Below are 57,671 nucleotides of genomic sequence, written 5' to 3' on the forward strand. Positions count from 1 at the left end.
GGGCGCGAGGCGTGCGGTGCGAGGCGCGAGGGGGGCAGGGGGGTGAGGGGGCGAGAGGTGTGCGGTGCGAGGCGCGAGGCGCGAGGCGCGAGGCGCGAGGCGCGAGGCGCGAGGCGCGAGGCGCGAGGCGCGAGGCGCGAGGGGGCAAAGCCCCCACCCCTGCCCCTCCCCCGCTGGGGGAGGGGGCTGTTTCTTCCTTTGAGAGGGGACGCGGTTCGACTGCTCTCACCGCAAGTGCAAGCCCCGCTGGAGCTGCGCGCCAGGGCGCGCGTAGGGCGCGCCGCTCGCCAGCAGCGCTCACGTAAGCGCATCCCTCCTCAGCGCCTTTGCGCCTTTGCGTTGTTGACTTCACTGCAAAAAGATGGAACCAAGAAACCACGAAGGGCGCCAAGGGACACGAAGGACATGCGCTTCATGGTTCTGCCCCTTTGTGCGCTTCGGGTCCTTTGTGATTAAGCCTTTTTGCACCAGTAGAGCATAGACCGCAATGGCGCCAAACGTCAGATAAACGGCGGTTGCCGTCTGCGCACGGCGGTTGAGCCGGATCGCCAGCAGCAGCATGATCAACAGGACGGCGGCGCCTGCCGAAAATATCAGCATCTGCGGCTGTGCGACAATCGCTCCCGCTACGCCGTAGACGATCACCGTCACCAAAGATGCAACCGAAGACCAGAAGAGGAGTTGGTGCAACTGTGCGTCACTGCGATTGCTGGTATGATCGTTCTGGGTCATGCTTGTGTCTTTCAATCGGAGATCGTGATATGTTCACGATACGGTATCGTGTCGGAATTATAACGAATGCGCTTACCAGGAGCGATCAACACCGGAAAGGATGAGCATCATGCGTATTGTCTCGCTGCTTCCCTCGGCGACCGAGATCGTGTGCGAACTGGGCCTGGCGGATATGCTGGTCGGCGTTTCACACGAGTGTGACTACCCGCCCGATGTGGTCGCCGATTTGCCGCGGGTGACCCGTTCTGCCATTCCGCACGGTTTGTCGAGCGCCGAAATCGATCAGGTCGTCAGTGCGCGCCTGGCGCGCGGCGAAAGCCTTTACCTGCTCGAAGAACCGCTCCTCGCCGAATTGCAGCCCGATCTGGTGATCACCCAGGAATTGTGCGATGTCTGCGCCGTGTCGTTCGCTGATGTCTGCACCCTTGCAGCGCGATTGCCGGGCAATCCGCGCGTTGTGTCACTGGCGCCGCCGAACCTCGAAAGCATTTTCGGCGATGTGGTGACGATCGCCGAATCGGTGGGCTTGCCCGAACGCGGACAACGGCTCACCGAACGTTTGCGGCAACGGCTCGATGACGTTCGTCGCGCAGTCGCCGGTCAGCCGCGTCCTGGCGTTGTGGCGCTGGAATGGCTCGATCCGCCGTTCATCGGCGGGCACTGGGTCCCGGAAATGATCCATCTCGCAGGCGGGCGCGACCTGCTCGGTCGCGCGGGGGAGCGGTCGTTCCGGGTGCGCTGGGAGGATGTTCTCTGCGCGCAGCCGGACGTGGTTTTGCTCATCCCCTGCGGCTATTCCGCTGAGGCTGCGCAGCACGAGTGGGACGCGCTGCCGCGTCCGCCAGGATGGTTCGACATCCCGGCGGCGCGCGCGGGCCGGGTGTATGCGCTGGATGCCAACAGCTACTGTTCGCGCCCGGCGCCGCGTGTGGTCGAAGGGGTCGAGCATCTGGCGCGCCTGTTGCATCCGGCATGCTTTCCACAGGAAGGAACAGCACAATGAGCGCTGCCGATCGCGTTGAGACGCGTATGGTCTTTCCGGTGTTCCCCATGAACACCAACCACTACGGGACCCTCTTCGGCGGCACGGCGGTCGCCTGGATCGACCAGGCGGCGTTCATTTGCGCCACGCGCTGGTGCCGGCGCAAGGTCGTGACGGTGCGGATTAGCGAGGTCCACTTCCATCACCCGGTGCGCGAAGGGTCGATTGTCGAAGTGATTGCCCGTCTGGTCGGCACGGGGCGCAGTTCGATGCGCGTTGCCGTCGATGTCTGGTGGGAGCCGATGGACCACGACGAACGGGTGCTGGCGTGCCAGGCGGAGTGCGTGCTTGTCGCGCTCGATGAGAATGATCGTCCGGTGACGGTGCCGCCGCTTACGGAGACAATGTCATGAATGCAATGGGTACGGTTGCGGATGGTCAGAACGTTTGAACACCTCCCTGGTGCGGTTCGGTCGCGTTTCACAGCGAGCGGGTCTGCGTGAATCTGGTGCGTCCGCGCACATCTGCGTCTCTTACATTGTGCCTGGACCTGACTGCTATGATTGTCGTTGACGCTCTTGGACGACGCCTGGAACTGAAGAACCCGCCGCAGCGGATTGTGTCGCTCGTGCCGAGCCTGACCGAATGGCTGTTCGAGATTGGGCTTGGCGCGCGCGTCGTGGCAGTGACCGACTACTGCATCGAGCCAGCAGCGGCGCTCGCCGGCATCCCGCGCATTCGCGGGACGAAGAACCCCGACCGGGCGAAGATCATCGCCCTGCAACCCGATCTGGTCATCGCCGATCAGGAGGAGAACCGCGAGCGTGATGTGCTGGCGCTGACGGCGGCTGGCATTCCGGTGTATGTCACAGCGATCCGCAGCGTCGCTGATGTGCTGGAGCAGTATCAACGCCTCGCTGCTGTGCTCGGAGCAGTGAATGCGGCAGCGTCGGGTCTTGCGGCGCTGCACACAGCCCTCGCCGAAGCGCAACAACGAGCGCCGCAACGTCGTATCCCGACGCTCGCATTCATCTGGCGCGATCCGTGGATGGCAGTGGGGGCGGAGACGTATGCTGGCGACTTGCTGGAACAGTGCGGCGCCGACAATCTCGGTCGCCGGTTGCCGGGGCGCTACCCGCGCGCTCCGCTAGAGGCGTTCATGCGCCTGCAACCAGACATCATTCTGTTGCCGGATGAGCCGTATGCGTTCAGCGCACGCGACCTGGAGGCGTTTGCGCCGTATGGTGATGTTCCGGCGGTGCGGGATGGGCGCATACTGCTGTGTGACGGTATGCTGCTGACCTGGCCCGGACTGCGGGCCGTCCGCGCGTTGCGGGTGTTTTTGGAGATGATTGCGGGCAGGAAGACGTGATATGGTTTTCGTCCACGAAGAACACGAAGGTGCATGAAGAACACGCGCCGCCATTGGTCATCCATCCGCTTGTGAGACATCTATTTGTTGTGCCAGGTCGAGACATGCTGGCGGAGCGCGACGCCCGCCAGAGATAATTGCAGGTGGGGAGCGATGAGACGTTTTTCGTCCACGAAGAACACGAAGGTGCACGAAGAACACGCGCCACCATTGGTCATCCATCCGCTTGTGAGACATCTATTTGTTGTGCCAGGTTGAGACGATGCTGGCGGAGCGCGACGCCCGCCTGAGATGATTGCGGGTGGGGAGCGATGAGACGTTTTTCGTCCACGAAGAACACGAAGGTGCATGAAGAAGGGACGATTGTGTTTCTGGCGGGAAGGAGCAATTGCCATGGCGCTCACGCTCGACTCTGACCGTGTACGGCGCGCGCAGGGCGCACTGCTTGGGCTTGCCGTTGGCGATGCGCTCGGCACAACGCTCGAGTTTACGCTGACGCTCGATCCATTCACCCCGCGCGTCACGCAGATCACCGGCGGCGGACCATTCCGGTTGCCTCCCGGCGGACGGACCGACGACACCAGTATGGCGCTCTGTCTTGCCCAGAGTCTGGTCGCAACCGGTGTGTGCGACTCGCGCGACCAGATGGAACGGTATGCGCGCTGGTGGAAAAACGGCGAAAACCCGGTTACCGGACGTTGTTTTGACATAGGGAACACAATGCGCGCTGCGCTGTAACGTCATCCAGACATCGGCGAGCCACTCACAGGTAGTCCGCCGCCCTGTCCCAACGCTTTCTTCTCCCCTCGTGGGAGAAGGGGGCTGGGGGGATGAGGGAGAAACGGTCCTGGCGGCGCTGAAAACGCACTGCCCATCGAAAAGATCTGCCACATTGCATCCTTCTCCGGCAAACGCTACAATGCCTTGTATGATTGTGCGGAAGGAGACATGATGAAACAACGTCCTTTCTGGTATATCGGAGCGATCGCGGCTTTGCTTCTGGCGCTCGCCGCTTGTGGCGGCGGCGCACCGACCAGCCTGCTGCCGGCACAGGATGCGACTGCCGTCAACCCGTCGAATGCCTCGCCCGTGGCAGAGGTGACCGCCTCACCGGAGGCGGTCACGCCATCGCCGGTTCCGCCGCGTCTGTCGGAAGGCGGCGTCGAGGTGATCACCGGCGAGTTTGAATATACCAATGACATCATTACCGTCTACTACGTCGAACACGCTGTCGGACTGGTCGATCTCTACGGCTTCATTACGCGCGACCAGGAATGGGAACTGCCAGTCGAGAGCCAGGTGCTGGGACCGCTGACCATCGACACGGATCAGCAACGCGGCGAGTTTCGCCTGGCGCTGCCCGTGCGCCCGGCAGGGGTGCTGGCGGATGTCGATAACGACACACAGCGCGACACTGGCGTGCAGGTGTTCGTCGTGGCATACTGGCCCAACCTGTATGGCGGTCCATTTTCCGAAGGGGACGACCGCAGTTTCGGGTGGCCCGCCTACCTGGCATCGACGGTCAATGACCCGGAGAACAATGATGAAATCACTGGCGGTAAACTGGTTGTGTGGGCGCCGGACGATGCGCAGCAGTTTCCGACCGATTTCGGCGCCGATGGGCTGCTGTTTACCGCCGATGACCCGGTGGGTCCCCTTCCTGCCGGGTATTCGGTCATCAATCTCGATCAGCGTCCATTTGCCATCGAGCGTGACCGCGAAGCGCGGGTGACGTTGTACGAACCGCCGGATGCGGCGATCAAAGATTTCTCCGATCTGTCGTATACCAGGGCGTTCGATGAGATGTTCAAACGGGTGCGTGTTGAGTACGCTTTCAATGGCATTCCCGGCAAAGCGCCGGATTGGGACTCGCTTTACGCCGACCTGGCGCCGCGCGTGGCCGAAGCAGAGCGCCGAAAGGATCGCCGGGCGTTCTTCGATGTGATGTTCGATTTTGCGAATGCCTTCCGCGATGGGCATGTCGGCGTCAGTTCGCCGCTTTCCGGCGAGTTGTTCCGCGAACGCGCCGCCGGCGGGTATGGTTTCGCTATCCGCGAACTGGACGATGGCCGCGTGCTGGTGGTCTTCGTGACGCGCAATAGCCCTGCCGATCGCGCCGGCATGCAGGTGGGCGCCGAACTGCTGACATTCAATGGCACACCGGTCAAAGACGCGATTACTGCCGTCGAACCGCTGGGGGGACCGTTCTCGACCGACTTTGCGCTGCGGTATCAGCAGGTGCGCTACCTGCTGCGCGCGCCAGTCGGAACGGAAGCGCAGGCGACGTTCGCCAACCCGAGCGGTACACCGCAGACGGTCACATTGCGCGCCGTGGAAGAACGCGCCAGTTTTCTGGCAACATCGATCTTCGAGGAGCGCAACCCGGCGGCGCTGCCGGTCGAGTTCGAGCAACGACCGTCCGGCGTGGGGTATATTCGCATCAATGCCAATTATGATGATCTGAACCTGCTGATCAGGCTGTTTGAACGTGCGTTGAAAACCTTTGAGGACCTGGACGTTCCCGGCATTATCATCGATATGCGGCAGAACAGCGGCGGTGCGCCATTGGGTCTGGCAGGGTTCCTGACCGATCAGGAGATCATCATCGGCCAGGACGAGTACTACAGCGAGCGCACCGGCAGGTTCGAGCCGGAAGGTCCGGTCGATAAGATTCTGCCGAACCAGAACCAGTACCGCTTCGACAAGATCGTGCTCCTGGTAGGTCAGGCGTGCTTCAGCGCGTGCGAGTTCGAGTCATATGGGTTCAGCAAAGTTCCCGGCGTGATCGTGGTCGGTGAAACGCTGACAGCCGGGGTGTATGCCGAGGTGTCGCGCGGGCAGTATGTGCTGCCGGACGGCATTTTCCTCCAGGTTCCGACCGGACGCACGCTGTTGCCGGATGGTACGCCGCTGCTGGAGGGAGTGGGGGTTGTGCCGACGATCCGCGTGCCGGTGACTGCTGAAACAGTGCTGACAGACCGTGACGTAGCGCTGGAGCGGGCGGAGCAGGAGATTGTCGGGCGCTGACCTGCCCCATGCTGCTTGTCCTCGGGAAGGCGCTGGCGTCGACAGGCTCAGCCAGCGCCACGCGCCAGTTGGGTAGGCGAAGGCATTGCCTTCGCCTACCCGGTCGCACTTCAGTCAGCGATTTTTCGGATAGGCTCTTAGCCGACGCCAAACGCCAGATGGCCAGGGGCGACTCCGGCGCCGCGTGGACTGTGCTACCGCAGATACTCGCTCACCTGGCGCACCCAATCCGCAGCACCATACCAGATCAGGAAGAGCGCTACCGCAATAGCAAGCGCCGCGCCAGCGCGACGGCGGCGCTGCCATTGTTCGAGCGCCACGCCTGCGCCAATGCTGAGCGCCGGGTAGATGAAGATCGTCCAGCGCACCGGCTGGTCACTGAACAGGAGTGTTCCCAGACTTGCCAGCGCACCGAGCCAACAGGCTGCCAGGGTCATCCTCAATGCGCCGTTGTGTGGGCGACCCATGAGCACAACGCCGATGATGCCGGCTGCCAGCGCAATCGGCGGCATGAGGGCGCCAGAGCTGAAGACGAAGCCGATCACCCACCGGTTCAGTTTATCCAGCAGCGGATCGCCCGGCGGGCAGATGATCCCTTGCACCGCCAGCGCCTCCTGCGCAATACGACGCTCCTCCGTCACATACCCGAACGCCGAGTAGAAGAGCGCGAATGCCGCAATGCCCGCCACACCGACGGTCATGGCGGGTCGCCAGACGCTGACGAGAAGGGTTTTCAGGATGCGAGGGGGGTTGGATCGAGGCGGCGTGTCACCTGTACTGGCGTCTCGATGCTCTGCCGCCCTCATCCCCCCTGATCCTGCGAAGCGCAACAGGGGCGTCTGGACATTCTGAACCAGATATAGCAGAAGCCAGACCGCCAGTGCTGCGCCGGTCGAGAGGGCGACGCCGCCATGACTGAGCAGGATGAGCAGGATCAGGGTAGCGCCGGCGGAAGTCGTCTTCCACGAGTGATCACGCAGCGCCAGCGTCATCCAGAGGATCAGCGGCGCAACCAGCGCCTGTGCCAGCAGGTTTGCCATTTCGCCGACGGAATAGGAGCGCAGGATGGGCGGCGCGAGGGCATAGATCGCCGCTGCGTAGAGGGCCGCGGTTGTTCCTGCCCCTGAGCGCCGGATCAGCAGCCATAGGATGGCCACTGTCAGGCTTTCGAGCACTGCCGTGCCCGCCTGCACCAGTAATGTGAGCGCCATGCGGTCGGCGCCGGTCAGCAGGACGACAGGCAGCAGCGTCAGGTAGCCACCCGGCGGGTATGGTTGCGGTCCGGCGCCGGCGCGGCAGGGAAGCCCTTCGGTGAAGAAGATCATGCCACGCGCCACATCCGCCAGGTTGTTGACATGCAGCCCCAGATCGCTGGTTTGCGCATAGGGATGCAGCATCCCCGCCACACGCACGAACCATGCAACCGCCGTCAGCCCTGCGGCGGTTGCGGCATCCTCAGCCGGTTGTAGTGCGCGCAGCGCCGTCTCGACAAAGGGGACCAGCGCATACGCCGCCCATACCCACACCGCGACGGTTGGCGCAAACACAGTGGCATCCATGCGGCGCGTTGCGATCATCCAGGTGGCAAGCAGCGCCACGGTTGCCACAACCGCAGCAGGTGCGTGTGCAGCACGACGGATTGGCGCAAGCGTGCGCTGAATTAGCGCATACACGCCTGCCAGCGCCGCCGTCATCCAGGCAAGGGTTGCCCACGCCGGTCGGTAAGGCGCCGGTTGTGCGGGAGTCGCCACGATGCGGAAGACCGGCATCCCCAGGATGCGCGGGTCAGAAGGAGCAATCAGGCGCGGGGTCGTGAACGTCAGGCGCAGGTCGCCGGACGTGTCGGCAGGTGCAAGGATGGCATACGTCCGCCGCTGTGCGTCGATCTGAAGCGTGATCGGTACGCTGTCGGCGGCGCGCCAGACACTGGTGATCGCACTGCCGTCGGGTCGTCCGCTGGCGGCGGTGATGCGCAGCAGCCAGACATCGCCGCCGACGCCGGGGAACACCATTGAGGAGGTATCGCGCATCCAGCGGTACGGCAGACTGTCCGCCTCGTACCAGGGACGATCCGGGAGGTCTGCCGGTTCGGAGGCGTTGACGTTGACGAGGAAGGGCGTATCAAAGCCGCGCTGGCGCGTCTCACGGTTGCCGCCAACATCGAGGCGCACGGTTGGTGCAACCTGGTATGCCAGCACCCAAAGCGCCAGCGCGACTCCAAGGGAAGCCCAACACTGCGGCGCGCGCGCAACCACCGCAATCTGGCGCAATTCAGCGGCGATCCAGCCGGTCAGCGCCGCGCTCCGGCGCGATGGATGGGAAGAGGGTACACTCAAGGTCGAACGCCGAACAGGAGAACGTTGAACGTTCCGCATTCGGCGTTCAACGTTCTATGCATTCACATCGAAAACCACCCGCCCGCGCACCTGACTGGCCACAATCTCGTCGCAGAGGTCCTTCACCCGGCTAAGCGGCTCGACACGGGTCATCCGGTCGAGCATGTCGGCAGGCAATTCATGCGCCAGGTGATTCCACGCCGCACGGCGGCGTTCCGTCGGGCACATGACCGAGTCGATGCCGATCAGACGCACGCCGCGCAGGATAAACGGAAACACGGTGGTGGTCAAATTGGCGCCGCCGGCATTACCGCACGCTGCGACTGCGCCGCCGGTTGCGGTGGCGGCGAGGACGCGCGCCAGTATGTCACCGCCGACGGTATCAACCGCACCTGCCCAGCGTTCCGATTCGAGCGGACGGCCCGGCGCCGCCAATTCGGTGCGGGGTACAATGGTGGCTGCGCCGATTTCGCGCAGGTAGTCGTGGGTTTCAGGGCGGCCGGTGGATGCCGCAACGCGGTAGCCGCGCCGCGCCAGCAGAGCGGTAGCGATGCTGCCGACCCCGCCGGCTGCACCGGTCACCAGCACTTCACGATCACCGGGTTTGACGCCGGCTTCTTCGAGCGCCATCACTGCCAGCATCGCCGTGAACCCGGCAGTGCCGATCGCCATCGAGTGAAGCAGGGTCATGCCAGCGGGCAGAGGAACCAGCCATTCGGCTTTGACGCGCGCCCGTTGCGCATACCCGCCCCAATGCCGCTCACCGATGCCCCAGCCGGTCAGCACCACGGGATCGCCGGGATGGTAGTCCGGACTGGTCGTTTCGATGACGGTTCCGGCCAGATCGATGCCGGGGACCATCGGGAAGAAGCGTGAAATCTTCCCCTTGCCGGTAACGTTCAGACCGTCCTTGTAGTTGAGACAGGAGTAGACCACCTGCACCAGCGTGTCGCCCTGCGGCAGATCATCGTTCGTCAGTTGGCGAAACTCAGCGCGGATTGCGCCGTTTTCCTGGGTCAGCACCAGTGCTCTGAACGTGTCCTGGCTCATGCTTGTCTCCTTTCAGCCACAAAGCGCATTTTCGGCATCTACCCGATCATCAACCACGACCTGGACAATCAAGGACGTAGGCGGCGGATGCTGGCTGAGCCGGTCGCAGCCAGCGTCCATGCCTTCAGCGCGTCCTGGCGGCTAACGTTGGCTGAGCCTGTCGAAGCCAACGTTAGCCGCAAGACGGTCAACACGCGCAATGATTGTGCAACATCTGGTTGATCGCTCTACCAGACCTGATCCAACCGTGGCGCCCGCCGTCAGCGCTGCTCCGGCAGAAGCGTATAATCGGGGAAGTTGCCGTACAACCGCTCACCGGGAGGACCGACGGTGACCGCCTGCACCAGATACTTGCCGCCGACGAAACATCCCTTCCAGCTTTGCCCGATGCCGCCAAACACCTCGTCACGGTCGCCGCGCGAGCGGATGGCGTTGATGCCGACCTTGAAGGCGCGCACCTCGGCGGCGATCTGTTGCGCCAGACGTTCGTTGTCGCAAGCGACCGATGCGACGAGACAGCCGTTGGATATGTTCATTTCGGTGATCAGTTCTTCGACGCTGTCCACCACGACAATTGTATCGACCGGACCGAACGGCTCATTGTGGTAGAGCCGTGCATTGCGGGGAATATTCAGCAACGAGACCGGCGCCATGTAGGCGGAAATGTCCTGATCGGGCAGGAAATCCTCATTACTGAGCGTCCCCTGGTACAGACTGATGGCGCCGCTGCCGATCGCCTCGCTGATCAACACCTGCAATTCATCGACTTTGCGACTGCTGATCAGCGGTCCGAAGTCGAGCGCGGGCGGCGGTGCATCAGGATGAGCGACCAGCATCGGGTTGCCGATCCGCAGCGATTTGAGCACCGGCAGGTACATATCGAGAAATTGCGGGAACAGTTGACGTTGCACAACCAGGCGCACATACGCGGTACAGCGTTGTTTGCCATAGTCGAAGCCGCGCCGCAGTTGTTTCGCCAGCATATCCCACTGGCTGAACTGCCAGATGCCGTAGGCGTTGATGCCTTCCATTTCGAGCATATAGCGCTTCTCGCGGTCGTACAGGCTGGCAGCGATGTCGCGCCCGTTGGTTTTGCCGCCGACGAACGCCAGGCACGCCACCTCGGGTCCACGCACCAGCGCCTCGGAGAGCCGGCCGCCGGAGCCGCTCACCAGCGATACCGGCAAACCGCAGCGCCGCGCCAGCGCCATCGACACCGTCAGCGCAAACAATCCGCCGTCGCTGGGGGTTTTGGCAATGACCGGATTGCCCGCCAGCGTCTGCACCAGCATTGCGTGAACCAGCACTGAAAGCGGATAGTTCCACGAAGCGATGTTCGAGATCAGCCCAAGCGGTTTACGCCCTTCCATCATTGCCGGAATCTGCTCGACATACCATTCGACGCCGCTGATGCAGCGGTCCACATCGGTCATCGCCTGCGCGTAGGGCTTTCCAATCTCCCACATCAGCAACCGACCAATGAGTTCGCGCTGCTGGCGCAACAGGCGAAGACACGCATCGACGCGCTGCTGGCGTTCAGAGAGATCGGTGGCTGCCCATGCGCCAAACTCAGCCGCAGCAGCAGCGACCGCGTGGCGCGCCGTGTCCAGGTCGATCATCGGGTAATTGCCGAGCATCGTGCCATTGACAGGTGACAGAAACGGCTTGGGATGCCCTGGAAAGCCCCACTCGCCGTGGATCAGGTTGAGCGGATTGCCATGTTCGTCGAACGCTTCGGGCGCGAGCGCCCGTGCCTGTTCCAGCAGGCGTGGCCATTCCAGTGCAGGTGCAATGATTTTGTTCGTCATAGAATCTTTCAGAAATGACATTCGAGGGCGCAGGTTCCTGCGCCCCCGGAAGTACTGCGCAGTTTGTTCCAGATAGCCATCTATTCCAGTTTGCTCTCCTTGATCCGCTGGACCAGATCGGGAACATAGCGCGTCGAAATCCGTCCTTCGCGGAACGGCGGATCTTCGAGCATCGCCAGTGTGAACGGAATCGTCGTGTAGATACCGGTAATGACGAATTCGCGCAGTGCGCGTTCGAGGCGGGCGAGCGCCTCGTTGCGATCAGCGCCCCAGACGATCAACTTCGCCAGGAGCGAGTCGTAGTATCCTGGCGGCGAATATCCGGCATAGAGATGCGAATCGATACGCACCCCCGGTCCGCCGGGCGGCAGGTAATACTCGATCTCGCCGCCCGACGGCATAAAATCGCGGTCAGGGTCTTCGGCGTTGATGCGCGCCTCGATAGCGTGACCACGCATCACCACATCCGACTGCTGGATCGTCAATGGTTCGCCGGCTGCAATGCGCAACTGCCATTTGACCAGATCGATGTCGGTGACCATTTCGGTGACCGGATGCTCGACCTGGATACGGGTATTCATCTCAATGAAATAAAAGTTGCCGTCGGGATCGAGCAGGAACTCCATCGTGCCTGCATTGACATAATTGATGGCGTGAACGCCTTTGAGCGCCGCTTCGCCCATACGTGCGCGCAGATCTGCATCGACGGCTGGCGAGGGCGCTTCTTCGACGATCTTCTGGTGGCGGCGTTGCGACGAACAATCGCGCTCACCGAGGTGGATGGCGTGCCCATACTGGTCTGCCAGCACCTGGATTTCAACGTGCCGCACCTGCGGCAGGTACTTTTCCATCAGCAGGGCGCCATTGCCAAACGCCGCCTCCGCTTCGGCTTTTGATGTGGGGTACGCCTTGATCAACTCGGTCTCATTCTGTGCGACGCGCATACCGCGCCCGCCGCCGCCGCCGGATGGCTTGAGCAGCACCGGGTAGCCGATCTGATGCGCAACCTCGACCGCCTCTTCGAGAGTGCGCAATTCGCCGCGCGAGCCCGGCACGGTGGGCACGCCAGCGTCGCGCATGGTCTTCCTGCCGAGCGCCTTGTCTCCCATCATCCGGATAGCTGTGGCGTCGGGACCGATGAACTTCAGTTTGTACTCGGCGCAGATCTCGGCAAAGTACGGATTCTCCGAAAGGAAGCCATAGCCGGGATGGATGGCTTCACATCCGGTCATGAGCGCCGCGCTGATCAACGCCGAGGGATTGAGATACGATTTTACCGAAGCGGCAGGACCGATACACACCGCCTCATCAGCAAGACGTACTGCAAGTGAATATTTATCAGCATCGCTGTATGCCACGACCGCTCGCACGCCAAGTTCGTGACAGGCGCGGACGATGCGGACTGCAATTTCGCCACGATTGGCGATGAGCACTTTGTTGAACATGATATCCGGGCTTTCTGTCGAAACAGGCGCCTTTCACTGGGTAGGGGTCAGGGGTTAAGGGTTAGGGGTTGAGACGACCTTCAACCTTCCACCTGCCGCCTTCACACCTTGCACCCGTCACCCCTGCTCACATAGAACGTGGAATGCTCGCACGGATGTGAAGCTGGGCGCGCCAACGGCGCGCCTCTACCTGTCACCTTCCACCTGCCGCCTTCAACCTGTAATGCCTCGTGCCTCTTGCTGGCAGCCGTTGTAATGCAACGGGGCTTCTACCCGCCACCTCTGCCAACCCTCTTCCCTCTCGCCTCTTCCCTCTCGCCTGCGGCAGACGATTATACCCCATGCTCCGGATTCTGGAGCATCTCAGACCACGCCTCATACAGTTCGTCCTTGTCTTTGAGACCAGAACGCGGCAAGGCATGGTTGACGACGTAGGTCGCCCCCTGGTGGCGGTTCTCCCACATTGCCTGATGCGCCTGCGGCAGATCATTCCACTTCACGAGCGTCGGCTCGGTGATGCTCAGCAGGCCGGCGCTGATCTCATCGTTCAGACGCACAATCTCGTAGGCATTCGAGAGGTGCGTGCCCCAGATATTCGCGGTTGGCATATAGATCCGGCGCTGACGCATCCAGACCTGCGGGGCGAAGAATGAGTAACGCTGTCCGTCCATGTTCTCGAAGTAGACGACACGCCCGGTGAACGGCTTGATCAGCATGACGCTGACTGCCAGCGTGTCGTGCCCGGAGCGTTCGATAATCAGATCGGGATACCCGCGCGGGTTGTCGTTGCTGCGCAGGAATTGCCCGATTGCCGAGCCTAGCGGCTTGAACGTCAGATCATTGAAGCGCCGCACCGCCGCCTTGAACCCGTTGATGTCGCTCTTTGCATCGGGCAGCGGCGGCATGGTCTCGGGCCAATCGAACTCGTCACCATAGCGGCGCTGCAATTCTTCCAGGCTGACGACACCTTTGAGCGACGCGCCGAACCCCAGGCTCAGCACAAATTCACGTTGCGCGTCGGTGTAGGTGACGACCACAATGCGGGCGCCCATTGCGCGCGCCGACTCGATCGCCTCCAGACCGACCTGATCGACGAGGGTTGCGCGGCGCTCCAGGGCATCCGGCGCAACACCCGACTCATACCCCTCGTCTCCCAGGTACGACCGGTCATCGACGCCGTAGTAGATCATCACCGCTTCACCGGCACGCAACCCTGCCCGGCGCAACATCTCCACCGGATCAGCAGCGCCTGGCTTGCCGAGGAAGGTGAAGTGGTAGCCGCTCGATGCGCCGTAGAACGTCAGGGTTGGGATGTGGCCATCGTGCGGCTCGCCGAGCAACTGAAAACTGCGCGGGAACGCTGTTTCGCCTGCGTGCGACACGGCATAATCAGCCAGGTGGCCGCCGTTCTGCGCCCGATAGTCTTCGAGCAGCGCCCGACCGGCAGCTTCCCACTCCGCCCACTTTGCCCGATCTTCGGGCACGCGGGTGAAGATGCCGGCATACCGCGGATCGCGCCGATTGATCGTCCCAACTGCGCCGGCGGCGCGCACAACCGCCGCGCGCTCCTGCGAGCTGACCATGCCGGTGACATACAGCCCGTTGCGTGCTGCCGATCGTGCCGCATCCAGACCGGTGCCGGTTGCGGCGCCCTCAACGAAAATGCGACGACCGGGCTGAATCTTGAGGGTGGTAAACAGTGCGCGGTAGACTGTTCCCAGGTTCAGCATGTACGATCCGGCAGCCTCAAGTGTCAGGTCGGGCAGCACCGGGAAGCACTGCGGCGCCTGCGCCACCATAAACTGCTGGTGTGACGCATCGGGAGTGTTGTATCCCTGGATGACGAAGTCTGCTGCCATCGGGTCAAGACCGACCAGCGGTGACAGAAGATCGTTCTGACCAGAGTAGATCGCCACCAGGTCGCCAACTTTCAGTCGTCCTTCGCGCTTAACCTCTTCGCCGACCGAGACGATCAGCCCAATGCCGCCAGAGCCGGTCACGTGCCAGTCGCGGTCGTGCTCGTCGAACTGGCTGACCGGCACGCCGGTAATCGCCCAGATGTCGTTGAAGTTGACCTCTGATGCCAGGATATAGAGCAGGACGTCGTTCGGACCAGGTTTCTCGACCGGGATGATGATCTGCTTTTCCGCCTTGATCGGATCGCCGTGAACTGGCGCGCCAGTGACTTCATCACGCACCACCGCCATCGCGTACTGCGCCACAGGGATCGGTGTGACGCCGGGGAAGAATGGCGCCTCAATCGGCAGGAGCATACCGGCGTCGATCATACGCTTCTCCTCGTCGGGCGTCAGATGGATACGGCGGCGCGTTGGCAGCGGTGCGCTGCGCTTATCCAGGAAATCCTGAATCCCGGCTTTGCCTTCATCAGGAGCGACGACCGCTTCGGCGAACAGGCGCGCCTCACGCTCCAGCCCTGCCAGGAGGCCCCTGGTGAAGCCGGTGCGCAGCGAGTCGATGATCCGCTCGATTGCCTTGCTGCGCCCTGCCCACTGTGCCTGATTGGTGAGGCGCGTGATCAGCGGGTCGCGCAGCGCCTTTTCGAGCAGTTCCGCCATTGTGGGGTCGGGCGCTTCCCACTGCGCCGTCAACTGGCGACGCAGCGCATAGGCTTCAGGCAGCGGGGGCCACAGCCCTTCGCCGGCCGTCGCCGGATCGTGGAACGGCGAGAAGAAGGTTGTTGGATCATCCGACGTATTAGGGATGACCCGGAGTTCGGTCGGTTTGCCGTTGCGTTCCTCCAGGATCATCTCGCGCGCCATCTGCGCGGCAAGGGTGAGCGCTTCCTCGTGACCGTGGGCCACCTTATCGACCAGCCCGATCTCATAGGCGCGCTCGGCGTTCAGGGTGCGCCCGCCCATAATGATCATCAGCGCCTTGATCAGCCCGGCTTCGCCACGACGGCTGTAGAGCAGGCGCGGCAGACGCTGCGTACCGCCGTACCCGGGCAGCAACCGCAGATTGATCTCCGGCTGACCGAACTCGGCGTGCAGGTCGGCGATCCGGTAGTGGCAGGCAAGCGCGAACTCCATACCGCCGCCAAGCGCCACGCCATTGATTGCCGCGATGCAGGGCTTGTTCATCGTCTCGATCTTGCGGAACGCCAGGTGCGCATTATTGGGCAGCGCCATGGCATCTTCAACGGTATGCATCTCTTCGAGCATCTGCTTGATGTCGGCGCCTGCCACGAAACTCTTCGTGCCGCTGCCGGTGAAGATGACCGCCGCCACGTCCTCGCGCCGCGCCAGATGATCGACGATGGTGTTCAGTTCGTCGAGGGCACGCTCGTTGAGCGCGTTGACCGGCGGATTGGTGACGGTCACAATCGCAATGCGCTGCGTCAGCGCTTTCTGTGCTGCTGCGCTCCCGTTGCCCGAAGATGTCCACGGCTCACGCACCACGTGGTACTCGATGCGGAAGTAGCGATAGCGCTCGAAGATGCGCTGCTCCTCCGCCATACGCTGCTTACGCTTCCACGCCTCGATCTTCTCGGCAATTTCTTTCAGCGACTCGGGGTTGCGCAGCGTGGTGGTGTCGCCAAGCGGCTCATCGAGCATCAGGTTGCGCAGGAAGCGCCGCATATACTTGCCGGAGCGCGTCTCCGGGAAGGCGCTAACCTCGATATAGTCTTCCGGCACGCTGACCACGCCCTTTTCGTTGCGCACCAGTTCATTGAGGCGGCGGCGATCCTCACCGCTCAATTTACGTCCGGGCGCAGTCAGAATGAATGCGACCGGCGTCAATCCCTTCTCACGGTGCGGCGCACCGACAACGATACAGTTGCCGACCGGCGAGTCCGGCGTGATAATCTTGTCACGCAGAATAGCGCCTTCGATCTCCTCGGTGCCCATGCGATGCCCCGACACGTTGATTACGTCATCGGAGCGACCGTGGAGGGTGAAGGAACCGTCGGGATACTTCATTGCGAAGTCGCCCTGGATATACCCCCACTCACCGTTGGGACCACGCCGCCAGTAGGTTTTGATGAAGCGCTCGGCATCGCCGCGCCAGCGAGGAACCTGCGCCCCATTGCCGCTCTGGAGGGCGGCGACCCATGCCTCGAATCCTTTGACATCACCCCAGATCGTGCGCGTCAGATAGGGATAGGGCGCTGCAATCACGATTTCGCCCTTCTCCTCATAATCGGCGATTCGATAGCGCGGCGCCTCAACGCCGGCTGCATCGCGGTCGCCGCCTTCGAGCACCCAGACTTCGCCCGCGATCCAGGGCAGCGGGTAAGTATGCGCATCGGGGCGCAGCGGGAAGTCCTCGTTGCCGTAGAAGTGCGTCCAGACGATGCCGCCGTGTTCCGTTGCCCAGTACGAGTTGATGTACTGCGGCGACATCAGTTCCATGCCGAACTGCTGCACTGCGGGGCTGACCGGCTCGGCGCAGAAGGTGCAGACGCGCAGCGACGACATATCGTACTGGCGCGCATCCGCCGTGTTCTGCGGGTCGGACATCACCGTCTTGAGGAAGGTCACGCCTGCTTTGAAGACGCGCACTTTGTAGCGTTCGATGATGCTGGCAAAGCGCCCGGCGGACGGGAAGACCGGCGAGCCTTCGGTAATGATGCCGGTGCAGCGCGTTGCCAGCGTCGCGCAGATCATGTAGCTCTGACCCGTGATCCAGCCAGGATCGGCGACGACATAGATCGTATCGCCCGGTTCGGCGTCGAAACTGACCTTCATCGTGTAGGCGACGCCGGCGACATACCCGCCGTGGACGTGGACCACGCCTTTGGGTTTGCCGGTGCTGCCCGATGTATAGATGATAAACATCGGATATTCGGCGTCGAGCGGTTCGGCGCGGCTGGTGGCATAGAGCGCCTTCACGAACTGTGCGGTCGGCAGGTTGAGCAGTTCCTCTTCGCTGTGGACCTCGACGCCAGCGGCGCGCGCATTCGCCAGAATGGTCTCCAGCGCTTTTGCGGTCAACTCATGACTCCAGCGATCGCGTTCCGGTCGCCACAAAATATCCTGGCCCGTATGGCGCACAACGATCACCGCATCGACGCGCGGCGGCGTATTGACCAGCGCCTGTGCGACCGCCGTGCGCGCGCGCGACTGCGCCAGCGCATCGACGCCGGTCAATCCCTCAATAGCGCGCCCGACGGCGCGCATCGCGTCGCTGCGCTCGATCGTGATGTCTTCTTTGAGCGCTTCGCGCACCTGAGACAGAATGGTCTTAATCTGATCCGGCGTCAGGAGCGCTGCGCCCGGCGTCGGCGAACCCTCGCCGCCGCTCAGCGCCGCTTCGATGATCTCCAGCGCCGTTTCGACCGGCACGAACTTATCGAGCGCCTGATCGGTATACTGCTCTTTGTAGGGAACAACCTGTGCATTGCGATAGGCGCCATCGCTGGTGATCACCAGCCGTGCGCCGGCATTGTGAATGCGGTCGCTGAGGGTCTTGTCGGAGAAGCCGCCGAACACCGGCGTGTAGATGATACCCAGGCGCTTAGCGGCTTCGGTGTAGTAGATCTGCTCCATGATGTTGGGCATATTCAGAGCGATGCGATCGCCCATCTTCAGCCCCAGGTCGCGCAGCACCTGCGCCGCCTTGACGACTTCGAGCAGCAACTGCTTGCGCGTCACGGCAAAACTGATGACCGGACCGCCACGACCGTTGTTGAGCGACGAGTCCCAGCGGTCGCCCTCGAAGTAGAATGCCACCTCATCGCCATAGCCGGTGAGTACGTGGCGATCCACCTCATTGAAGCAGGCGTTGGTCAACCCGCCCTCGAACCAGCGATAGAAGGGCGGATCATCACCGTTGAAGGCGCGTTCCCACGGTTCGTACTCCGGTCCATACGGCACATCGACCGGTGCGCCGTCGCTGTGACGCAATCCTTTCCAGCAACCACCCTCTTCATCCCAGGTGATCCACGCGCCAAGGTTACGGTCATACCAGTGAATGGCGCTGCGAGCAATCGCGCCATGGAACGCGCCCGGGTCGGTAAGCGCAGCCTGGCGCTGCGCCTCCCAATCGGCGCGGGTGCGCACCGGATTGATGCGCGGCGGGCGAAGAGCAGATTCGATGGTGGTCATAAGTCTTTTTCTCCTGACAAGATCCCTGTATTTACACTGTAATCGCATTTCCGCGATAGATGCGCGCCCGGTAGCGGCTTTCGAGCGGCGTCGGCAGCGGCGCGCTCGTCAGCAGCACGGCATTCACGAAGCGCTGCAATTCCTCTTCCTCTTCCGCCGGTGTGCGCGGCTCCTCACTGCGCGCGCGCCGCGTCAGGTCCACCTGATTGACCGGCACGTGCGGCATCGTGCGTTCACTTTCGGCGCCAGCGGTTGCCGTGAGCGCGTGAAGCGTCGTTTTGACGAAGTTTGCCAGCGCGAACTCCTCAGATGTTGAACGCGCCGAGGTTGGCGGCGTCACCAGCGTAACGTTCGCGCCCTCGATCAACCCTGCTTTGCGCGCCACGCGGAAGTGATGAGTGATATGCTGTTCGACCAGTTCCTCGAACTCGGCGGTCGTCAGCACCTCGCTCCAATCGCCGTTTTGGGCGCTCAGGGCGCGGGTTGGCAGCGGGCGGAACGGCGTTGAGATCACGGGACCGGGGCGACCGTACTCCGCCATCGCCCGATCAATCCCGCCTTCGATGTCGCCGCGCGTCGGGATGACGACGAAACGCCCGGCGGCTTCATAGTCGGACAGTTCGGCGGCCAGTTCGGTCGCCGCCTGTGCGGTTTCCGTCAGCAGCACCACGCGCGCGACGTGGATTTCTTCGAGGAAGGTGCGCGCTAGCAGCAGCAGGTGTTGGCGCAGGTGCTCGCCAATCAGGTACACGACGCTGCCTGCCAGGCGTTCCAGGCGCTGCTGCCCCGGTTTACCGAACAGCTCGCCTTCGGTGACCGTGCGCTCGAAACGCAACCCGCCCGACGGGTGGAACGTCTCGCCGGTCACATTCCGGTCTGCCAGATAGAAGACCGTTGCCAGCGCCACATCGAACTCGGTCGGCATCCGTTGCAGGTGAAGCATACCCAGAATGCCATCGCGCACCTTGATCGCTTCGCGTTCGATCTGCGCCTCGGTGAAGAACGGCTCAGGCGGCTCGACCGTCAATGAACGCCGGTCGTGCGAGGTGACATACCCGCCATTTTCCAGGCGATTGAGCAGTTTCCGCGCAATCGTGGCATTCATCAGGTACGACTGAGCGCTTCCGCCGGCGTCACTCGTTTCGCGCAGCATCGTCGCCAGGCGGCGCAGCGACATCGGCAGCGCCGGATTATCGGCGATCGCCTGCAAATCGTTGGCAAACAGGTCGGGCAGCAGAGCGGCAATCGTCGCTCCCTCGTGATGCGACGCGAGCAGCGCAGCAAAGACGTCGTTGAGCCGTTTGTTTTCGAGAATCAGCCGGGCGCGGCGCATGAACAAGCCAGGACGGTTGCCGGCGCCTTTCAGACGTTCGCCTTCCACCGGACCAGGAGCAATCGCGTTGATCTGAATCTCAGGACCGAGGAAGCGCGCCAGGCTTTCGACCATTGCGCGCTGACCCGCCTTGCTGACGGCGTAATCCGAGCGATTGGGGTACGGGATCGCCACATATTTTTCGCCGCCGAAGTAGGACGAGACGTTCAGCACATACGCGCCGCCTGCCGCCTTCATCTGTGGCGCCAGGCGGCGCAGCAGCGCATAGTTACTGATCAGATTGGTGCGCAGCGTATGGCGCCAGGCGTCCACCGGCATATCGATCACCATCTCTTCGGCGCCGGCGATGCCTGCATTATTGATCAGGTAATCCACCTTGCCGAACACACGCAGGGTATGGCTGACCAGCCGTTCGAGTCCTTCGATGTCTCCGACATCGCTACCGGGGAAGATCGCCACGCGCGACTCGGCGTCCGGGTAACTGGCATCGCGCACCTCGCGCACGATCGACGCGCGCATCTGCTCCAGTTGATCGGCGTTGCGCGCCGCCAGCATCACGTGCGCGCCCGAGAGCGCCAGCAAGCGCCCGATCTGCCCGCCAATGCCGGCGCTGCCGCCGGTGATCAGCGCCACCTTTCCCATATGCAGACCAAACAGACTTTCCGCCCACCCAAATCCGGGATTGTGCACGCCAATCGTGCCGACGATTTCCTCGGGAAGATAGAGATTGATCTCAGCAATGCGTCGGTCACTGCCCAACAATTTTGCCACCCAGGCGCAGGTAAAGTCAAGATTGGCAGTTTCAGCGTTCACATAACGGATCAGTTGATTCGCCCACACTGCTGCGACCGGTTGACCGTTGTGCTGATGCGCCGGATTGACCGAGTCGTACTCGCTCTCATGGCGCCAGACGCGCACCAACTGCTCGACCGCAGTGTGCAGAATGGCGCTATACTGGTTGCCCTGCTGATCATCGGGATTGCTGACGAACAGCACGCGATGCATCTGCGCGCCGGAGGGATGTTCCTCCCAGAAGCGCGCCAATTCGCGCGCCAGTGCAATCGTCCCCACCAGCTCCTGTTGCAAGAAGCGCTCGATCACCTGATCGTCCACATCGATCAGGCTTGCAGTGGGAGCGTGGCGGCTCAACCCCGGCAGAATCACAGCGTGGTGAATAGCGCCCAATTCAGTGCGGATCTGCTCGAGCGTGTGCGCGGCGGCGCGTGAGTCGAGCGGATCAAGATGCACCAGACGCGTTTCGGCGACCATTGCCGGGCGGCCATACATATCGGCGGCGAGCGCGTGGCGTGGTTCGCGCAGGAGCGCCGACGCCTTTTCCATCGCGTGCGGATCGCGGAACCCGACGACGACCGTCGCGCGGCAGGAGCGCAGCGCGTCAGCCAGCGCAATCGCATCATCGGCCTGATCGCCGGCGCAGATCAGGACGACTTTGCCGGTAGCATCAACGCTGCGCAGACCGGGGCGCGACACGAACGTCGTGCGACTTTCGGTTGGCACATCCATGCCATGCGTCACCTCGAAGGCATGACCGGTGAACGCCGCCGATTCATCGCTGGCAAGAAACACCGCAGTATTGGCGACATCGACGGGGGAAGGGAAGCGTTTGACCACCTCGCCGCGCTGATCGGCGCGTCCCAGCCGCATGATCCTCAAGAAACTGCTGGCGGTGTCGCCCTCTGGTTGCCCTTTGAGCGCATCCATCGCCCGAAACATCGTATGGATGCGATCACTATTGATCGGTCCGGGGTAGATGGTATTGACGCGGATGCCACGGGGACCCAGTTCGCGCGCCAATCCGTCGCTGAGCGCATTGAGCGCCGCCTTGGGCGCGACATATGCAATGCGCCCGTAGTAATCGGTGCGGGAAAAGATCGTCGAGATATTGATCACACTGCCGCCTGGCGGCATATGCGGGGCTGCCGCGCGCGTCAGGTTCCAGGCAATGCCAACCAGATTACCGACCGCCTGTGCCAGCGTCTCGGTATCCGGCGGTTGCACTTCCGACGGTTCGAGTGGAATATCGACCAGGCGACGACGCGGCCCGGTGCTACCGGCGTTATTGACCAGGATATCGATACGGCGGAGCGGAACAGGAACATCTACTCCGCCATTGACAATCTGTGCAACGCCCGCGCGCGCCTGTTTGATGTCGCTGCCGTCCATCCGCAGCGCAACGACGCGCTCGGGCGTAACCTGCTCTTCGTCGATCAGACGACGGCGATACGCCACAAGTTTTTCTGCATTGCGCCCCGTAATAACGACAGTCGCACCTTCCGCCAGAAACCTGCGCGTAATGACTTCGCCGATGTTGCCAGCGCCGCCCGTGATCAGCGCCACCTTTCCTTCCAGGCGATCGTGACGTCGCATCGTGCTCATGGACTTCTCTCCTCATTCCTGTGGCGCCCGCCACACTGCGGTATGGGCACTGTGGCAGCGCCACAGATCTCTGGCTTCTGAATACGCGCATTCTGCCCTGAGCGGCCTGCGCGTGACGCCGATCAACCAGTCATTGCGGGAACCGCGTCAGGGGAATCGCCGGAGGCATCGCTGATGGACCTGCCACAGCCATGATCCGGCGGACTACTACTCGTTGTTTTCGTTCAAAACTGCATACGTATCATCGCAGCGCCAGTTACAACGTAGTCCCTAGGCAAAAACGGTCTGGCGACCATCCTCTTCGTAGCGTCCGATCGCTCGATAGCGCGTGTAGCGACGCTCTAACAGCGTCTCGATATCCAGCGTCAGCAATTCGGCCAGATGGCGACGGATCGAGTCCCCCAGCGTTGCAACCATGGTCGCCATATCGGTATGCGCGCCGCCCGATGGTTCTGGGACGATCTCGTCGATGATCCCCAGTTCCAGCAGATCCTGCGCGGTAATTCGCATCGCGCGCGCCGCGTCGGGCGCTTTCGCCGAGTCGCGCCAAATAATCGAGGCTGCCGCTTCGGGTGACGCGACCGAGTAGATTGCATGTTCCAGCATCAGGATTCGGTCGCCGACGCCGATCGCCAGTGCGCCGCCACTGCCGCCTTCACCAATCACACACACGATGATCGGGGTCTTCAACCCGGCCATAACGAGAATATTCTCGGCAATGGCGTTTGCCTGCCCGCGCTCCTCCGAGTCACGATTCGGGTTTGCGCCCGGCGTGTCAACGAAACAGATCACCGGGAAACCGAATTTTTCGGCATGCTGGAACAGCCGCAGCGCCTTACGGTACCCTTCGGGATGCGGCATGCCAAAGTTGCGCCGGATATTCTCGCGCGCGTCGTGCCCTTTCTGATGCCCCACCAGTACAACCGTCCGCCCTTCGAAGGTTGCCACGCCGCCGACAATCGCCGCATCATCACCGTAGCGGCGGTCCCCATGCAGTTCAACGAAGTCGTCGCACAACCCGCGGATGTAATCGAGCGTGCGCGGGCGCTGCATATGGCGTGCGAGTTGCACTTTGTCCCAGGGAGTAAGCGTCTGTGTCATGGTCTCTCTTCAGCTCCGCATTTCAGATAGAAGCCAGCGCCGGTGGAGCCGGCTCGGACGGACGGATGCCGGTGCGACCTTCAGCGGCGTAGAGGCACAGCAGTTTTGCCAGCACGCCGTGCAACTCGCCGCGTGGCGTCACCATATCGACCATGCCGTGCTGCAGCATGAACTCCGCAGTCTGGAAATCCGCCGGCAGCTTCTGGCGGATCGTCTGCTCAATCACGCGGCGACCGGCGAAACCGATGTTCGCGCCCGGCTCGGCAATGATAATGTCGGCGACCGAGGCGTAGGACGCAGTGACGCCGCCGTAGCACGGATCGACCAGCACCGCAATGTGCGGCTGCCGCGCGGCTGCCAGGCGAGTCAGCGCCATATTGACCTTTGCCAGTTGCATCAGGGCGATCACGCCTTCCTGCATGCGCGCCCCGCCACTGGTGTTGATGGTCAGCAATGGAATGCCAAGCGCCGCAGCGCGCTCGGCTGCGCGCGCCATCTTCTCGCCGAAGACGCTGCCCATCGAACCGCCGATAAAGTCGAAATCGCACACGGCAACCGACAGCCGGTGTCCTTCGATGCTGCCAACGCCGCTGACCACGACATCGGCGAGACCGGTGCGGCGCTGCGCTTCGCGCAGTTTGTCGGCATACGCTTCTTTAGGCGAGACGAACCCAAGCGGATCGGTGGGGCGCAGGTGCGCATCGTGCTCAACGAATGACCCCTCGTCCAGCAGCGCCAGCCACTCACGCGCCGTCAGGCGCATGTGGTAGCCACAGCGACACACCTTCATACGCTCGGCCAGTTGCTTGTGGTAGATCAACTCCCGGCACGACGGGCACTTGACCCAGACGTTGTCCGGCACGTCCGACTCAATCGGTTGCACGACGGTGAAGCTTTTCCGTGATCGTTGAATCAGATCTTTCATCGGGTCCTCTCCTTGACACAGACTGTACGGTCGCCCTGCATAACCCCTGGAGCGCCTGATTGCAAGGAATAAAAATGGAAACGCTCAGCGCTTTTGCACATTTGCGGGCGCCTAATCGGTGACTCTATAGTTTCGTCTGCGTTGGGCGCGCCGTCCGGGGGACAGTTTAGATGCTTCGGGTTATGTTTATGACGCAGTATACCATTGTGAGTTTTTGAACAAAACCTCCAGAAGTATAGGTTTTTCATCCCCAAAACGGATGTCATCCCCGCCGGATGGAGGGGATGCCTAACCCTCACAACCGTGCCAGCAACTCACGCAACTTCGGCGCAACATCCGCCAGTTCATCGGGCAGCGTTTCGCCACGCAGAATGGTCTGCCCCAGCGGTGAACTCTTGAAGTCGAGCAGTTCGCTCTCGATGGTGCTATGCACTGTTTGATCGCTTTGAATGCGTCCATCGCGCAGGGTGATGATCCGACGCGCCGCCAGCGCCACTTCGTGGTTGTGGGTCACCACGATCAGCGTCGTGCCGTGTTCGCGGTTCAACTGCCGCAACAGCGCCATGATGTCGTCGGTTGTTTTCGAGTCGAGATTGCCGGTTGGCTCATCTGCCAGCACAATCGTCGGGCGATTGGCGAGCGCGCGCGCAATCGCAACGCGCTGGCGTTCGCCTCCCGACAGTTGGTTGGGCAGGTGGTCGGCGCGCGCCGCCAGACCGACGAGTTCCAGCAGTTCGCGCGCGCGTGCGCGGCGTTCCCCGCGCCCCATGCCCGTCTCGTACATCGGGATTTCGACATTCTCGGCGGCGGTGAGTGTCGGTATCAGGTTGTGCGTCTGGAAAACGAATCCAATCGTGCGTCCACGGAACTGATCGATGTCGCGCACCTGCGAGAGCGGCGTGCCGCTGATCAGCACCTCGCCGCTGGTCGGGCGATCAAGCGCGCCGATCAGGTTGAGCAATGTCGATTTGCCCGATCCCGACGGACCGACAATCGCAAGAAACTCGCCAGCGTGAATCGTCAGGCTCACATCGTCCAATGCCCGGACGTCGGTTCCATCACCGTAGATCCGGGTCAGATGGCGGGTTTCGACTACAACCGGGGTGTCGATCATGACGTGCATCCTGTCTGTTATCCGGAGAAGCGGATGAACCAAAAAACCGGTCAGGGATACCGATCAACTGTCGCACCTTCCCGCCTGCAACCCAAACGTTCCTTCATCCATCCAGGACCCCTGAAGTCGGGCGGCGCCTTCGGAGCGAGACCGAACCTTTCCGCCGGCGCCGTTCAATGGCAAGAACCAAACCTCTAGTGAAGACCTCAAGAGTACACGTGGGCGCGCCCCTACTGTCTTCGCACCTTCAACCCGGTCACCTCTTGCCTCGCGCCTCACTCGTACCGCAACGCATCGATTGGCTGGAGGCGCGTTGCGCGCCATGCCGGGTAGACGCCGCCGATAGCGCCGAGCGCCAGTGCGAATACCAGCGTCTGCACCAGCAGATCGGGCGTATAGACGACCGTCAGGAACGGACCGTACAGCGGCGCCATCTGGAGCAATCCGCCGAGCGCCACGCCAATTGCCAGGCCGGCCACGCCTGCCAGCAGGCTGAGCGCCAGCGACTCGGCGAGCACCATGCGCAACACGCGCCCGCTGCGCCACCCAAGCGCCCGTAGAACGCCAATCTCCTGAGTGCGCTCGAAGACGCTCATCATCATCACATTCATCATCACAATCCCGCCGACCACCAGCGTCAACACTGCCAGCGCGCCGAACATCGCCCGCATCGTTGCGAAGTCCTGCATCCGGTTTGTATGTTCGGCGGAGGCGCTGATCATCAGATCAGGAAAGGCGGCTTCGAGTTCGGCGGCGATCTGCGGCGCACGCTCCGGATCGATCAACTGAATGCCAAGGAACGACACCTGGCGCGGCTTGCGGAACAGACGCTGCGCATCTTTGAGCGTAATCGCCACGCCAGCGTCCTCATAGGCTGAACCATTCTCGTAGATTCCGACAATGCGGTAGGTCGAGCCGCCGAACTGCAGTTTATCGCCGACGCTTTTCTTCAGCCCGTTGGCGGTCAGCCGTCCAATCATCACTTCGTTCTGCCGTTCGATCGCGCGTCCTTCGACAACGCGGTACTGCTCGATGTACGCTTCGCGCGGATCGATGCCGTACACCATCAGAAACGGCAGATCGGGAAGTGATGTGACGCCGAAGAGGAATCCTGACACCGAGCGGATGCCGGGGCGACCGGCGATCTGCACCGCCAGACGTTCATCGACGACCGAGAGCGACACGTCCGATATGCGCGCCTGCTGGGCGACGATATCCATCTGCCCGCCGCTCAACAGACGGGTAAACTCCCCCTGCACGCCAACCGTCAGCGCCAGCAGCAGCACAATGAACCCCACGCCAATCCCCAGCCCGGCGGCGGTCATCAGCGTGCGCGTTGGGCGGCGCCACATGTTGCGGAACGCGCCGCGGAACAACTGTGCCAGCAGGCGCGACCAGCGCCCCCAATGGACGCTGACGCCGCTTTCCTGACGCATCGCTTCGATGGGCGCGAGTTGCGCCGCACGCCACGCCGGGTAGGCACCGCCAACCGCCCCGAGGAGCAACGCCGTGACCATACCCTGCACGAAGAGCGAGGGCGGAATGGTTGCTGGCAGCATATTGGCGACAGCCGGCGACATGCGGCTCAGCGCGATCAGACCAACGCCCATGCCGACGCCAAGCAACCCGCCAAGACCGGCCACAATCAGCGCTTCGCTGAGGATCATGCCGAGCACGCGCCGCCGCCGCCAGCCAAGCGCCCGCAACACCCCAATTTCACGAGTGCGCTCGAAGACGCTCATCAGCATAGCGTTCATCATGCCGAGGCCGCCGACGAGGACGGCGAAGATGCCGAGGAACCAGCCGAGCGAACGGTAAAGCCCGATGATCTCGTCCTGGCGCGACGGCTCGCCGCTGCGCGTGACCGCCAGATCGTCGAAGCGCGCTTCAATCTCCCGGCGCACCTCATCGATGGCGCTCAGATCGCGCACTTTCAGGCTGAAGTAACTGACCCGCCGCCGCATATCGAACAGGCGTTGCGCATCCGCCAGGTGGATGACTGCACCACCGTCCTCGAAGCCAACGCCGGTTTCGTAGACTCCGACGACGCGGTAGCCGAAATCGTTGATGCGAAAGGTGTCGCCAATCCCCTTCTTGAAATGCGTGGCGGTCATTTTGCCGAGCATCACCTCACGCCGCCCTATGATCGGTCGTCCTTCGATGATGCGGTAGTGCTGCACGGCAAAGCCGCGCGGGTCTTCGCCCATGACCACAAAATAGGGTGACTCCGGCAACTGCGCCAGGGAAGCGATTGTGCCTGCAACCTCGGCGACGCCTGGAACCTGGCGCAATTCATCGCCAACATCCTCGTCGATCACGCTCAGAATGATCATGGCGGCGTCTTTCTGCGCCACCTGCAGATCGGCGCCGGATGCCGACGAAAGGCTCTCGAAACCGCTCGCCATGCCCTCGCCAAACGTCGAGAGCGCGATCACTGCGGCGACGCCGACGGCGATGCCGAGCATTGTCAGCAGCGTGCGCGTTTTACGGCGCCACAGGTTGTTGAATGCCAGTTGCATACGGAACTCATCTCAGAGTTTAACGAGTTTCATTATACACCCGTACTTTTGCCAGCAGAGTGGAGGTTTCCACACCGCCAGGGAAAGCATAGTGCAGGAAGCGGGGTGGTCGCCAACCCAGGCGCATCGCAGCAGGGATGCTCTTTCTTGCCGCCTGACAATTCCGGCCTCGACTCCGCCTCTGGCAATCACTTGACAGGCGCTGTGCAAACGGTATACTTCATATATGCGGCAGGCGCTGGCGTCATCGTCTGCCGGACAATCGTATGACAGACTCTGAACATTCCAATATCCTCCTCGAAAGCCTTCTGATACTGTTGTTGATCGTCGCCAATGGCTTCTTTGCCGCATCGGAGATCGCGGTGGTCTCTGCGCGCAAGGGCCGGCTCGAGCAACAGGCGGAACGAGGTGATGGCGGCGCGCGCGCGGCGCTTGCGCTGCTCGAGTCGCCGAGTCGTTTTCTTTCGACTGTCCAGGTCGGCATCACCTTGTTTGGCACATTTGCGGCTGTATTTGGCGGCGCGAGCATTGTGCGAGTGATATCCGTCTGGTTGCGGGATTTTCCTGCGCTGGCGCCTTATGCCGGCGCGCTGGCGCCTGCAATTGTGGCGCTGAGTATCAGTTATCTCTCGCTCATCGTTGGCGAGTTGGTTCCCAAGCGCCTGGCATTGCAAAATGCCGAACGGGTCGCTGCGGCGGTTGCTCCGCTTATGGCGCTGCTGGCGCGCCTGGTGGCGCCAGCCGTCATGTTTCTGACCTTCTCGACCGATGTGGTGCTGCGCCTGCTTGGTCGTCATAACGTCGCCGAAACGCCCGTCACCGAGGACGACATTATGGCGCTGGTGCGCGAGGGCGCCGCTGAGGGCACGGTGGCGGACTCCGAGCAGACGGTGATCCATAACGTCTTCAAGTTCAGCGACCGGACGGTGCGTTCGCTGATGACGCCGCGCACGCAGATTACCGCCATCGACATCGACACGCCGCTGGAAGAGGCGTTGAAGATCGCCGCCGAGTCGGGCTATTCGCGCATTCCGGTGTACGAAGGAACGCTCGATCATGTGATCGGCATTCTGTACATCAAGGATCTGCTTGCGTTCTGGGGGGAATGTGAGTCGCCGAACCTGCGGGAATTGCTGCGCCCGCCGATGTATGTGATCGAAAGTCAGCGCGCCGCGCGGGCGTTCCAACAACTGAAGCAGAACCGCAATGCGCTTGCGATTGTGCTCGACGAGTACGGCCAGGTTGCCGGGGTGATTACCATCGAAGATATGCTCGAAGAACTGGTTGGCGACATTTCGGACGAGTACGATGAGATCAGTGAGTCGATCGTGCGGCGCGACGACGGCAGTTACCTGGTCGATGGGTTGACTCCCTTCACCGATCTGCACGAGCGTCTCAAATTGCCTCCTGCTGATGCTCTTGTGCGTGAGCATGATTTCGAGACACTCGCCGGTTTCGTACTGGCGCTGCTCGGTCGCATTCCAAATGTTGGCGACAGCGTCAAATGGGAAGGGTACTCCTTCGAGGTGGTCGATATGGATGGCCGGCGGATCGATAAGGTATTGATCGTTCCGCCGCGTCCATCGGTCGATCAGACGCAGCATGTGCTGGCGACCCGCGCCCTCGTGCCGAAAACCGCTCAGAGCAAGGTTGAGTCCGCCTGATCCGTGTTACTCTGCGATCACTGCCGTATGACGACGCTTCCCCGTCGCTGGCTCAACTATTGCTATTCCTCATTCTGACGAAAAGGCATTGCCTTCGCCTACTCCGGCTGTACCTCACGAGGCGGATTTTCAGATACGCTTCGAGGCGCCATCTGTCTGCGCTCTTTCTCATCGCCGACCCACTCGGCGTCGCCGTCCGCCCAGTGTTCTTTCTTCCAGATCGGCGCGATTTCTTTGATACGATCCATAATCCATTCAGCCGCCTCAAAGGCTTCGCGGCGGTGCGGCGCAGCAACGACGACCAGAACCGCCGTGTCGCCAATCTCCAGCCGACCGATCCGATGGTGGACTGCGATGGCGCCGGTCTGCCAGCGAGCGCGCGCTTCGGCGGCGATCTGGGCGAGCACGGTTTCCGCCATACCGGGGTATGCTTCGTACTCCAGAAATGCGGTTTTGTGTCCGCCAAAATTGTCACGGACCACGCCGGCAAACGTGACGATCGCCCCCATATCGGGCGCCTGCACGAGCGCGACAAGCGGCGCAGGATCGAGCGGGGCGGACGTGACGGTGAAGGCGTTGGGTGCGCCGCCGCTCACCGGAGGAATGAAGGCGACCTCATCACCATCGTGCAGGGCGTGGTCCGGCGAAGCGAACTCCTGATTGACGGCAAACAGCAATCGCCCGCTGTACCCGGCAAGACGCGGGTAGCGTTCGGTCAGCATCTCCCATAGCGCGCCGACTGTTGCGCCAGAGTCCAGAGTGAGCGTTTCGCTGCTGCAACCGGTAATGTCGCGGTGCGCTGCGAAGTAGCGGATGATGATTGTGATTTGGTCGGACATAGACGCCATCCTGCCGCTATGCGTTGTGTCAGGGGTGAGGGGTGAGGGGTTAAGCGGAAGTTTCACCTTCCCGCCTTCCCGCGCGCCCGCCTTCTATCTTCTCTCTTCCTTTGCCTGCCCCTGCCATCCACCAAGGGCACGAAGGGGTACGAAGGGGCTTCTACCGTCCCATCTGCACCCCTCTCGCCTCTTGCCCCGCGCCTCGCGCCTTCACCTTCCCACGTTCAACGTTCAACCTTCAACCTGTACCGGCATCCGCACCGGCACGCCGCGTTCCGCCAGGTACCGTTTGACATCCTGTATCGTATACGCGCCAAAGTGGAAGATCGACGCTGCGAGAACAGCATCGGCGCGCCCTTCGACAAGACCGGCGTACATATGCTCCGGTGAACCGACGCCGCCGGAGGCGATGACCGGCACACTGACGACATCCGCTATCGCGCGCAGGAGATCGAGATCATACCCGCCGCCGACGCCATCGGCGTCCATGCTGTTGATAACGATCTCGCCCGCCCCTGACTCAACGCCGCGTCGCGCCCATTCGATAGCGTCGAGTCCGGTTGGACGCGGATTGCGCCCGGTATGGGTGAAAACCTGCCAGCGCGGTGGTTCGTCCGGTGTATTGACCCGTCGGGCATCGATCGAGAGCACGATACACTGACTGCCGAAGCGCCGCGCACCCTCCTCGATGAGCTGCGGGTTAAGCACGGCAGCGGTGTTGATCGACACCTTATCGGCGCCGGCGCGCAGCATGCGGTACATATCATCAACGGTGCGCAACCCGCCGCCAACCGTCAGTGGAATGAACACCTGCGCCGCAGTGCGTTCGACGACATCGACCATAATGTCGCGTTCGTCGCTGCTGGCGGTAATGTCGTAGAACACCAGTTCATCCGCGCCGCCGGCATCATAGGCCGCTGCAAGTTCAACCGGATCCCCGGCGTCGCGATGGTTCAGAAACGCGACGCCTTTGACCACCCGACCAGCCTTGACATCCAGGCAGGGAATGATACGACGTTTGAGCATATGCTTCTCCGGCAACGCCTCCAACCATTATTGTGGCGTGCGACCGCGTTCAACCTGTTCGGCATGAATTTCGTCCGCGTGGGTGCGCAGCGCGTTCAACAGCGTTTCGACCAGGCGAACATCGCGGTGCTCCAGGTCGACAAGGTAGGCGAGGCTCTCGCGCTGAACCTGCTCAAGGCGGCTGGCAGTGCGGTTCTGGCGCTGTTCCAGTTCGCGCAGCCATGCATCGATGCGATCAAGCCAGGCGTTCAACTGCCGCAGATGTTGCTCTTCGGCTTCCGCAATTGACGCGATTTTTTCGTCCTGTTGCTGGCGAATCTCTTCCACTCGCTCCTGATTCATCAGGAACCGTTCGGTCGAGATGCGCTCGACGCGCTTGATTTCGCCGATAATCTGATCGATCCGTTCGCCCAGCGCGGTGATTTGTGGCGACAGTTGTTCGGCAAACAGGTCGATATGCTGGCGAATTTCGTCGAGGCGGCTGAGGCGGCTGGCGTGCGCCTCGAGTGTTGGGTGGATGTCGGCAACAAGTTGTTGCGCCTCGACCGCCTGGCGACGCAGGCTCTGTTTTTCGATTTGCAGATCCTCACTCAACCGGCGTATATCGTCACGCAGCGCCTCATCTGCCGCTGTGAACTCGTTAAGACGCGCGGCAAGCGAACGATGACGCTCTTCTGCTTCCTTGATCTGCGCATTCCAGGCGCCGATCCGCTGCTCCAGATCATCGATACGACCGAAGATCGGCGCTATTGCATCGCGGTCCTGGCGGCGCGCTTCGCCGAGTTGCTGGATCTGCGCCTGCATGTCGCGCATCGGGCGCAGCGCTTCGTCGATCTTGACCATTGCACCGGCCACTTCCTTGCGCAGCGCCGTAATGTCGCGCCGGTAGCTGTCGAGCGCCTGCGTCATTTCCTGGCGCTGGTGGTCGAGCAACCCTTCGATCTGTGCGACGCTCGCTTCAACGCGCCGAACCTGTTCCATCGCCCAGGCATACTTGTTCGATTGTTCTTTCAGCAGGCGCCGCAGTTCGTCGATCTGACCCTGCAAGTAGACGAATTGCGATTGTTCAGCGGCGCGGAGACGCTCTTCGTCGTACTTGCTGGCAGAACTGCCTGGTTTGCCGGGATTCGTCATACCATCTCCTCATTGGAACGCTGCAAGCGCTTCGCGCAGCGACAGGTCTCCGGTGTAGAGCGCTCGTCCGACAATCGCGCCCTCGACGCCAACCGCAGCCAGGCGACGCAAATGATCAATCGTGCTGATCCCGCCCGACGCAATAATGGCAGGACCGCCGGGGCGCACGAGCGCGCCGGTTGCCGCGACGTTCGGCTCCGAAAGGGTGCCGTCACGCGAAATGTCGGTATAGATAATACGCCGGACTCCCAGCGTCGCCATGCGTTCGAGCAGGTCTATGGCGCTGAGGGCGACCGTTTCCGTCCATCCGGCGGTTGCCGCCATACCATCGCGTGCATCGATGGCGACGGCAATGGCGTCACCGTATCGCTCGACGAGGCGAGTGATCAGATCAGGATCTCTGACGGCTGCCGTGCCCAGGACAACACGTTGCACTCCCAGATCGAGTGCGCGCTCAACGGTTTCGATGCTACGCAGTCCGCCGCCAAGCTGTACCGGCGCCCCGACCGATTGTGCAATCGCGCGAATGATGTCGGTATGAACCGGATGCCCGCTGCGCGCGCCATCGAGATCAACGAGGTGCAGGCGGGGCGCGCCGTGATCGATCCAGCGCTGCGCCACTGCGACCGGGTCGGCGTCGTACACGGTGACCTGCCGGAAATCGCCCTGATAGAGGCGCACACAGCGCCCGTCTTTGATGTCGATAGCCGGAATGATTTCCATTATGCCACACCTGCCCATCGGACGAAGTTGGTCAGAAGTTGCAGTCCGCAGCGACCGCTCTTTTCGGGATGGAACTGCACGGCTGCCAGATTGCCGCGGATAAGCGCGCTGGGAAACGACAGACCATACGCTGTCGTGGCGGCGACGTCGCGCGCATCGATCAGATCGCAGTAGTAGGAGTGCACGAAATAGAAATCGCTGCCGTCCTCGATACCGCTAAAGAGCGGGTGCTGTGCGGCGTGCGGCGTACAGCAGACCTGGTTCCAGCCGATCTGCGGCACTTTGAGATCGGAGGGCAGACGCCGCACGGCGCCGCCGACAATGCCGAGGCAGGGGTGTAATCCAAACTCTTCGCTCTGATCGCAAAGCACCTGCATGCCGACGCAAATACCAAGAAACGGCGTGCCACGCGCGATAGAGTCGTGAATGGCGGCGACGAGTTCCAGACGCTCCAGGCTCTGCATGGTGTCGCGCGTTGCACCGACGCCGGGCAGCACCACGGCTGGCGCGGCGACGACCACATCGGGATCGCTCGTCACTTCAAAGGACGCGCCGATTCGCTGAAGCGCGCGCACTACGCTACGCAGGTTGCCGGCGCCATAGTCGATAACTGCAATGCTCATAATCAATGTCTTCTACTCATCTCACACAAAGGCGCGGAGGCGCAAAGATTCTGCATTGTGCCTCCTTCGACCGCGGCTCACGCACGTTTGCTCAATCTCCCCCCAAAGGCGCCAGGTCCAGTGCCGCGCCATCAAGACCGCTTCTCCTGCGTCTTTGCGCCTTCGCGTTCACCGGTCACAGAACGCTCTGACCGGCGATCAGCGCCGCGCCATCAAGACCGCTTCTCCTGCGTCTTTGCACCTTCGCATTCACCGGTCACAGAACGCTCTGACCGGCGAGCAACGGATGGTTCTGGCGCATGCGGGCGATCAGCGCCGCAGTATCAGGACTGCCTCTCTTGCGTCTTTGCGGCTTCGCGCCTTCGCGTTCACCGGTCACAGAACGCTCTGACCGGCGATCAGCGCCGCGCCATTAAGACCGCTTCTCCTGCGTCTTTGCGCCTTCGCGTTCACCGGTCACAGAACGCTCTGACCGGCGAGCAACGGATGGTTCTGGCGCATCCGGGCGATCAGCGCGGAAACGTCCGGTTCCGGTTCGTCCGCAGGACCAAGCGGATCAACAACGGTGGTCTCGTTGGCCAGCACTTCGAGGCATGCCATCACGCTAGCCGCCAGCGCCCGCAGATTGTAGCCCCCCTCGAGCACCAGCACAATCCGCCCCCGGCACACCTCCTCCGCCGCCGCCATCAGGCGCCTCGTCAGCGCCGCATATCCGGCGACCGACAATGCCAACGGTCCGAGCGGGTCTGCCCAGTGACCATCGTAGCCGGCGGAAACCAGGATCAAGTCGGAGCGGTAGCGCCGGATCGCCGGAATGACGACGTCATCGAACAGACGGGCAAAACCGGCGTCGCCGACGCCGTGCGGCAGCGGCAGGTTCAGCGTCGTGCCGCGCCCTTTGCCCGAACCAATCTCGCGTTCGGCGCCGGTGCCCGGATAGAGCGGCGAGGCATGCGTTGAACAGAAGAAGACGCGATCATCCTCGTAGAAGATGTCCTGCGTGCCATTTCCGTGGTGCACATCGAAATCAACAATGGCCACCCGCCCGATGTCCAGGTGATCGATAGCATGGCGTGCCGCAATTGCGATATTGTTGAACAGGCAGAACCCCATCGACTCAGCCGGCGTCGCATGGTGCCCGGGAGGGCGCACCAGCGCAAAGCCATTGCGCGCCGACCCGCCGACGACGGCTTCAACGACTGCTATCGTTGTTCCTGCTGCCATAAGGGCTGCGTCCCAGCTGGCTGATGTGGTGTACGTGTCATGGTCAATCCACGAACGCGGACGTGTCGCCGACCAGCGCACCAGTTCGATCATCTGCCGCGTATGAACTGCACGCAACTGCTCCTCGGTCGCCGGGCGCGCGGGAACCTCGAGCAGCGATGCGCGCAAACCGCTGGCATTCAGGGCGGCAGTAATCGCCTGAAGGCGGGCTGCCTGTTCGACATGCCGCGGCTCGTCGTGAGCGGCGTGTCGTGGATTGATAGCAATGGCTGTTCTCATGGCTCCGCATTATAGCACAGGTGACATGACGCACTATTCCGGCAACCGTACTCCGGTTTTGGTCCATACAACCAATCCATCACGTTCCAGCCCATGGATCACGGCTGTCAGCCATGTCTCTTCGTCGGGCGTGTATTCCGGGCGCACTTGCGGTCCCAGGTCGTTCAGCGCAAGAGTTGCTCCAGGCGGAAGCGAGCGCAGCGCGTCGATGATGCGACCGCGAAAGTAGCGATTGGAGCCGATAAACGGGCGTTCACGGCGTTCAGCGAGGCGCTTGCGCACCGGCGTCGCTGCAAGCTGCTCGTCAGATTCGCGTCGCGCAGCATAGTCGCGGCACAGGTCGCGCAGCGGGCAGCGCCAGCATGCCGGCGCATCGGCGGTACAGACGAGCGATCCCAGTTCCATCAGCGCCTGGTTCCATGCCCAGCTGCGACCAACAGGCAGCGCCGCGTTCGCCAGCGCCAATAACGCCCTCTCGTCGACCATTTCTGCCGGATCGGTAAACACGCGCTGGATAACGCGCCGGATGTTCGTGTCTATGAACGCCACGTCCTGCTCGAAGGCGAAGCAGGCGACAGCGCCGGCGGTGTATGGTCCGATGCCCGGCAACGTGACCAGGGTGGCGACATCCCGCGGGAAAACGCCGTCGTAGCGCTCACAGATCTCCCGTGCAGCGCGTTGCAGGTTGACTGCCCGGCGATTGTAGCCCAGACCGGCCCACATGCGAATAACTTCGGCGGTGGGCGCTTCCGCCAGCGCCTCGAGCGTCGGGAAACGCTCGATAAACGCTTCGTACTTTGGCAGCACCCGATCAACCTGTGTTTGCTGGAGCATAACTTCTGCTACCAGAATCCGGTATGGATCACGGACGCGGCGCCAGGGGAGATCGCGCGCCGCCTCGCTGAACCAGTTCAAGAGCGCCTGGTGCAGTTGGCGAAAATTTGGTGAATGTTCGTTGATCTGATCGATACTCCTATCTATTGTCATAGCGTTATCTACATAGTACAGTTGCGATGAAAAAATAGTAACTTAATCTCATGTCTCAAACGCCAGCCGATCCGCCTTCCGTTTCCGCCCCCAACCAACCGACGCCTTGGTGGGTCTTTGCAGGTTGGACGATCGTTGTGCTGGTTGTTCCAGCTGTTCTGGCGCTGGTAAGCGCATTTCCTGATCTCGATCGTCAGGTTGTAATGTCGCCGATCCTGTACGTTTCGCTCGTTGCCGCCATTGCAACGCTCGGCATCACGGCAGCCCTGGTGATCATCGTTGCGGCTTTACAGGCACTGGATGGACGCACTCTGGCAACCGGACTGGGGGTTCTGATCGGCGCCGCACTGTTCCTGATCCACGACATCTTCGATGCTACGCTGCCGGATACACTGCCAGAACTGCCGATCATCGGTCTTGCACTGGTCAGCGTCTTCGTCGTCCTGGGCGCCTTCGAGCCGCCATCTCTGCCGCCTGAGCAGCAACAGCGGCGGACACGATGGTATGGATCGCTCAGTGCGTTCCTCCTCGTTGCCGGCGCCGTCTGGTCGTTCGCCGACCGGGTGGCGCCGTTGCATCGTGCGACGTTGTACGCCGGCGCTTTCGTCACCATCGTTACCTGCGGCATTGCGCTCTGGCGTTACATTCAATTATACCGGCAATCGCCATCCCATTGCTCGTTTGCACTATTGGCAGGCATTGTGCTGCTGGGCGAAACGGCGCTTGCGCGTCTGTTGACCACTGCGGCGTTCAGTGTCCTGTTCTGGCTGTACCACATTGCAGGGATCGCTGGCATAGCGCTGATTATCTATGCACTGCTCTACCAGCTGCGAAGCCCGAACCAGCCCAACCTGTTGCAACGCGCAATGTTCGAGCAGGTGCGCCCACTGTTATCCGATGCAATTGGCGCACTGGTTGAGACGCTGGAGCGTGGCGAGCCGATCCCAGCCGATGTGCGCGCCCGGCTCCAGAGCGACGCTGGATGGTCCGACGCTCAGATCGACGCGCTGGAACGCCTGGCGCTCACTGCGGCGCGTGAGCAGCGTCAGCGCGAGGAGTTGACGCAACTCGATGAGTTGCTGCGTCAGAGCGAGCGCAATACAGCGTTGCTGGCGCAGATGGTCATCCATGATCTGAAGAACCCGCTGACTGCCCTGATCGGCTTTCTGGATCTGTTGAGCGCCAATGGCTTGAACGAATCGCAACGATCCCTGATCGACAGCGCGCTGCGCAATGGCCGCGATCTGGCCGGGCTTGTAGACGACCTGCTCGATCTGATCCGGTACAACGAAGGCCGTCTGAGATTGCGCCTGGGCGATGTGTCGCTTCCCATCCTCTGCGCTGAGTGCGCTGATGAACTTTCTGGTTGGCTGGCATACGAGTCCAAAACGCTGATCCTCGATGTATCGCCTGCGCTGCCGGTGATTCGCGCCGATTCCCGGTTGCTGAAACGCATTCTGCTCAACCTCCTCTCGAATGCCATCAAGCACACGCCCCGCGGAACAACGATCACCCTGCGCGTCTGGCGCGAGCCGTATCTGGATGTCGGGGAACAGACCGTCATCGAAGTCGCCGATACCGGTCCTGGCATCCCTCCAGAACGGATCGAACGGCTCTTCGAACCGTTCGGCGCGATGGGCGAGAGCCGCTCCGCCCGTCAGAGCAGCACGGGGCTTGGGCTTGCATTCTGCAAAATGGCCGTCACTGCCCATGGCGGGACGATCGAAGTCAGCAGTTTCCCCGGCGATGGCGCCACCTTCCGCATACGGTTGCCCGATCGTTGATTTGGTTGTGACCCTCTGCCAGATCGGGTACAATGCCGGTTGCACCGGGCAAAGTATACGTCCCTGTTCATACGTCCATTCTGGATGGAGTTGCCATTCCATGGGATCGAATATCGATGCTGTGCGTGGCATGCGCGATGTCTTGCCGTCCGAGGTGATGGCGCAAACGGCGGCAGCAGCGTCTATCGAGCGGGTGCTGGCTGCCTGTGGGTATGAACCCGTCGATCTGCCGATCATCGAACATCGCGATCTCTACCTGCGCAAACTCGGCGAAGAACTGGTCGGTAAAGTCTACGAGTTCAATTTCAATGGGCGCGATCTGGCGCTGCGCCCTGAATGGACGGCGTCGGTGCTGCGCGCCTACGTCGGGTGTATGCAGGACCAACCGTTGCCGCTGCGCCTGCGCTATGCCGGTCCGGTTTTCCGCAACGAACGTCCCCAGCGCGCCACCTATCGTCAGTTCACTCAGATCGGTGTTGAGTTGATCGGCGGTACAGCGCCGCGTGCTGATGCCGAGTGTCTGGCGCTGGCATGCGAGGGTCTCGTTGCTGCTGGCGTGACGCGCTTTACGGTGCGGATCGGTCATATTGGTCTCATTCGCTCGTTGCTTGCGTCCCTCGGGTTGAGCGAGCGAACTCAGGGCAGGCTTGCATGGCGTCTCGAACGTCTCCGTGAGGAGGGAGCGGCAGCAGTGCGCGCAGAACTCGACGTGTCCGCTGCGGCGCTCGATCCGGCATTGCTCGATGGCATCGATGATCAGCGCGCCGAGGCGTTGTTGCTGCACGCGCTGCGTGAGATTGGGGTCAATCTGCGCTTCGGCACCCGCCCGCCAGAGGCGATTGTCGGTCGCCTGGTGCGTAAATTGCGCCGGAGCGAGTCCCGCGAGCGGATCGAACAGGCATTGCAAGTGCTCGATCACCTCTGCCGTATCGAAGGACGACCGGATGAGGCGCTGGCTGAAGCCGGAGAGGTGCTGCGCGACTACGCGGTGACCGGTCTCGACGAATTGCGCGCGATCCTGCACCTGGCGGCGGCGCATGGCGTAGCATTGGATCAGGTGCGGCTCGATTTTGGATTGGGGCGCGGGTTGCACTATTACACCGGCATGATCTTTGAAATCTATGCCGGGGATGGCTTGCAGTTGTGCGGCGGCGGACGGTACGACGATCTGGTGAGCGCGCTGGGCGGACGCCAACCAACTCCTGCCGTTGGCTTTGCGTATGGTCTGGAACGGGTGGTGGCGGCTGCATCGCCGGTTGCGGCGCCTTCCCGCCCTCCGGTCGTGCTGGTGGTCGCAACTGACGATGACAGCTACCCCTACGCTCTGGAAGTGGCGCGTATGTTGCGGGTGCGCGGGTACACAGCGATGACCGATGTGCGGATGCGCGGCATCAGCGGCAATCTGCGCGACGCTGCACGTCGCGGGGTGCGGTTTGTCGCCGTGGTCGGCGCGGACGAATGTGCGCAACGCTGCATCGTCTGGCGCGATCTGGAGCGCCACGAGGAGTATCGCATTGCTTTGAGCGATATTCCGCAGGCGAAGGAGTAATGCATGTCGCAACGGGTGCGCTGGCGTCTGGCAGGGTGGCTGATCGTCACGCTGGGTGCGCTGATGCTGCTTGCGGCTGCACTGCCATCGGTGCGTCTGGAAGCGGGGAAGCCATTTCCGTATGATCTGTTTGCGCTTCCTGGGCTGGGGCGCCCTTCCGTTCCCGGCGGCTTTGTAGACCTGGCATGGGTGGGAACAGTACTGCTCGTCCTGGGCGCGTTTGTTGTGCTCATGACGCTCTTCTCGCGCGATTTTCGACGCTGGCTGGTGCGCAATCTGCCAATCTATCTGCTCGTGATGTTGACGGTCTACCTACTTATGGCGAACCTGCGACCGCCGCTTTTCGAGCCGCGCAGCGCGCCAGGGCAGGCGGCTGGCGCGCCCAATCAGGCGTCTGAGACGCCGGACGGTGTGGTTCCGCCCGATCTGGTGACGAATCCGCCGGCGTGGCTCGTGACCTTGATCAGTGTGGCGATTGCAGCCGGGATGGCGCTGGCGGCATGGTGGGTGGTGCGGCGGTTCCCGAAGCGCGCTCCTGCGAACATCGGCGATGAGATCGCCGCCAGTGCGCAGGCTGCCCTGCGCAACCTCGAAGCGGGCGTCGATCTGCGTGATACCGTCACTCGCTGCTATGTCGAGATGGTGCGTATTCTGCACACGGAACGCGGCATCGTGCGTGATCCCGATATGACGGCGCGTGAATTCGAGCAACGTCTGGCGCGCACCGGTCTTGCCGCTCCCCATATTCGACGCCTCACGCGACTATTTGAGGCGGTGCGCTACAGCTCGCGCGCGCCTGGTCCGCGTGAAGCGCGCGAAGCAGAAGCATGCCTGCGGGAAATCGTCGAAGCCTATCAGTTGCGTAGCGGCGGGCGCTGAGCGTCTGTCGGAACTTCACGGCACAAAGCAACCACGAAGGTCACAAACGGACACAAAGGAAAGGCGCTTCATCTTTCACCTTCGTGCGCTTCGGGTCCTTGGTGGTAAAGCCTTTTTGCAGTGGACTCAATCATAAAATCATGGAACCTGCAGGAGGCTTCTGGACGAAAGCGGGAAATGGCATGTGGCGGCAACGACTGATCGTGACTCTGGCGCTGGCGGCGGCGGTGGAGATTGTTGCACTGGGTATTCGCGGCTTGCTCGAAGATACCCTGATCAGGCCGCTGCTGTATGCGATTTGGGGGGCGATACGGATTTTCGAGAGCATCCCGCAGGGAATGATATGGCTCGCATTTGTGGCAGCAACAGGCATCGTGGCACTGGCGAGCATCTGGGGGGGACGGCGGGGAGAGGTTCGCCGCGACACCGACGCTGCTCTGCATGGGCGCGTCTATGAATGGCTGCGGTTGGTGGCGCTGGCGCAGCGCCACGAGTATTCGCGCTGGCGTATGGCGCAACGCCTGATGCTGCTGCTGGCGGAAACAATCGCTGCGCGTGAGCGTATCGAGTTGCGCGTCGCCCGGCAGCGCATCGCATCCGGCGCTATCGACACGCCACCGCACGTTGCTGAGTTTCTCCGCGCTGGCGCCGATTCATACCGGCCGCGTCACCGCACGCTGTTGCAACGGGATGAACCTTCACCACTCGATGTCGATCTGGAACAAGTGATTGTCGCTGTCGAGCGTCTCGTGCGCGACCAGTGACGATGTGTGGGATCTATGTCAGATAATTACACTGATGTTGCCGCCCTTGGGCAGCGTGTGATCGCACAAGTCGAACGGGTGATCGTCGGGAAGCGGGCAGTGCTCGATCAGATCATGGCGGCGACGCTGGCTGGCGGGCATGTGTTGCTCGAGGATTATCCCGGGTTGGCGAAAACACTGATTGCGCGCAGTTTCGCGGCGGCGCTCGGCCTCGATTTCCGTCGCATTCAGTTCACGCCCGATCTGCTGCCGGGTGATATTACCGGCGGCTATGTCTACAACCGTGCGGCAGAGCGCTTCGAGTTACGGCGTGGACCGATTTTCGCCAATATTGTCCTGGCTGACGAGATCAATCGCGCCTCGCCCAAAACACAGTCGGCGCTGCTCGAAGCGATGCAGGAACGCCAGGTGACCCTCGAAGGCGAAACCATGCCGTTGCCGGAGCCGTTCCTGGTGCTGGCAACCCAAAATCCTATCGAGTACGAGGGAACATTTCCGCTTCCCGAGGCGCAACTCGACCGCTTTTTGATGAAACTCTCAATTGGCTATCCATCGCTGGAGGAAGAGCGCGAAATATTGCGCCGCCGGCGGGAGCGCCGCAGCGATGATGCGGTCATCGAGCAGGTGACCGATGCGGCAGAACTGCTGGCGATGCGCAACACTATCGAAGATGTGTATGTTGACGCCGACATCGAAGACTATATCGTGCGACTGGTCGCCGCTACCCGCACCGATGCGCGGGTGGCGGTCGGCGCAAGCCCGCGCGGGTCGCTGGCGCTGCTCAAACTGGCGCGGGTGCGCGCAGCGCTCGATGGCCGCGATTTTGTCATCCCCGACGATGTCAAGGTCTTCGTGCGCCCCGCGCTGGCACACCGTCTCATTCTGACCCCAGATCTCTGGATGCAACGCCGCGCCGCCGATGAGATTCTCGCATCGGCGCTCCATGCGACTCCCGCACCGGTTCTGCGATGACCGCTCTATCCGACAACCGTACCGTGATCACGCTCAGCGCGCTGGCGTTTGGTCTGGCGCTGCTCGGGCTTGCCACGCTCAACGGCGCGCTGATCGCACTCGCCATTCCTCCGGCGATCTTTGCTGGCGCAGCGCTGCTCGATATGCCGGACGATCTGCAATTGCAGGCGACGCGCACCCTGAGCACGGAGCGTACATCTCCAGGAGCGATGATCGACGTGCGAGTCGCAATCACCAACTGCGGTCCGCGAACCGTGTCGGTTCTGTTCGAGGATGTCATCCCTGCAGGGCTGGAACTGACCGGCGGTCAATCCGCCTGCCTGACCCTGCTGGCGCCGGGCGCGACGGCGACCCTCGCATATACCGTGCGCGGTGTGCGCGGTTTTTATCATTTCAGCGGCGTGCAGGCGACGGTGAGCGATCGCCTGGGGCTGAATCGTCGCACGATGGCCGTGGCGGCGCCGGGAAACATTTTGATCATGCCCGAAGTGGCGCGCCTGACTCGCCTCGGCATTCGCCCGCGGCGCACGCGCATCTTCTCCGGGACCATTCCGGCGCGACAGGGCGGGGCCGGCGTCGAGTTCTTCGGCGTGCGTGAGTATCAGGCGGGCGATCCGGTTCGCTGGATGAACAACCGCGCTACTGCACGCTTTCCTGGTTCGTTGTATGTCAATGAATTTGAGCAGGAGCGCGTCGCCGATATCGGTATTATTCTCGATGCGCGGCGTGGAAGCGATGTGCAGGGGAACCATCACACCCTGTTCGAGTATAGCGTGCAGGCTGCCGCGGCGCTGGCGGATGCGCTCATCAGCCAGGGAAACCGGGTAGGGCTGCTGATCTACGGTCATGCCATCGAGTGGACGTTTCCCGGCTATGGCAAAATGCAGCGCGAAAAGGTGCTGCGCGCGCTGGCGCAGGCACGCACCGGCGACCGCGCCGCTCTTGCAAGTTTGGCGGACATTCCGACGCGCCTGTTTCCGGCGCGCTCCCAGATTGTTCTGGTAAGCCCGCTGCAACCCGGTGATGCATCGCCGATTCTTCATATGCGCGCGCATGGGTATGACGTGCTGATCATCAGTCCCGATCCGGTGGCATTCGAGGCGACAACAATCGGCGTCGTGGCAGATCTGGCAGTGCGGATCGCGCGGGTCGAACGCCAGGCGTTGTTGCAACGTCTGCTCATGGCTGGCGTGCGCATCGTCGATTGGAATGTCGAGACGCCGCTGGCGCTGGCGCTGGCGCGCTTCCATCGCTGATCAATGTCGCAATTCTGTGCTATACTGCAATCGCTGAGCGCGTTCACTGATGAGGGAAAGGGGGGCGACAATGAGTGTAGCAGCGCCTGAGACAAAACCGACGATCATCTATCCCGAAAGCGATGGGCAACCAATGGCGGATAACACATTGCAGTTTCGCTGGATCGTTGTGGTACAGGGGAATCTGGCCGCACTCTTTGCCGACCGACCGGATGTTTTCGTGGCGGGGGATCTGTTATGGTATCCGGTGGAAGGGCGCCCCGACATTCGTCGTGCGCCGGATGTTATGGTTGCCATCGGGCGGCCCAAGGGGGATCGCGGCGCATATCTTCAGTGGGAAGAGGGCGGACAGCCGCCGCAGGTGGTCTTTGAAATACTGTCTCCCAGCAACACATTCAGTGAAATGGCGCGTAAACTTGAGTTTTACGAGCGCTATGGCGTCAACGAGTATTATGTGATTGACCCGCAGCACGGCGATGTGGCCGGTTGGGTGCGTCAGGGTGAGCGGCTGCATGTCATTGATGACATGAACGGATGGTCCAGTCCGCTGTTGGGAGTCCGGTTTACCGTGACGGACGAAGGTGTCACCCTCTTCTATCCGGATGGTCGTCCATTTCTGACCTTTGAGGAAGTGGTACGGGCGCGCGCGGAGGCAGAGGAGCGCGCGCAGCGCGAAGCGGAGCGCGCGCAGCGCGAAGTGGAGCGTGCGCAGCGTGAGGCGGAACGCGCGCAGCGCGAAGCGGAACGCGCGCAGCAGGAGGCACTCGCACGTGCGGCGGCAGAGGAGCAGGCGCAGCGCGAAGCGGCGGCGCGCGCGGCGGCGGAGGAGCAGGCACGGCGCGAAGCAGAGCGGGCGGCGCGTCTGGCGGAACGCTTGCGGGCGCTGGGCATTGATCCTGATGATGTTTCCACAGGACAGTCCTGAACCGTGGCGGTTACAGGCAGTGCAGGTGTCTATCGATGCGAACGTTGTATTCCAGTGGCGTGTTGATGATTACCGGCGCGATCAGTCTGGCGGCAGCATGTCTGGCTGGCGGGCTGATCGCGGTTGGTGAAACGATGTTGGCGCTGGCGCCGGCAGCGCTTGGCGGCATATGGGCAGCCGGGGTCGTCCTTGAGCAACGCTGGTCGCGTGTCGTTGCATTGCCGGGGATGATTATCGTCGCCGTGAGCGCGACATTTGCTCAGGTCATGCCGCTCGTTCCTCTCATAGGGCTCGTTATGACGCTGGTTGCGTGGAACCTCGATGATCTGGAGCGGCGTTTGTCGCACACTGATCGTGTTGTCGATGAGCAGAGACTGCGGCGTGTCCATATTGCTCATCTGCTGGTCGTCGCCGGTGTGTCGCTTGGCATTGGCGGTCTGGCGTCGGTTGTTCGCTTTGAGATCGGCGCAATTGGCGCATTGATCCTTGGGATGCTGGCAGTGCTGGGTCTCAGCCGAATGATGACGCTGGTGCGCCGGATGACGCAGGATGTGCAGCAGTGATGACGATTCGTTTTGCTATACCGTCAAAAGGCAGTCTGTACGATGGCACGATTGCCTTTCTTGAGAGTGCCGGGCTGCGGGTGTCGCGGCCGAATCCCCGCCGCTACACGGCATCCATTCGCGCTCTTCCTGGCGCCGATGTACTGCTCCACCGACCGACCGACATCGTCGAGAAAGTGGCGGCAGGTGAAATCGAACTGGGTATCAGCGGACTTGATCTGGTAGAGGAATTGCGTGGCGACCGCGATGACCCTATCGTGCTTTTCGATGATCTTGGCTATGGCGCTGCTGAACTGGTCGTCGCCGTACCGGAAACCTGGATCGATGTCGTCTCTCGGCACGATCTGGCGGATCTGGCGGTGGAACTGCACGCTCAAGGGCGACCGCTGCGTATTGCAACCAAGTATCCGTCGCTGACGCGCCGTTTCTGCTATGCGAACGGCATCAACTACTTCCGCCTGGTTGAGTCGCAGGGCGCGACAGAAGCAGCGCCGGGACTCGGCTATGCTGACATTATCGTCGATATTACCGAAACCGGCGTCACTCTGCGCGATAATCAGTTGAAGATTATCGGCGAGCCGATCCTCCGCACTCAGGCATGCCTGATCGCCAGTCGTCGGTGCCTGCGCGCCAATCCTGCGGCGCTGGCGGCGACCCGCATGGTGCTGGAACTCGTCGAGGCACGGCGGCGGGCGCGCCGTTTTGTCCAGGTGACGGCCAACATCGCCGGGGAGTCGCTGGAAGATGTGGGGCGACGTGTAGGCGCCCGTCCCGATCTGGCGGGCGTGCAGGGACCGACGATTTCGCCGGTCTGGCCCTGTACGCCGCGTGCAGCGGGCGCGCCTGGCTGGTACATGGTGACGCTGCTCGTGCCGCAGGAGCGCGTGCTCGATCTGGTGGCGCACCTGCGTCAGTTAGGCGGCGATACGATCGCAGTGATGCCGGCGCAGTATGTGTTCGACGCGACTTGCAACAGGTATGAACATTTGATTGCGCTGCTCGAGGAACAATCTCTATGACGATTCCGATCTTCGATGATTTTGCGGTTGCCCGTCGCACCATCCTGCGACGGGCGCCCTTCGACGAAATCGACGTGCCGATGACGCTGCTCAATGCCATTGAACAGCGGTTTGGCGCACGGTTGACACCTGCCGAAGCGGTTGACCGCATCATCCGTGATGTGCGCGAGCGCGGCGACGACGCACTGCGCGACTGGTCGCAGCGTCTTGATGACTATACCGGTCCGCTGGAAGTTTCGGCAGAACGCTGCGCCGCAGCCTTCGCCGCCCTCGATCCCGATCTGCGCAGCGCGATTGAACTGGCGATCGGCGAACTGACGCGCTTCCATCGGCGTCAGGTACGCACCTCATGGGTCGAGTTCGGCGCTGAAGGTGCGCTGGGGCAGATTGTCACTCCATTGCAGCGGGTTGGCGTCTATGTTCCAGGAGGCGCTGCACCGCTTCCGTCATCGCTGCTCCATGCCGCAATTCCGGCGCGAGTGGCCGGCGTGGAGGAGTTGATAGTCTGTACACCGCCGCAGCGCAATGGCGAGGTTGATCCCACTGTGCTCGCCGCTGCCGCCGCTGCTGGTGTGACACGGGTGTTTGCCATTGGCGGCGCGCAGGCGATTGCAGCTATGGCATACGGCACAGCAAGCGTACCGCGTGTTGATAAGATTGTCGGTCCTGGCAACCTGTTCGTGGTGCTGGCAAAGCGCGCGGTGTACGGCATTGTCGGGATCGAATCGCTGCCGGGTCCAACGGAGACGCTGGTTATTGCCGATGCGCATGCCGATCCGCAGCTGGTTGCCGCTGATCTGCTGGCGCAGGCGGAGCACGTGCTCGCTTCCGCCGTTCTGGTTACGCCGGATCGCGCACTTGCTGTACGGGTACAGGCTGAGGTTGCGCGCCAGCTCGAGTCGCTGCCGGTGCAGAATGCCGCTGCTGCCGCAGCCGCCGTCAGCGGACGCGGCGGGATCGTGCTGGTTCCCGATCTCGATGCCGCCTTCGAGGTCGCCAACGAATATGCTCCTGAACATCTCTGTCTGCTGGTCGATGATCCATGGCGCTATGTCGGGAAGGTGCACAACGCTGGCGGTGTCTTCCTCGGTGAACGCTCATTCGAGGTGCTTGGCGATTATGTAGCCGGACCGTCCCACATCATGCCAACCGGCGGCACAGCGCGCTTTGCCTCGCCCGTCAACGTGGACGATTTTCGCAAGGTTATCTCGCTCGTTGCATTGAATGATGCAGCGCTACGCCGGATCGGACCAGCCGCAGCGCGCCTGGCGGATGCCGAGCGCCTGGCGGCGCACGCAGCAGCGGTGCGGTTGCGCATGGAGTTGAACGCTGAAGGTTGAACGTTTTTGATGACGCTACGGCTCTCAGTTCTCAGTTCTCAGTTCTCAGTTCTCAGTTCTCGGTTCTCAGTTCTCAGTTCTCAGTTCTCAGTTCTCGGTTCTCAGTTCTTAAGGGTCAAGGTCTGGTATAATGCTAATGTGCTGAACCGATGCCACGTAAGGAGGCGGGCTGGTATGCCGTCGAATTTCATTGAGAGTTTTATCTTTCTCCTGATCGAAGTGTTGTCACTGGCAATCCTGTTTCGCGTGCTGCTCTCGTGGGTCGATCCGCTCGGCAATATGCGGATCACTCAGGTGCTGCGCGATCTGACGGAACCAATGCTGGCGCCTATTCGCAGCATCCTGCCACAGACGATGATGTTCGACTTTTCGCCAATCATCGCAATGCTGTTGTTGCAGGCCATCAGTATGCTGATCCGTTCCGCACTGTGAATAAGGGCGCCGTCCTGTACTGAGTTCAGCCGCTTCCCTGGAAAGTTCTGTCCATGAGCCAGGAGGCTACGGTCTCATCTCCAAAGACGAATAAGACGGCAAAGACAGCTTCACGCATTGCGTCCATGCTGACGGGCACGGTCTTTTTATGTGGCGTTGGCACGCTTGGCGTCGAGATGATTGCCTCGCGACTGCTTGCTCCCTACTTCGGCACATCGCAGCCGATCTGGGCTGCAATCATCGGTTTAACATTGGTCTATCTGGCGATTGGGTATCACCTTGGCGGACGCCTTGCCGACCGCTATCCCAACGAGCGCCTCCTCTACTGGATCGTGTTGCTGTCCGGCGTCGCAACGGCGCTGATCCCGCCGCTCGCCGCACCTATCCTTGGTTTTGCACAACGCGCAGTCGCGCAACTCGCAGTCGGCGGCTTTATTGGCGCACTGTTCGGCGTACTGGCGCTGTTTGCCGTGCCGGTGACGCTGCTGGCAATGGTCGGACCATTTGCCGTGCGCCTGCAATTGCATTGCGCTGCAGCCGGCGTGAAGGTGTCAGGGGCTGCTGCCGGAACCGTGTCCGCCATCTCAACCGTCGGGTCGATCGTCGGAACCTTCCTTACCGTGCTTGTGCTCATTCCCGCGATTGGCACTTCCGCAACGACGTATGTGTACGCCGGGTTGCTCGTGGCGCTTGGCGCGGCTGGGGTGCGCGGCTGGGGCGCACTGGCAGCGCTCGCACTGACTGCGGCGCTGGCAGGATATACCTTCTTCTCGCCAGGTCCGATCAAAAGCGCCGGATGCGAAGGATGCACGCTGATCGCCGAGTACGAATCGCCCTACAATTACATTCAGGTCGCCACTCGCCAGGATCCTGAGTATGGTCAGCAGGTCGTGCTCCTGCTGAACGAAGGTCTGGCGATCCATTCGATTTACAATACGGCGTTCGACGGCGATCCGCTCGATACGCTGACCGGCGGTGGTCCGTGGGATTATTTTGCAATTGCGCCATTCGTTGTACCAGGACGTGACCCGGCAACGGTGCGGCGTCTGGCGATGCTTGGCTCGGCAGCTGGGACGACACCGGCGCAATTCCTGGCAATCTTCGGACCTGAAACGCATATCGATGCTGTCGAGATCGACCCCATGATTATTGATGTGGGGCGGCGGTTTTTCAATATGCGCGATGCTTCGACCGGTTCCGATCATCCGAATTACCGGGTATACGCCGAAGATGCGCGCTACTGGCTGGCAACCAGGGGCGGCGTCTACGATGTCATTGCGATAGATGCCTATCATCAGCCCTACATTCCATTCCATCTGACAACGGTTGAGTTCTTTCGACTGGTACAGCGGCATCTGGCGTCCGACGGCGTGGCGGTAGTGAATGCAGGGCTGGGACCCAACGGCGACGATCGGTTGAGCCGGGCGATTGTCATGACGATGGAGCAGGTTTTTCCGCAGGTGATTGTGATCGAAACGGCGCGTCTGAGCAATCAGATCATTATCGGCGTCAATCGGGAGGTCGGCAATGGGTATGCCAACCTGCTCGAAGCGTATACGCGCCTCGAGCATCCTGCGCTGCGACGCACCCTCGAGCGCGTGTATGTTCCGACGCGCTCGTCTGCGGCGACATCTGCGCCATTCACCGATGATCGCGCCCCGGTGGAGCGTCTGGTCGATACGCTGATCTTCGATACGTTGACGCGCCAGGCGACCGGCAACTGAAGCCGCAGGATGCGTGGATGATGCCGAATTATGTTCTCAAATGCCACAGGCACAAGTTCGCGGATGATGAACATCGCTTCGTGACGAGTGAACGCTTGCGTGAAACCGACAGCGGACTTCCGACGAACGATGCTTGCGGGTTCCACAAATAGGTCCATCAGACGTCTTCACTCTGGTGTCCGCCGCATTGTACTGCCGGGCAGGCGCATTGCATGGTCATTCTCTCCGCCTTTGTCGAGGTTCTGCTGCCTGTCATCGTTGTTGTGGCAAGCGGCTATGCGTTGCGGCGGCGCTTCGAACTCGATCTCCCCTCGCTCAATCGGCTGAGCATGTATGTGCTCGGTCCGGCGCTGATTTTTACTACGATTGTTCGCATCGATGTGACAGGCGGTGAGGCGCTACGCATCATTGCGGCTTCGGTGGCGGTCTGCCTGGGAATAGGGGTCGTCGGACTGATCACCGGTGCGCTTTTGCGTCTGGAGCGCAGCAGTCTTGCGGCGCTGCTGCTCTGCGTTATGTTCATGAACTCGGGGAACTACGGATTGCCGACAAGTCGCTTTGCTTTTGGCGAGGCCGGTTTTCAGCGGGCGTTGCTCTATTTCATCGCGCAGACCATCATGGCGCAGACGCTGGCGGTCCCGATCGCCAGCGCCGGGCAGAGCGATCTCAGGAGTGCGGTGCGTCAGATGCTGGCCATGCCGCAGATCTATGCTGTGGCGCTCGGATTGCTGGCTCGTTTTAGCGGGATCGATCTGCCGCATCGCAGTGACGCATGGGGGAGCGCCTTTCGGGGTGCGGCATTGATGGCTGATGCTGCGCTGCCATTACTTTTGCTGCTGTTGGGGATGCAGCTTGCAAACGGGACACCCGTGGAGGATGTTCGTCTGACGGCGGTCGTGGCGATGCTACGTCTGGGTATTTCGCCGATTCTGGCGTATGGCATTGCGCGGGCGCTGGCGCTGGATGATCTGGCGCTGCGCGTTGTGGTGTTGGAAGCCAGTATGCCTACTGCCGTCAATATGGTGCTCTATTCATTCGAGTTTAATGCGCGTCCACGCTTCGTCGCCGGCGTTGTGGCAGTGACGACGCTGCTAAGCCTGGCGACGCTGACGCTGTTGCTCACGGTCCTGCGGTAAGCAGCCGAGAGACGTTGAATGTTGAACGTGGTGAGGCGAGAGGCGAGAGGTGCGAGGCGAGAGGCGAGAGGCGAGAGGCGAGAGGCACGAGGCGAGAGGTGCGAGGCGAGAGGCGAGAAGCGCGAGGCGAGAGGCGAGAGGTGCGAGGCGAGAGGCGAGAGGCGAGAAGCGCGAGGCGAGAGGCACGAGGCACAAGGCACGAGGCGCGAGGGTGCATGTTAATGCTAACTCCTAGAGCCTGTTATGTACTTTCGACCATAAAGGTAATGAACCGCGCTTCGACCCGCTCAGCGCATCGCTTCAGCATGAGCATCACAAAGGCCAGAACATGCACTCCCGCCAAGGTTTCCGGCAACCGCTCATCATCGCGTGCCAGCCAGCGAACGCGCGCCATCCAGGCGAAGCGCCGCTCAACGCCCCCCTGCCAGCCCCCCCACATGCCCCCCTGCCCCCCCGCATGCGGGGGGGGCCGGGGGGGCAATTGCATGGCGCCCGCGTCACCGATCGCCGCGCGCGGCGCAGGCGCGCGCCCTTCGATGGCGCGCAAGCGCGTGCGCCGATCATGGACGAGCGCGGTGCAACGACCTCGGCCTTCAGCCAGCGCTGGATTTGCTGAGAGACGGCGGACCACGGCGGCGGATCGTTGGGCGTCATGCGCCAGGGCGCCCCCGTGCGGACGATCCAGCGCAATCCGTTAAAGACGCCCCGCAGCGCGACCACGCGCTGCGGGGCGTCTTCGGTCATGACGGTCAGGGAGGGAGCGACGAAGGCCTACTCCTCGCTTCGACCGGCTCAGCGCTCCGCGTCGCTCCCATCGCGTGGATAGGGTGTGCGTGTCATGCTGAAAGCATACCACGGTTCTCTCCGAAGTGCATAACAGGCTCTAACTCCTAACTCCTACGCCCGCACCACCACATATCCAATCAGCAGAATCAACTGGAAGGCGACCGGGATTAATCCGCCACCAATCAGTTGCCCGCCGCGCCAGTCGTAGAGCGCACTCCACAACCCTGCCGCCAGCCAGAATGACCAGCCGATAGCGCCCAGCCAGAGGAGCGTCGCCAGCGGTTGTGCGCCGAGCAGCAGGACGCACAATGCCGCCAGCATGAGAAATAGACGCGGTTGCTGAACCGGCGGGTAGAGATAGAGCGGGCGCAAGCCTTCCTCGCTACCGCCACCCATCTCATCGAGGACGATGGCGGCGAGCGACACCAGCGGCCACTCGAGTAGCGCCAGCAAGAGCATCACAACGATTGCCCCCGCCAGGCGTCCATCCGGGAGAATGTGCTGAACGAACGAACGGTCAGCGAACAGCATCAGCGCGGGGAATGCTGCCAGCCCGAGGGCAGGGGGCAAAACGCGCATGAACCGTTTAGCCGCAAATTGCTGCGTATCCAGATCGTTGCGCGCCTCTTCGACCAGACGGTTGACAGCGGCGCTCGATTGGACGCTCAACAACAGAAGATCCGAACGTGCATCGCTCTGGAAAGGGGTTGTCTGGGCATCGCCAGTGGCTTGATGATATCGCATGGCTTCGAGGACAATGCGTTGCAGCAGTGCGTCGGCATCGCTAATCGCTGAGGTAATCAAAATGCCCGGCGCCAGGCTGCCATCGTACAGCATGCTGACAAAACGGGCATCCAGCGGCAATCCGCCGGCGACCTGGATCAGCACCATCTGGCTGGTTTCCGAAAACTCAGTAACTTTCATGACCCGCAGTTGCGACCAGGGGACGAGCAGCCGGCCGCGCAGGCGATGAACGATCAATCCTTCACTGCGTGCTTCTACTGCGGGCAACGCATGGTAAATGACCGATGCGACGCCCAACAGAAACACCAGAACCATGTGCGCCTCGATCAGCAACCACCAGGGAGTGGGAAGCAATCGCAGATCGAGTTGATTGATGATCGGCAGCGAACGCAACGCGGGAAATGTGATCGCCAGGAACGTCAGAATGAGCGTCAGGTACCGCAAAATCGCCGCCCCCGCAATGAGCGCTGCAGTCCAGGTCAGGGTGATGCGGATATGACGAGGATAGCGCCCGATGACGACATCGCCGGGAACGACTGCTGCGGCGGGTGGAGCGCCGCGTTGTGGTGCGCGTTGCGTAAAAAACGCGGATGGGCTGAGCAGAAGCCGGAAAAGTGGTGAACTGGCATCTTCCTGTAACTCAATGCGTCGGTCTTTCGCCATGGTGCGCGCCGCGCGATCCGCCTCGCTCAACAATGTCTTGACTAATTCATCGAAGTCGCTGATCTGCGACGTGACCAGGAATGCCGGGCGAAATCCAAGACGATAGACGAAACTGTACCAGCGATGCCAGCCAGTGAGCCATCCGCCGTCAGTTTCGACCAGCAGCACATAGCGCTCACCCGCCTCGGTCACCTTGATCGCGCAAATATTTTCCCACGGCACCGGCAGCCAGTCGTTGACGAACGCCACCAGTATGCCGCGGGCGCTGGTGCGCACAGTGGGCAGGCTATTTCGCAGGAACAGCGCAGCCGCCAGCGCCAGCGCCAGCCACGCCAGCGCGGGCGCCAGGTCCATCAGTCCCGCCGGCGGAGGCGTATTGGCGTCAGAGATAATCAGTACCAGGTCTGTAAGCCAGGGGAGTCGAGCGAAAAGCGCCGTATCGAGGTCATAGATCGACCAGAGCAGGCGTAGCAGGTCACGCCCCAGCAGCGCCAGCGCAAGCACGACGGTGATAGCCGACAGAATCTCAACTGTGATGGTGAAGTACCGGGGGTAACGATGCACTTTTTCGACGTTCACGCGTCCGTCTCCGCAGCAGGCAATTGGTCTGCGCCATCCATGAGCGTGCGCACACGCAGCGCCGCATGATCCAGCAAGCGTTGACATGCTGCAGCAGCAGCCACGCCTTCTTCATACAGCGCCAGCGCCTTTGCCAGCGGCAGATCGCCGGATTCGAGCTGCTCGACGATCTGTTGAAGACGTGCGTACAGTGTTTCGTACTCTTCAGCAGGAACGGGTTCGTTGGTTAACGTCATAGGCGCACCTGTTCTGTCCTTCGCAATGCTGCATCTCTGCAACAGCCCGTCGGGCGTCTCCCAGCATGATGTACCGCCACAGAATATAAACGTGAGATGAAACCGAGATTAGATGTCGAGGACGGCTGGAATCGCGTCATCATTGGTATCGCAATAACGGAAGATGCATGGGGATAGGAAAGCCTCGTTACGGTTCCACGCGGGCGTGAAAACGTCCCCGTCGCACCACGATCTCGACGCGGTCATCCGGTGCGAGCCGGTTCGCATCCGTAATCAGCGCCCCATCTGGCGACTGAACGATGGCATAGCCACGTTCGAGCGTCGCCCGTGGGCTGAGCGCTTCAAGGCGACCGCGTGTCCCGTTGAGATGGGCGCGTGCCAGGCTCAGACGGCGCTCCAGCATTGAAGCGGCGCGACGCATAAGTTCATCAATGCGCTGACGATCGCGTCGAATACGACTCTCTGGCGACCGCAGATCCAGGCGCAGTTTCAGGTGAGCAGTCGCCTCACGGGCGCCTGTCAGATGTTGGAGCATCGCAGCGCTCAACCGATTGCGCATCTGAGCAATATCGTCGAGTAATTCGACCATGTCGGGCGACACCAGTTCGGCAGCGGCGGATGGAGTGGGGGCGCGCACATCGGCGACAAAGTCGATAATCGTCGTGTCGGTCTCGTGTCCTACCCCGCTCACGACCGGGACCGGGCTGGCGAACACAGCGCGCGCCACCTGTTCATCGTTGAACGTCCAGAGGTCTTCAGCAGCGCCGCCGCCGCGCGCCACGATGATGACGTCCACACCAGTGTCGTAGAGCGCGTACAACGCATCGATGATAGTATCGGCGGCGCCTGCGCCCTGAACGCGGCACGGTGCAAAGACGACTTCGGCAAGCGGGTAACGGCGACGCAGAATGTTGAGCATATCCTGGAGCGCCGCGCCGGTTGGCGATGTCACAATGCCGATGCGGTGCGGCAGAAGCGGCAGAGGGCGTTTCCGCGACGGATCGAACAGCCCATCGGCGGCAAGGCGCTCCTTCAGGCGCTCGAATTGCGCCTGCAGCAGCCCGATGCCGGCGGGTCGCAGCATATCGACATAGAGTTGAACCTGACCGCGCACCTCGTAGAACGCCACCCGCCCATGAGCCAGCACTGCCTCGCCATTGACCGGCAGCGTCGCCAGACGCGACGCGGTTGACTTCCACATCACCGCGCCGATCTGAGCCTCACCTTCTTTCAGTGTAAAGTAGCAGTGACCGGAGAAGTGACGGTTGAAACTCGAAATTTCCCCTTCGACCCACACGTCGCGGAGCAGATCGTCGGCATCGAGCAGGTCGCGCAGGTACTTGTTGAGTTGGGAAACGGTCAGCAGCTGCATGGGAATGAACCGTCACTCCTTCGAACGCCCCTTGAGCGATAGCGTCGCCGTTACGACAGTGGTTCGATGACCATCAACGGCTGTCCATACTCCACCGGTTGCGCGTTCTGGACCAGAATCTTTGCAACCCGACCGGCGAACTCGCTTTCGATCTCGTTCATCATCTTCATCGCCTCGATAATGCCGACCCGATCACCGACGTGAATGATGTCGCCTTCCTGGACATATGGAGGGTCTTTCGGGGATGGAGCGGCATAGAATGTTCCCACCATCGGTGCGGCGATGACGCTGCCCGGCGGCAGTGCGTCCGGTTCTGGAGCAGGCGTGACCGGCGGCGGCGTCTGAACTGGCGCCTGCACGATGCCAATCGGCGGCGCTGATGGTTGCACATTGGCGGCGATCGATGGCGTGACGAACATCGGCGCTGGCGAATGGTGGTGGAGAGACGGTCCTCGTTTGACGTGCAGCCGTGTCGTTCCACGCTCGATCGAGATTTCACTGACGTCGGTTTCACTGATGATCCGCAACAATTCACGCACGGCGCTCAGACCGAACTCCTCCTCTATCGATATGGTAAGATCGCGCTCGCCTTCGTTCATAGTGCTTCTCACTTCCTGCTGCGCTGCTGCATATGAGAGACTTTTCACAACGCAATTATAACACGGAGCAGGAATGTTCCGGGAACGGCGTGACGCAGCGTATCACTGCTCCGGGTTCTGCGGTACACTAATGACAAGGAGAGGTTGAAGATGGGAAGGGTACAGGCGCGATCATTACCCCTACCTCCTCAACCCCCTAACTCCTAACTCCTGAGGAGGGAAACGAATGAGAGTCGACCAGTATCTCACATCGCTGGCTACAACGCTCGCGGTGACGCCCCGTGAACCGCTGCGCGCGATTGAAGAAGCATTGTGGCAAACCTACCTGCGTGACGGAACGATCATCATTTGCGGGAATGGCGGCAGCGCTGCCAATGCGTCGCATTTTGCGTGCGATCTGGCAAAATGGACGATCAGCGACGGCCGTCGCCGCTTGCGTGCGCTGGCGTTGACCGATAATGTACCGGTAATGACGGCCTGGTCGAACGATACTGCGTATGAGCGCGTCTTCCTCGAGCAGGTCATGTCGTTGTACCGCCCTGGTGACACGCTGGTGGCGATTTCGGGAAGCGGCAACTCGCCGAATGTGCTGCGCGCCGTTGAGTGGATGGCGGCGCAGGATGCCATGACGATTGGGTTGACCGGTTTTGGCGGCGGCAAACTGGCCGGTCTGGCGCGCATCGCGGTCGTGGTTCCCAGCCATTGCATGCCTGAAGTTGAAGATGCCCACAGCGCCATCTGCCATAGCCTGGCGGTTGCGCTTGGTGAGCGGATCAGCGCCGAACTCGTATGACACTTGTGCTTGGGCTTGATTTTGGCGGCACGAAACTGGCTGCCGGTCTCGTCGATCGGGCGCATGGCGCACTGCTGACGCGCCGCGCGCTGCCGACGCCGGTGGCTGGCGGGGCGCTCGCCAGCCTGGACGCGATGCTGGCGATGGCGCGTGAGTTGCTCGATGGGGCGCCTTCGCCGGTGCATGGCGTCGGCATCAGTTTTGGCGGACCGGTGGCCGCCGATGGGCGCACCGTGCGTCTCTCGATGCATGTTGCCGGATGGGAAAACTTCCCGTTGGCGGCGCGCGTCGAGGATGCGCTGGGATTGCCTGCCATCGTCGCAAATGACGGCGATGCCGCAGCGCTGGCAGAGTTTCACTTCGGCGCAGGGAGAGGCGTGCGGCATCTCCTCTATCTGACGGTGAGCACCGGCATCGGTGGCGGTCTTATCATCGGCGGGCGGTTGTATCGTGGTGAGCGCGCCTGGGCAGGCGAAGCAGGGCATCAGGTGCTGAAACCGGATGGACCTCCCTGCCCATGTGGGCGCAACGGGTGCCTGGAAGCGCTGGCGTCGGGGTTGTCGATTGCGCGCGAGGCGCGAATGCGACTGCGTGGTCCCGAAGGTGCAACCAGCGCGCTGTCCGCCATTCCCCCCGATACGTTGACGGCGCAACACGTGGCGGAAGCCGCTGCCGCCGGCGATGCGCTGGCGCGCGCGGTGTGGAACGAAGCGATGGGATGGCTGGGGATCGGCATCGCCTCAGCCGCCAATCTGCTCAACCCCGGACGGGTGGTGCTCGGCGGCGGGCTAACCCGCGCCGGCGCCCTGTTGTTCGAGCCGGTGCGCCATGTGGTAGCGCGCCGCGTT

Annotated in this window: 44 protein-coding genes and 1 pseudogene (1 of these 45 running past the window's edge); 21 read left to right on the top strand and 24 right to left on the bottom strand. The window is 61.9% G+C overall.

The window, feature by feature from the left end; genetic code table 11:
- Nucleotides 1–348 precede the first annotated feature (348 nt).
- Nucleotides 349–732: a hypothetical protein gene (locus tag AC3EA7_RS18240; RefSeq protein ID WP_488615500.1), complete on the bottom strand. Its 384-nt coding sequence runs from the start codon at nt 730–732 to the stop codon at nt 349–351.
- A gap of 109 nt (nt 733–841) precedes the next feature.
- On the opposite strand from AC3EA7_RS18240, the gene AC3EA7_RS18245 reads away from it, so the two are divergent.
- From AC3EA7_RS18245 to AC3EA7_RS18265, 5 genes are all read left to right on the top strand, one after another.
- A complete protein-coding gene (locus AC3EA7_RS18245; RefSeq protein ID WP_488615501.1) occupies nt 842–1,735 on the top strand; it encodes a cobalamin-binding protein in 894 nt (297 codons plus the stop codon).
- Nucleotides 1,732–2,127 carry an acyl-CoA thioesterase gene (locus AC3EA7_RS18250; protein ID WP_488615502.1) on the top strand — a complete coding sequence of 132 codons (396 nt, stop codon included), beginning with the start codon at nt 1,732–1,734 and terminating at the stop codon, nt 2,125–2,127. The genes AC3EA7_RS18245 and AC3EA7_RS18250 overlap by 4 nt, the downstream gene beginning before the upstream one ends.
- Before the next feature lie 146 nt (nt 2,128–2,273).
- Nucleotides 2,274–3,086, top strand: a complete 813-nt coding sequence (locus AC3EA7_RS18255) for a helical backbone metal receptor (protein ID WP_488615503.1) — start codon at nt 2,274–2,276, stop codon at nt 3,084–3,086.
- A gap of 393 nt (nt 3,087–3,479) precedes the next feature.
- A complete protein-coding gene (locus AC3EA7_RS18260) occupies nt 3,480–3,824 on the top strand; it encodes an ADP-ribosylglycohydrolase family protein (RefSeq protein WP_488615504.1) in 345 nt (114 codons plus the stop codon).
- 213 nt (nt 3,825–4,037) lie between these two features.
- Nucleotides 4,038–6,113, top strand: a complete 2,076-nt coding sequence (locus AC3EA7_RS18265) for a S41 family peptidase (protein ID WP_488615505.1) — start codon at nt 4,038–4,040, stop codon at nt 6,111–6,113.
- 194 nt (nt 6,114–6,307) lie between these two features.
- Here the strand turns inward: AC3EA7_RS18265 and AC3EA7_RS18270 are convergent, their stop codons facing one another.
- The 10 genes from AC3EA7_RS18270 to AC3EA7_RS18315 form a co-directional block, all read right to left on the bottom strand.
- Nucleotides 6,308–8,449 carry a hypothetical protein gene (locus AC3EA7_RS18270; RefSeq protein ID WP_488615506.1) on the bottom strand — a complete coding sequence of 714 codons (2,142 nt, stop codon included), beginning with the start codon at nt 8,447–8,449 and terminating at the stop codon, nt 6,308–6,310.
- A gap of 54 nt (nt 8,450–8,503) precedes the next feature.
- On the bottom strand, nt 8,504–9,499 hold the full coding sequence (acuI, locus tag AC3EA7_RS18275) for an acrylyl-CoA reductase (NADPH) (RefSeq protein WP_488615507.1): 996 nt from the start codon (nt 9,497–9,499) through the stop codon (nt 8,504–8,506).
- A 260-nt stretch (nt 9,500–9,759) separates the two neighbouring features.
- Nucleotides 9,760–11,307 carry an aldehyde dehydrogenase family protein gene (locus AC3EA7_RS18280; protein ID WP_488615508.1) on the bottom strand — a complete coding sequence of 516 codons (1,548 nt, stop codon included), beginning with the start codon at nt 11,305–11,307 and terminating at the stop codon, nt 9,760–9,762.
- 80 nt (nt 11,308–11,387) lie between these two features.
- Nucleotides 11,388–12,752 (bottom strand): acetyl-CoA carboxylase biotin carboxylase subunit, encoded by a 1,365-nt coding sequence (gene accC / locus AC3EA7_RS18285; RefSeq protein WP_488615509.1) that lies wholly within the window; start codon nt 12,750–12,752, stop codon nt 11,388–11,390.
- Between the two features lie 332 nt (nt 12,753–13,084).
- Nucleotides 13,085–18,820, bottom strand: coding sequence for an AMP-binding protein (locus AC3EA7_RS18290; protein WP_488615510.1), 5,736 nt, complete (start codon nt 18,818–18,820; stop codon nt 13,085–13,087).
- A gap of 31 nt (nt 18,821–18,851) precedes the next feature.
- Nucleotides 18,852–22,550 (bottom strand): SDR family NAD(P)-dependent oxidoreductase, encoded by a 3,699-nt coding sequence (locus AC3EA7_RS18295; RefSeq protein WP_488615511.1) that lies wholly within the window; start codon nt 22,548–22,550, stop codon nt 18,852–18,854.
- Nucleotides 22,551–22,820: 270 nt separating this feature from the next.
- Nucleotides 22,821–23,651 carry an acetyl-CoA carboxylase carboxyltransferase subunit alpha gene (locus tag AC3EA7_RS18300; protein WP_488615512.1) on the bottom strand — a complete coding sequence of 277 codons (831 nt, stop codon included), beginning with the start codon at nt 23,649–23,651 and terminating at the stop codon, nt 22,821–22,823.
- A gap of 22 nt (nt 23,652–23,673) precedes the next feature.
- The gene (accD, locus tag AC3EA7_RS18305) at nt 23,674–24,576 is read right to left on the bottom strand and encodes an acetyl-CoA carboxylase, carboxyltransferase subunit beta (RefSeq protein ID WP_488615513.1); all 903 of its coding nucleotides are present in this window, start codon (nt 24,574–24,576) and stop codon (nt 23,674–23,676) included.
- Between the two features lie 295 nt (nt 24,577–24,871).
- Entirely contained in the window at nt 24,872–25,690 is an 819-nt protein-coding gene (locus tag AC3EA7_RS18310) for an ABC transporter ATP-binding protein (RefSeq protein ID WP_488615514.1), read from the bottom strand.
- Between the two features lie 275 nt (nt 25,691–25,965).
- Nucleotides 25,966–28,209, bottom strand: coding sequence for an ABC transporter permease (locus AC3EA7_RS18315; protein WP_488615515.1), 2,244 nt, complete (start codon nt 28,207–28,209; stop codon nt 25,966–25,968).
- A gap of 266 nt (nt 28,210–28,475) precedes the next feature.
- Between AC3EA7_RS18315 and AC3EA7_RS18320 the strand changes: the two genes are divergently transcribed.
- Nucleotides 28,476–29,873, top strand: coding sequence for a hemolysin family protein (locus AC3EA7_RS18320; RefSeq protein WP_488615516.1), 1,398 nt, complete (start codon nt 28,476–28,478; stop codon nt 29,871–29,873).
- 98 nt (nt 29,874–29,971) lie between these two features.
- On the opposite strand, the gene moaD is transcribed toward AC3EA7_RS18320, so the two are convergent.
- The 7 genes from moaD to AC3EA7_RS18355 form a co-directional block, all read right to left on the bottom strand.
- Entirely contained in the window at nt 29,972–30,712 is a 741-nt protein-coding gene (gene moaD / locus AC3EA7_RS18325) for a molybdopterin converting factor subunit 1 (RefSeq protein ID WP_488615517.1), read from the bottom strand.
- A gap of 231 nt (nt 30,713–30,943) precedes the next feature.
- A complete protein-coding gene (gene hisF, locus AC3EA7_RS18330; RefSeq protein ID WP_488615518.1) occupies nt 30,944–31,738 on the bottom strand; it encodes an imidazole glycerol phosphate synthase subunit HisF in 795 nt (264 codons plus the stop codon).
- A 27-nt stretch (nt 31,739–31,765) separates the two neighbouring features.
- A complete protein-coding gene (locus AC3EA7_RS18335) occupies nt 31,766–32,872 on the bottom strand; it encodes a hypothetical protein (RefSeq protein ID WP_488615519.1) in 1,107 nt (368 codons plus the stop codon).
- A gap of 9 nt (nt 32,873–32,881) precedes the next feature.
- A complete protein-coding gene (gene hisA / locus AC3EA7_RS18340) occupies nt 32,882–33,595 on the bottom strand; it encodes a 1-(5-phosphoribosyl)-5-[(5-phosphoribosylamino)methylideneamino]imidazole-4-carboxamide isomerase (RefSeq protein WP_488615520.1) in 714 nt (237 codons plus the stop codon).
- Nucleotides 33,595–34,218, bottom strand: coding sequence for an imidazole glycerol phosphate synthase subunit HisH (gene hisH, locus AC3EA7_RS18345; protein WP_488615521.1), 624 nt, complete (start codon nt 34,216–34,218; stop codon nt 33,595–33,597). Before hisH ends, hisA begins: the two co-directional genes overlap by 1 nt.
- Nucleotides 34,219–34,674: 456 nt before the next feature.
- Nucleotides 34,675–35,721: a histone deacetylase family protein gene (locus AC3EA7_RS18350; RefSeq protein ID WP_488615522.1), complete on the bottom strand. Its 1,047-nt coding sequence runs from the start codon at nt 35,719–35,721 to the stop codon at nt 34,675–34,677.
- 33 nt (nt 35,722–35,754) lie between these two features.
- Nucleotides 35,755–36,708, bottom strand: coding sequence for an A/G-specific adenine glycosylase (locus AC3EA7_RS18355; protein ID WP_488615523.1), 954 nt, complete (start codon nt 36,706–36,708; stop codon nt 35,755–35,757).
- Nucleotides 36,709–36,758: 50 nt separating this feature from the next.
- On the opposite strand from AC3EA7_RS18355, the gene AC3EA7_RS18360 reads away from it, so the two are divergent.
- The 13 genes from AC3EA7_RS18360 (at nt 36,759) to AC3EA7_RS18420 (ending at nt 51,051) form a co-directional block, all read left to right on the top strand.
- Complete coding sequence (locus AC3EA7_RS18360; RefSeq protein ID WP_488615524.1) at nt 36,759–38,492, top strand: sensor histidine kinase; 1,734 nt, start codon at nt 36,759–36,761, stop codon at nt 38,490–38,492.
- A 100-nt stretch (nt 38,493–38,592) separates the two neighbouring features.
- The gene (hisZ, locus tag AC3EA7_RS18365; protein WP_488615525.1) at nt 38,593–40,041 is read left to right on the top strand and encodes an ATP phosphoribosyltransferase regulatory subunit; all 1,449 of its coding nucleotides are present in this window, start codon (nt 38,593–38,595) and stop codon (nt 40,039–40,041) included.
- Between the two features lie 3 nt (nt 40,042–40,044).
- The gene (locus AC3EA7_RS18370) at nt 40,045–40,920 is read left to right on the top strand and encodes a DUF4129 domain-containing protein (protein ID WP_488615526.1); all 876 of its coding nucleotides are present in this window, start codon (nt 40,045–40,047) and stop codon (nt 40,918–40,920) included.
- 140 nt (nt 40,921–41,060) lie between these two features.
- Nucleotides 41,061–41,684: a hypothetical protein gene (locus tag AC3EA7_RS18375; RefSeq protein WP_488615527.1), complete on the top strand. Its 624-nt coding sequence runs from the start codon at nt 41,061–41,063 to the stop codon at nt 41,682–41,684.
- 15 nt (nt 41,685–41,699) lie between these two features.
- Nucleotides 41,700–42,656, top strand: a complete 957-nt coding sequence (locus AC3EA7_RS18380) for an AAA family ATPase (protein WP_488615528.1) — start codon at nt 41,700–41,702, stop codon at nt 42,654–42,656.
- The gene (locus AC3EA7_RS18385) at nt 42,653–43,912 is read left to right on the top strand and encodes a DUF58 domain-containing protein (protein WP_488615529.1); all 1,260 of its coding nucleotides are present in this window, start codon (nt 42,653–42,655) and stop codon (nt 43,910–43,912) included. The genes AC3EA7_RS18380 and AC3EA7_RS18385 overlap by 4 nt, the downstream gene beginning before the upstream one ends.
- 70 nt (nt 43,913–43,982) lie before the next feature.
- Nucleotides 43,983–44,837 carry a Uma2 family endonuclease gene (locus tag AC3EA7_RS18390; RefSeq protein ID WP_488615530.1) on the top strand — a complete coding sequence of 285 codons (855 nt, stop codon included), beginning with the start codon at nt 43,983–43,985 and terminating at the stop codon, nt 44,835–44,837.
- 35 nt (nt 44,838–44,872) lie between these two features.
- Nucleotides 44,873–45,400, top strand: a complete 528-nt coding sequence (locus AC3EA7_RS18395; RefSeq protein ID WP_488615531.1) for a hypothetical protein — start codon at nt 44,873–44,875, stop codon at nt 45,398–45,400.
- Complete coding sequence (gene hisG, locus AC3EA7_RS18400; RefSeq protein ID WP_488615532.1) at nt 45,400–46,419, top strand: ATP phosphoribosyltransferase; 1,020 nt, start codon at nt 45,400–45,402, stop codon at nt 46,417–46,419. The genes AC3EA7_RS18395 and hisG overlap by 1 nt, the downstream gene beginning before the upstream one ends.
- Complete coding sequence (gene hisD / locus AC3EA7_RS18405) at nt 46,416–47,759, top strand: histidinol dehydrogenase (RefSeq protein ID WP_488615533.1); 1,344 nt, start codon at nt 46,416–46,418, stop codon at nt 47,757–47,759. The genes hisG and hisD overlap by 4 nt, the downstream gene beginning before the upstream one ends.
- A 174-nt stretch (nt 47,760–47,933) precedes the next feature.
- The gene (locus tag AC3EA7_RS18410; RefSeq protein WP_488615534.1) at nt 47,934–48,191 is read left to right on the top strand and encodes a YggT family protein; all 258 of its coding nucleotides are present in this window, start codon (nt 47,934–47,936) and stop codon (nt 48,189–48,191) included.
- A 53-nt stretch (nt 48,192–48,244) separates the two neighbouring features.
- Nucleotides 48,245–49,915 (top strand): spermidine synthase, encoded by a 1,671-nt coding sequence (locus AC3EA7_RS18415; protein WP_488615535.1) that lies wholly within the window; start codon nt 48,245–48,247, stop codon nt 49,913–49,915.
- Between the two features lie 212 nt (nt 49,916–50,127).
- Nucleotides 50,128–51,051 (top strand): AEC family transporter, encoded by a 924-nt coding sequence (locus AC3EA7_RS18420; RefSeq protein WP_488615536.1) that lies wholly within the window; start codon nt 50,128–50,130, stop codon nt 51,049–51,051.
- A 241-nt stretch (nt 51,052–51,292) separates the two neighbouring features.
- On the opposite strand, the gene AC3EA7_RS18425 is transcribed toward AC3EA7_RS18420, so the two are convergent.
- The 6 genes and pseudogenes from AC3EA7_RS18425 to accB form a co-directional block, all read right to left on the bottom strand.
- On the bottom strand, nt 51,293–51,682 hold the full coding sequence (locus AC3EA7_RS18425) for a hypothetical protein (RefSeq protein ID WP_488615563.1): 390 nt from the start codon (nt 51,680–51,682) through the stop codon (nt 51,293–51,295).
- Nucleotides 51,683–51,690: 8 nt separating this feature from the next.
- Nucleotides 51,691–51,795: pseudogene (locus tag AC3EA7_RS18430) on the bottom strand (IS5/IS1182 family transposase); the annotation flags it as partial.
- Nucleotides 51,796–51,948: 153 nt separating this feature from the next.
- A complete protein-coding gene (locus tag AC3EA7_RS18435; protein WP_488615537.1) occupies nt 51,949–53,823 on the bottom strand; it encodes a hypothetical protein in 1,875 nt (624 codons plus the stop codon).
- A complete protein-coding gene (gene xseB / locus AC3EA7_RS18440; protein WP_488615538.1) occupies nt 53,820–54,059 on the bottom strand; it encodes an exodeoxyribonuclease VII small subunit in 240 nt (79 codons plus the stop codon). The genes AC3EA7_RS18435 and xseB overlap by 4 nt, the downstream gene beginning before the upstream one ends.
- A gap of 187 nt (nt 54,060–54,246) precedes the next feature.
- Nucleotides 54,247–55,431, bottom strand: a complete 1,185-nt coding sequence (xseA, locus tag AC3EA7_RS18445) for an exodeoxyribonuclease VII large subunit (RefSeq protein ID WP_488615539.1) — start codon at nt 55,429–55,431, stop codon at nt 54,247–54,249.
- Nucleotides 55,432–55,481: 50 nt separating this feature from the next.
- The gene (accB, locus tag AC3EA7_RS18450) at nt 55,482–56,030 is read right to left on the bottom strand and encodes an acetyl-CoA carboxylase biotin carboxyl carrier protein (RefSeq protein WP_488615540.1); all 549 of its coding nucleotides are present in this window, start codon (nt 56,028–56,030) and stop codon (nt 55,482–55,484) included.
- A 226-nt stretch (nt 56,031–56,256) separates the two neighbouring features.
- On the opposite strand from accB, the gene AC3EA7_RS18455 reads away from it, so the two are divergent.
- Together AC3EA7_RS18455 and AC3EA7_RS18460 are read left to right on the top strand one after the other, a co-directional pair.
- A complete protein-coding gene (locus tag AC3EA7_RS18455; RefSeq protein ID WP_488615541.1) occupies nt 56,257–56,823 on the top strand; it encodes a D-sedoheptulose-7-phosphate isomerase in 567 nt (188 codons plus the stop codon).
- Nucleotides 56,820–57,671 carry the 5' portion of an ROK family protein gene (locus tag AC3EA7_RS18460; protein WP_488615542.1) on the top strand. It continues 87 nt past the right edge of the window, so the window shows 852 of its 939 coding nt (coding positions 1–852); it begins with the start codon at nt 56,820–56,822; its stop codon lies beyond the right edge, outside the window. The genes AC3EA7_RS18455 and AC3EA7_RS18460 overlap by 4 nt, the downstream gene beginning before the upstream one ends.

The organism is Roseiflexus sp. (genome assembly GCF_057785375.1).

Excerpts from the sequence above, each read along its gene's own strand:
- AC3EA7_RS18280 (WP_488615508.1), bottom strand. The coding sequence starts at position 11,307 with ATGACGAACAAAATCATTGCACCTGCACTGGAATGGCCACGCCTGCTG.
- hisF (WP_488615518.1), bottom strand. The coding sequence starts at position 31,738 with ATGCTCAAACGTCGTATCATTCCCTGCCTGGATGTCAAGGCTGGTCGG.
- moaD (WP_488615517.1), bottom strand. The coding sequence starts at position 30,712 with ATGTCCGACCAAATCACAATCATCATCCGCTACTTCGCAGCGCACCGC.
- AC3EA7_RS18245 (WP_488615501.1), top strand. The coding sequence starts at position 842 with ATGCGTATTGTCTCGCTGCTTCCCTCGGCGACCGAGATCGTGTGCGAA.
- AC3EA7_RS18320 (WP_488615516.1), top strand. The coding sequence starts at position 28,476 with ATGACAGACTCTGAACATTCCAATATCCTCCTCGAAAGCCTTCTGATA.
- hisG (WP_488615532.1), top strand. The coding sequence starts at position 45,400 with ATGACGATTCGTTTTGCTATACCGTCAAAAGGCAGTCTGTACGATGGC.
- AC3EA7_RS18265 (WP_488615505.1), top strand. The coding sequence starts at position 4,038 with ATGAAACAACGTCCTTTCTGGTATATCGGAGCGATCGCGGCTTTGCTT.
- AC3EA7_RS18255 (WP_488615503.1), top strand. The coding sequence starts at position 2,274 with ATGATTGTCGTTGACGCTCTTGGACGACGCCTGGAACTGAAGAACCCG.
- accB (WP_488615540.1), bottom strand. The coding sequence starts at position 56,030 with ATGAACGAAGGCGAGCGCGATCTTACCATATCGATAGAGGAGGAGTTC.
- accC (WP_488615509.1), bottom strand. The coding sequence starts at position 12,752 with ATGTTCAACAAAGTGCTCATCGCCAATCGTGGCGAAATTGCAGTCCGC.
- AC3EA7_RS18295 (WP_488615511.1), bottom strand. The coding sequence starts at position 22,550 with ATGAGCACGATGCGACGTCACGATCGCCTGGAAGGAAAGGTGGCGCTG.
- AC3EA7_RS18250 (WP_488615502.1), top strand. The coding sequence starts at position 1,732 with ATGAGCGCTGCCGATCGCGTTGAGACGCGTATGGTCTTTCCGGTGTTC.
- hisZ (WP_488615525.1), top strand. The coding sequence starts at position 38,593 with ATGGGATCGAATATCGATGCTGTGCGTGGCATGCGCGATGTCTTGCCG.
- AC3EA7_RS18360 (WP_488615524.1), top strand. The coding sequence starts at position 36,759 with ATGTCTCAAACGCCAGCCGATCCGCCTTCCGTTTCCGCCCCCAACCAA.
- AC3EA7_RS18260 (WP_488615504.1), top strand. The coding sequence starts at position 3,480 with ATGGCGCTCACGCTCGACTCTGACCGTGTACGGCGCGCGCAGGGCGCA.
- hisH (WP_488615521.1), bottom strand. The coding sequence starts at position 34,218 with ATGAGCATTGCAGTTATCGACTATGGCGCCGGCAACCTGCGTAGCGTA.
- AC3EA7_RS18370 (WP_488615526.1), top strand. The coding sequence starts at position 40,045 with ATGTCGCAACGGGTGCGCTGGCGTCTGGCAGGGTGGCTGATCGTCACG.
- AC3EA7_RS18420 (WP_488615536.1), top strand. The coding sequence starts at position 50,128 with ATGGTCATTCTCTCCGCCTTTGTCGAGGTTCTGCTGCCTGTCATCGTT.
- AC3EA7_RS18390 (WP_488615530.1), top strand. The coding sequence starts at position 43,983 with ATGAGTGTAGCAGCGCCTGAGACAAAACCGACGATCATCTATCCCGAA.
- AC3EA7_RS18355 (WP_488615523.1), bottom strand. The coding sequence starts at position 36,708 with ATGACAATAGATAGGAGTATCGATCAGATCAACGAACATTCACCAAAT.
- AC3EA7_RS18395 (WP_488615531.1), top strand. The coding sequence starts at position 44,873 with ATGCGAACGTTGTATTCCAGTGGCGTGTTGATGATTACCGGCGCGATC.
- AC3EA7_RS18385 (WP_488615529.1), top strand. The coding sequence starts at position 42,653 with ATGACCGCTCTATCCGACAACCGTACCGTGATCACGCTCAGCGCGCTG.
- AC3EA7_RS18350 (WP_488615522.1), bottom strand. The coding sequence starts at position 35,721 with ATGAGAACAGCCATTGCTATCAATCCACGACACGCCGCTCACGACGAG.
- hisA (WP_488615520.1), bottom strand. The coding sequence starts at position 33,595 with ATGGAAATCATTCCGGCTATCGACATCAAAGACGGGCGCTGTGTGCGC.
- hisD (WP_488615533.1), top strand. The coding sequence starts at position 46,416 with ATGACGATTCCGATCTTCGATGATTTTGCGGTTGCCCGTCGCACCATC.
- AC3EA7_RS18290 (WP_488615510.1), bottom strand. The coding sequence starts at position 18,820 with ATGACCACCATCGAATCTGCTCTTCGCCCGCCGCGCATCAATCCGGTG.
- AC3EA7_RS18310 (WP_488615514.1), bottom strand. The coding sequence starts at position 25,690 with ATGATCGACACCCCGGTTGTAGTCGAAACCCGCCATCTGACCCGGATC.
- accD (WP_488615513.1), bottom strand. The coding sequence starts at position 24,576 with ATGAAAGATCTGATTCAACGATCACGGAAAAGCTTCACCGTCGTGCAA.
- AC3EA7_RS18380 (WP_488615528.1), top strand. The coding sequence starts at position 41,700 with ATGTCAGATAATTACACTGATGTTGCCGCCCTTGGGCAGCGTGTGATC.
- AC3EA7_RS18335 (WP_488615519.1), bottom strand. The coding sequence starts at position 32,872 with ATGACGAATCCCGGCAAACCAGGCAGTTCTGCCAGCAAGTACGACGAA.
- AC3EA7_RS18315 (WP_488615515.1), bottom strand. The coding sequence starts at position 28,209 with ATGCAACTGGCATTCAACAACCTGTGGCGCCGTAAAACGCGCACGCTG.
- AC3EA7_RS18375 (WP_488615527.1), top strand. The coding sequence starts at position 41,061 with ATGGAACCTGCAGGAGGCTTCTGGACGAAAGCGGGAAATGGCATGTGG.
- AC3EA7_RS18240 (WP_488615500.1), bottom strand. The coding sequence starts at position 732 with ATGACCCAGAACGATCATACCAGCAATCGCAGTGACGCACAGTTGCAC.
- AC3EA7_RS18410 (WP_488615534.1), top strand. The coding sequence starts at position 47,934 with ATGCCGTCGAATTTCATTGAGAGTTTTATCTTTCTCCTGATCGAAGTG.
- xseA (WP_488615539.1), bottom strand. The coding sequence starts at position 55,431 with ATGCAGCTGCTGACCGTTTCCCAACTCAACAAGTACCTGCGCGACCTG.
- xseB (WP_488615538.1), bottom strand. The coding sequence starts at position 54,059 with ATGACGTTAACCAACGAACCCGTTCCTGCTGAAGAGTACGAAACACTG.
- AC3EA7_RS18300 (WP_488615512.1), bottom strand. The coding sequence starts at position 23,651 with ATGACACAGACGCTTACTCCCTGGGACAAAGTGCAACTCGCACGCCAT.
- AC3EA7_RS18415 (WP_488615535.1), top strand. The coding sequence starts at position 48,245 with ATGAGCCAGGAGGCTACGGTCTCATCTCCAAAGACGAATAAGACGGCA.
- AC3EA7_RS18455 (WP_488615541.1), top strand. The coding sequence starts at position 56,257 with ATGAGAGTCGACCAGTATCTCACATCGCTGGCTACAACGCTCGCGGTG.
- acuI (WP_488615507.1), bottom strand. The coding sequence starts at position 9,499 with ATGAGCCAGGACACGTTCAGAGCACTGGTGCTGACCCAGGAAAACGGC.